The following is a 52326-nucleotide window of genomic DNA, read 5'->3' on the forward strand; positions in this document are numbered from 1 at the left end:
GGCATTCGGCGGCAGGCAGGACATCATGTCGCTGCTTGCACCCGAAGGCGCCGTCTATCAGGCGGGCACGCTGTCGGGCAACCCGATCGCCGTCGCGGCGGGATTGAAGACGCTCGAACTCATCCAAGCGCCCGGTTTCTACGAGCGCCTGACGGCGCAGACGGCCCGGCTCACGAGTGGCCTGACAGCCGCCGCGCACGAAGCGGGCGTGGCGTTCTGCGCCGACGCCGTGGGCGGCATGTTCGGCCTCTACTTCACCGCGCAGGTGCCCGCGAGCTTTGCCGACGTCTCGCGCAGCGATATCGCCCGCTTCAACACGTTCTTTCATCAGATGCTCGACGCGGGCGTGTATTTCGCTCCTTCCGCCTATGAGGCCGGCTTCGTATCGAGCACGCATGACGACGCCGTCATCGATGCCACGATCGAAGCGGCACGCCGCGCATTTGCGGCGCGCGCCTCCTAAGACCCCGGCGCGCCCATGTTCTCCGAAGCCGACTTCATCCATATGCAGCGCGCGCTGACGCTCGCCGCGCGCGGCATGTACACGACAACGCCGAACCCACGTGTAGGCTGCGTGCTCGTCAAAGACGGCGTGCCGATCGGCGAAGGGTACACGCAGCCGGCCGGCCAGGATCACGCCGAGGTGCAGGCGCTCAAGGATGCCCGCAGGCGCGGCCACGACCCGCAAGGCGCGACGGCCTATGTCACGCTCGAACCGTGCAGCCACTTCGGCCGCACGCCGCCCTGCGTGCATGCGCTCATCGACGCGCGCGTGAAGCGTGTGATCGCGGCGATGGAAGATCCGAATCCGCAGGTGTCGGGGCGCGGCCTGTCGCGGCTGCGCGACGCCGGCATCGACGTGCGGTGCGACTTGCTCTCGAACGAAGCGCGCGAGTTAAACATCGGGTTCGTCTCGCGCATGACGCGCGGACGTCCGTGGGTACGGATGAAAGTGGCGGCTTCGCTCGATGGCCGCACGGCGCTGCCGTCGGGCGAGAGCCAGTGGATCACGGGCGCCGCCGCGCGCGCCGACGGCCATGCATGGCGTGCGCGCGCCTGCGCAATCCTGACGGGCATCGGCACCGTGCGCGATGACGATCCGCAGTTGACGGTGCGGGAGGTGGACACGCCGCGGCAGCCGCTGCGCGTGCTCATCGACAGCCGGCTCGATGTTCCGCTCACTGCACGGCTGCTGGACGGCACGCCGCCGCTCGTTTTCTGCGGACGCATCGATGAGCGCAATGCGGCGCATGCCGATGCCCTCGCTGCGCGCGGCGTCGAAATCGTGCCGCTTGCGAACGCCCAGGGCAAGGTCGATTTGCCGGCGATGCTGAAGGCGTTGGCCGAGCGCGGCATCAACGAACTGCATGTGGAAGCCGGGCATCGGTTGAACGGCTCGCTGCTGCGCGAAGGTTGTGTCGACGAGTTGCTCGTGTACCTGGCGCCAAGCCTGCTGGGTGCCGGCTCGGCAGGTATGTTCGACCTGCCGGCGCCGGCCACGTTGGACGCGCGCACGGCGCTCGTTTTTCATACGGTCGAACGTGTCGGCGACGACGTGCGCATCTTGGCGCGGCTGCTGCCGCCGCCGACAGCCAGATGAACTGAATGCATGAATAACTGAAAAGGACGCTCACGATGTTTACCGGAATCGTCGCGGCTGTCGGCCGTATCGAAGCAGTGAAGCCGCTCGGCACGGATGAAGCCGCCGGCGTGCGTTTGACGATCGATGCGGGCGCGCTTGATTTGACCGACGTGGCGCTCGGCGACAGCATTGCGATCCAGGGCGCCTGCATGACGGTGGTCGAAAAGACGGCACGCACGTTCGATGTCGATGTCTCGCGGGAAAGCCTCAACTGCACGATCGGGCTCGCAGCGCCGGGCGACGTCAATCTCGAGAAGGCGCTGACGGCACACGAGCGCTTGGGCGGCCACATCGTCTCCGGGCATGTCGATGGGCTCGGCACGGTGGCTCGCTTCGCACCTGTCGGCGAGTCGCACGAATTGCGGATCGTCGCGCCGAAAGATATCGGCCGCTACCTCGCGTACAAGGGCTCAATTACGGTGAACGGCGTCAGCCTGACCGTCAACAGCGTTGACGATGGCGACGACGGCTGCGAGTTCTCGATCAATCTGATTCCGCATACCGTCGAAGTGACGACGCTCAAGCACTTGAAGGCCGGCGATAAGGTCAATCTCGAAGTCGATTTGATTGCGCGGTATGTCGAAAGGATGTTGTCGACGGCGTCGACCATTCAGCGTAGCTGACCGCTGCGCGGAGCCTCGCAGCGTGAATATTTTTCGCTCTGAGACAAGTCGCTCATTTGCGACTCTGCAACTCTTGGGCACTTTGCACCCGGCACGTTGGGTTTTGGCCCTGCTGCCCACTCAAACCGAACTACGCCACGGCAACTCGCGATTGAGCGGCCACCCCTCCACCGCTCGCCAACTCTTTCAACGCCCGCTCCGGAGACACGGGGCCCTTGTAAAGGGGGCTACATGGCGTGTGCGCCAGTTTTAGCGACAGATCGATGAGTTCGTTCGGTTTGTCGTGGGCGCGGTAGGCTTCGGCGAGATGCGCAAACTCGGTCATGATGCCGACAACGCTGCGATTTTGCGTCTTCGTGTATTTGACGCTGTGCATTTCGGACACCTCCGATTCGATGAACGGACGCGGTACGCCGTGCGCGGTCAATATATCCACCAGTGCCTCAGGGAATCTGAGCGCTAAGCTTGCCGCCGGAGCCAACGGCATCAGCACCGGCAGTAGCGTCCGCTCACTCACGAGCATCGCAATGTGCGGCCTCCAGGACAAAACCGTTGCGTACCAGTTGCCCAGCTTCGTCGTGCCACTTCCGGCCTCGACGACGTCGGGTTTCAGACGCTGGAGCAGCTTTTGAGTGCAGCAAAGATACAGCATTGAAAAAGGGACCGTTCGTATATCGACAGAAGATGTACGCCTTTTGTGCTAACATGACGTACATCTGAAGGAGAATTTCATGAGCACATCGACCCGTTCCGCTCGCCTGGGTTTGCGGGCCACGCCACAGCAGGAAGCAGTGCTGCGCCGTGCAGCCGAGATCGCGCACAAATCAATGACCGATTTTATTCTCGATAGCGCTTGCCAGGTTGCCGAACGAACTCTGCTTGACCAGCGTTTGTTCCTCGTAACGGAAAGCCAATCGCAGGCGCTGCTTGACATGCTCGATCGTCCGACCCAAGACAATGCGGGCTTGAAGGAGTTGTTCTCCCGAACGGCGCCTTGGGAAAACTGATGTCGCTGTCCGCACTGCAAGCACTAGGCTCCAACCATGTATTGGAGGACTTCGATTGCGGCAAGCCCGGGCTGAATGACTGGCTCCTGCGCCATGCACGGCAGGCGCAAGCTAGTGGCTCGGCCAAGACCTACGTCGTTACCGAAGATCAACGCCTGGTTGGATACTACAGCCTAGCGGTTGGACAAATCGATACGATTGAGGCACCCGATCGAGTCCGCAAAGGGATGGGAGCCTATCCAATCCCTGTGGTCATCCTTGCTCGGCTGGCGGTGGCAATGCAGGACCATGGTCGTGGTGTCGGAATTGGCATGCTGCAAGACGCAATCCGGCGTACAGTGGCCATCGCCGAACAAGTCGGCGTTCGCGCGCTGCTGACACACCCGATCGATGAGGATGCAGCTCGGTTTTATTTGCGTTTCGGATTTGAAGCTTCACCGGTGCGAGAGCAGCAATTGCTGCTATTGCTCAAGGACGCTCGTCGACTACTCATGCCTGCCGCATCGGGCAAACAGGCGTAGGGATCGTCTATCGATGTCTCGCTACAGCTCGCGTGACATGACGGTGTTTCTGACGGTATACGCAAACGCGGCCAAATCACCCACCTTGCGGGACAAGCATCTCCGGCCGAGCTCAACATAATTGCGCGGTATGTGGAAAGGATGCTGTCATCGGCGTCCCCCAAGGGACGCTCGTAACGGGTTAAACCAGCGCGAGCTTCGAGTTTTAGCAACCACCTACCCAAAGGACAAGGATTGAACGACTCTCCAACAGTTCGTGTTTAGGGACGGAAAGGTGGCCATCCCGTTCGCGACGCCGACACAACGCCAGGGATTAGCGAACTGGCGCGTTTGCGCGCCGAAAATGCACGGCTCCGTGCCGTGCTCGATGCGCACGGCATCGACTTCCAACGGTCGTTGGCCGAGCCAGCAGCCCCGCCGCAGACGGAGGTGTGCCGACTTAGTACGGACGAGAAAGTCGCTTTGTTTCGCCGGCTGTTTCAGGGTGCTGTCCGCACTGTAAACACCATGCGCCGAACTTGTGTTGGGAGGCTTCGCGTGCGCACATATCGGAATTCGGAATAAGGCAAGACCAAGCCAACGCGCAGGCCGCCCCTCTGATCCGACTAGTCGCCAAGCACCCGGAAACACTTCGGATGCTGGAAACGCTCTGGTCAGGGGCCGGCGATAGGCACCGAATGCCAATGGGACGGTCCACCATCAGCGGCGAAACACATTTCTGTTAGCTATAATGCGCATAAATTCCCACATTCAAGGGAGGAGTATGCGACACATGAGAACCGATACCGCTCCACGCAGGGCGACCAACATCAGCCTGCCCGAGGACGTCTACAAGGACGCGAAGGAGCTCGGGATCAACTTTTCGCAGACGTGCGAACGAGCCCTCCGGCAGGCAGTGCAGGCGGAGAAAGATCGCCAATGGGCGATCAAACACGCTGACTTTATCCAGGCTTACAACGACATGATCGAGCGCGACGGCCTGCCGCTTGCTCAGTACCGGACGTTCTGATGGCCCGTTTCGACGTATTCTCCAACCCCGGTGGGCACGCCGGTACGCCTTATGTGGTCGAGGTTCAAGGAAATCATTTGTCCGGACTGGCAACTCGCGTGGTCATCCCCCTGCGCAGGTTGGACCGGATCGCCCCGGTACCGCTTCCGCCGGATTTGATCCCCGTGTTCATCATTGAGGGGATTGAGTGCATGCTCGACACGCCGACGCTCGCAGCAGTTCCAAGGAGCGCGCTGACCAAGCCGGTTAGCTCGCTGGTACATCGGCAAGACGAAATCATATCGGCTCTAGATAGACTACTTGGCGGGTGGTGAGCTTTTCAGCTTCGTCCGCTAATTCATCGCATCAAACCGCTCCCGAAACAACCTCGCCTCTTCACGAAGCCACCGCGTAAACAGACGAAGACCGCGCTTGGGGCGCGACGTAGGCATCTCCACGAGGCGATAAGAGAAGCCTGGCAGGCACGGCCCCTCTACGCGACGCAGGCGTCCCGTCCGCAGTGCCTCGTCGATCAGGACGTTGCTGCACATCAGCGGACCCAGACCACATTCGGCGGCATACAGCGCCAACATTTCCTCGCTGTACCACGACATGCGGAAGTCGACGCTCCGATCGTGCCCGGCAAGCGCGAGCCATGCGGACCAGTCAGGGCCGTTGAGCGCGCGATTTTCCCATTGGTAGGCAAGCAGCGGATACTTGCGAAAATCGTCGATCGTCGGAACGCGATCCTCGGGACAAATGCTGCGATCGGCAACGGCGATATAGCAGTCCTCCAGAATCACGCAATCCTGCTGCCCTGTTTCGACCTTCCCATACCGTATCGCGAGGTCGACATCTTCCGCACGCAGGTCGACCGCTCGCTCCGAACCGTGGATATGCACCACCACATCCGGGTGGATCGCGTTGAACCGCGCCAGCCTGGGCATGAGCCAGCGCTCGGCGAACGCCCGCGTGGCCGAGATCCTGATCGAATCCTCGTTGACGTCGGCATGGACGATGTCGAACGCCCGGGCGATCTGGTCGAAGCCGTCGCGCAGGATCGGGTAAATCGTTTTGCCGATCGGCGTCAGCGTGACGGCGCGCCCCGTTCTTTCGAAGAGCTTGTGCCCGAGGCGGTCCTCCAATTGTCGTATCTGATGGCTCACCGCCGTGATCGTCACGGACAATTCGGCCGCAGCCGCGGTAAAGCTCTGATGCCGGGCAGCAGCCTCGAATGCGCGGACCGAATTGAGCGGTGGCAACTTACGCATGGCGAAATACCTTCATCTGGATGGCGGTCGCAGTGAACGGATTCTACCGAGCGAACGAGGACATGCTCGCGTGAAGCGTCTCAACGAGTCCGCCAGCACCGCCGCGGGCCGATCGCGTTCAGCTTATCGAATAATGCGCGTCCGTCGGCATCATCCCGTTGACTGCCGTCACATCTTGCGGGCAGGCCGACATCACGACGATCAGATCCATCTCCGCACGCAGCACGACATACTGCCCGGCCTGGCTGACCGGCGGCAGGAATTCGAGCCGGCCATCCTCGTGCACGGGCACATTCATGAACAAATTCAGGGGACATGGCGTTTCGTTCGACCGGATGCCCAGCCTCGCAAGTGCGATCGCGAGATTGTCGGTGCAATTGTCGTGATGCCCGGCGACCTGCAATTGCTGATAGCGATGTTTGTCGCAGGCGGCGATCAGGGTGTCGTGGATGCCTGGCGTCGTGTCTTCGATCAGCGTCAGGATGGGGCGTCGACGATTCGTCAGCAGCGTATCGCCGACCTTTGGCGAGAGCTTCAACATCGACGCACGGCTGTGCTCCATCGACATCGATTCGTCGATGTCTTCCTGATTGAATGCCCATGTGTCGACCACCTGATGACCATACGTGTTGACGACTTTGAGCGCCATACCCTTGGCAAGTCTGACCGCTACGCCGCTACGGGCGGGAATGGTGGTCAATTTGCCGTCGGGCAGTGAGATTGTCGGGTTCATGATCTGTATACCTTCAGATTTTCATTGGACTTATCGAGCCTGCAGTGCCGACTCGACCGCGAGACACGCGCGCAATAGGCGATCGTCGTGCCCTCTCGGTGCGCAGATGAGCAGCGACGTAGGCAGCCCCTGCTCATCGACGCCGGATGGCATGGCGACGCCAGGCATATCGAGCAGACTACCCGGCATGGTGAGCGCCAGCGTCGCCAGGTTGCTTGTGGCAAACCAATCGTCGTCGTCCTCGAGCGCGGCCAGCAACGGGGCGACGTGCTTGACCGTCGGCGTAATCAGCAAAGCGCCGTCCAGTTCGTGCAGCATGCTCAGCATCAACTCGGCCCGCAGCGCTCGGATGCGTGCTTGCGCTTGCCGATCCAACGCTTTCGCCGCCACCAACCGGTTGCGGATGCGGCGATCGACCTGCCCGCCTCGTTCGCCTTCGACGACGGGCCGAAGCAGGCGCCAGGCTTCGATCGCACCGAGCCATCCATGAGCTTCGATTGATTCGCGCGTACGCATGAGCGTGCGGACGGGACGCACTTCTACGCTCGCCCCGCATTGGCGCAAACGAGCCGCGGCCTGTCGCAGATTCGCCGCGACAGCTGCTTCCAAAGCTGCATCGGCGAACACCGGCGAATCGACGATAAACCGAAGCTGCGCAAGTGGCGTCGGACTTGCCGGGCGATCCATGCGCCCGCGCATTGCGCCGTCGAGCAGCACACAATCTTCAACGGTACGGGCGAGCGGCCCGAGACTGTCCAGCGTAACGGCCAGCGGGAGTACGCCATGCATGTCATAACGCCCCGTCGACGCGCGAAAGCCGACCAATCCGTTGAACGCGGCCGGCACGCGGATCGACCCGGCCGTGTCGGTACCGATTGCGGCCGTCACGATGCCGCGCTGCACGGCGATTGCCGATCCGGAAGACGATCCACCCGGCACGCGCGGTGCGTTCGCATGAAAGTCCGCAGTCGGCGTGCCGAAGTGTGGGTTGAGCCCGAGACCGGAATACGCAAACTCGCTCAAGTTGGTCTTACCCACCGGGATCATCCCCATCGCCCGCATCGCAGCGATCACTGCGGCATCGCGGGTCGCGGGTGGCGAGTCAATTCGTGTGGTCGAACCAGCCGTCGTACGCATGCCCGCGACATCGATCATGTCTTTGACGGCGAAGGGGATGCCGTCGAGTGGGCTGAGCGGCGCACCGAATCTGCGCCGCTGTGCCGATTGCCCGGCAGCGTCGAGCGCCGAATCGTCGAGCGAAATGAAGACGCCTCGCGCCTCGCGCGATTTGCCTATTGCGATGCTGACCAGTTCGACCGCATCGAGGCTTCCCTCGCGTAGCTTCGACGCGGTCTGGACCATCGTCAAATGCGGCTGCATGGATGCTCGATCCATATCGGGCTGCTAGCGAACGCCGGCCAACTGACGGACCAGAACCGGCACCGCGGCAAACGCATCGGCCACCGAAGCATCATGCCGGGCATCGCCGAATTCCTGGTAGCTGATGCTGATAGCGTGACTTTCTTCAACGCCCAGATAGTGCGCACAGGTCAGGATGTGCGTTTCAAGGTGATTCATTTTTTCGCGGACGCCGCCGGGCCCGAATCCGAATTCGCCATGTGAGCTCAGAATGACGAGCTTCTTGCCGCGCATGACGGGTTCCAATGGGAAGTCGCCCCGCGCCAGATCGAACGTGAACGTCTTGCCGATGCGAATCACCTTGTCGAACCACGACTTCAGCGCCGCCGGCATGCCGTAGTTGTACATGGGCGTACCGATCACGATCAGATCCGCGCGGTCGATCTCATCGATCAGTTCGTCGGACAGACGCAACAGCTCGCGTTGCTCCGGCGTCAGCTGCGCTTCGGGCGTAAACACTGCAGCGATCCACTCTTCCGTGATGATCGGCGGCGGGTTGGCCCCGACGTCCCGCGTAATGATTTGCGCTGCGGGCTCGATTTGCGTCCAGGCGTCGATGAAGGAGCCGGATAGCTTACGACTAAGCGATCGTCCGTTGCGCGCGCTCGCGTTGATGTGAAGTAGCGTAGTCATGACGTGTGTGTTCCGTTATTGGCGAAGAGTGAAAAACCCGGAACACCGATTTAGACATAACGCCGACGTTCGCGCGATTGACGATTCCTTTGCACGTGTTGAACAAAACTCAAGTCTCACGGCGTACGCCACCCGTTGCATTTTTCTCAACGACGGTTGAGAACTCTTCGATTTCGCCGTTTATTTGTCTCCGTTCAAATGCCCACTCAACCCACCAGAGTCACGAGATTTCATGAGGAGACATTCGTGCCAGACGACAAAAGAGCGGACAAAAGAGCGAATCAGACAGCGGAGCACACAGCGCGAGCGAATGCGAACGCTGACGCCGCATACGATATCCATGGCATCGAGCCCGTGCCCGATCAAAGCCGGACCTCGGGACAGCTCGATCAGTTTTGGATCTGGGCCGGTGCAAACGTTGCGCCGATCAACTGGGTGCTCGGCGCCATCGGCATCCAATCGGGCTTGAGCCTTCTCGAGACGCTCGCAGTCATTGTCATCGGCAATGTGTTTGGATGCGCGTTGTTCGGCGCCATGTCCGTGATCGGACATCGATCGGGCGTACCGCAAATGGTGCTGTCGCGGCTCGCTTTCGGTCGGCGAGGCGCATGGCTCCCCACGCTCATGCAAGTGTTGATGCCGATGGGCTGGGTTGCGATCAACACGTGGATCGTGCTCGACCTCGCGGTTGCCGCGCTCGATCGAATGGGTTTGCGCGGCGGGATCGAACTCAAGTACGCGATTGCATTCGCGGTCATGGTGATCCAGGTCGGGATCGCAACCTGGGGCTTTCAGGCGATTCGACGTTTTGAGCGGTACACGATGCCGGTCGTCCTTGCGATCATGCTTGTCATGACCGTCCTTGCCTTCGTACATGTCGATATTCGCTGGGCCGTCTCAACGGCTCATGGTGTCGGCAAGCTTTCGGCAATGAGCCAGCTCATGACCGCGATCGGCATCGGCTGGGGCATTTCATGGCTCGTCTACGCGTCGGATTACACGCGCTTCACCCAACCGCACCTGGACAGCGGGCAGGTATTTCGCGCGACCTCGCTCGGTATGTTCGTGCCGACCGTCTGGCTCGCTTTTCTGGGAGCGGCGATTGCGTCGGCCGGCGGCGGCGCCGACCCCGCGCAACTGATCATTGCCGTGTTCGGTGCAATGGCGTTGCCCGTCTTGCTCGTACTGCTTCACGGTCCCGTCGCGACCAATATCGTCGTCATCTATTCGGCCGCACTCGCCACGCTATCGCTCGATCTGCGAATCGCGCGCCGGGTCGTGTCCCTCGTTTCCGGCGTCGTCGGCCTCGGCGTTCTCTATCTGTTTCTTCATTCGGGTGCGTTTGCCAATACGTTTGAAGACGTGATGGTCTTCTTTGTCGTTTGGATCGCGCCATGGGCCGGCATCGTGCTCGTCGATTTCTATGTCCTTCGGCGCGGCCGAATCGATGTCGGCGCGCTCTACCGGCATCACTCCGTCAGCGAATGTGGAGACGTCAACGTGTCCGGCATCGCGGCCCTTGCACTGGGTGTGCTCGCGGCCTGGCTCTTTCAGGTCAGCAATATCAAGGCGCTCCAGGGGCCGATCGCCATGGCGCTGGGCGGCATCGATCTCTCGTGGCTTGCCGGGCTCGGCGTAGGCGGAGGGAGCTACTACCTCCTTCATCTTGCGCGGCGCGGCACCCGCTCCGAGCAAGCATCACTCGCGAACGGCAGGAGTTCGACATGAACAGCGTGCGCATGGACAACATCAGTTGGGTCGAATACAAGCAGCGGGTCGATGCGGGATCGGTCGTCTTCCTGCCGTGCGGCGCGACGGAACAACATGGACCGCATCTCCCGCTCGGCACCGATGCCTTGCTGGCGAGCGCGATCAGCGAGGATGTCGCGCGGCTGGTAGGCGGTCTCGTCGCGCCCGCCATTTCCTATGGCTATAAATCTCAGCCCAGGAGCGGCGGCGGTCAACACTTTTGCGGCACCACGAGCGTGGACGGCGCGACGCTGAGCGCAATGGTCCGCGACGCCGTCCGGGAATTTCACCGACACGGTGTCAAGCGGCTCGTCGTTGTCGTCGGGCACTTTGAAAACCAGTGGTTCGTCACCGAGGGGATCGATCTGGCGATGCGCGACATCGGCGAGCGCAATACGATCGAAGTCATGCGTGTCGAGCATTGGGAATTCTGTCGCAGAGAAACGCTCGATGTTATTTTTCCCGACGGGTTTCCGGGCATCGCGCTCGAACATGCGGCCGTGATCGAGACGTCGATGATGCTTCACTACTACCCTCAATGGGTTTCGCTCGACCGCATTCCAAGTCATGGCCCGGCCGACTTCCCGCCCTACGATATGTTCCCAGCCCGCAAGGAATGGGTCCCGGCGAGCGGCGTGCTGTCGTCGGCGAAGGAATCGAGCAGCGAAAAAGGGCGTCTGCTCGTCAGAGATATCGTTGACTCGATGGCGACCGCTGTGTGTGACGAATTCGACTTGGCGGCGCGCCCGTCTCCTCACGACGACGAGTCGGGCGCACTACCTTTCAACGGCGCTGCTTCGTCAGCGTGACAGTCTCGAACAACTCGTAGTCGCCCGTCGGCGCCCGATCCGCGCCCGGCGCGTGATAGTAGTTCATCGTGATCGTCGACTTGCCGCCGTGTTCGCCCGGATCGACATCGAACACGGCGATACCGTATCCCGTGCCCGTATCGCGCTGCGCGGACCACACTGCGTCTTCCACGGCATCTGCCGGCGCGCGCACGAACACGCCCTCCGTTGCACCCGGCCTCGGCCGATTGGGCTTCGTAAACACCTTCGCTTGCGGATTGCCGGTGCCCGCATCGACGCCATACACGTCGAGCGGAGCGCTCGTACCGCCGCCGCCGAGGATCAGGTGAATCGTGCCGCGGCTCATGTCGAACGTATTGGCGCCGAGCTGCGCGTGACGAACCGGCCGTGGCGTCAGCGTATCGACGCGTTCGCCGGTTGTGACGTCCGTGCCCAAATGCCGGAAGCAACCGCACACCGGGTAGCTGCGTTCGTAGTCGTGATCGTGGCCGCACAGCACGAGATCGACGCCGTAGCGCTCGAACAGCGGCAACCATTCTTCGCGTAGCGCCTTGTCGGATCCATTGCCCGTCTTCGACGAACTCAGCGCGTCCTGATGCATTTGCACGACGATCCAGTCGATGCCGCGGTCGTCCGCCGCGCGGCGCAAGGTTTTCTCGAGCCAACGCGTCTGTTCGCCGTTGCTGTAGCCTCGCACGTAGAGCGAAGTGCCGGGCTGGATCGGCGCGTTGCCGGTGCTCTGCGCCGGCACGAGCGGCGCCGGCCCCGCGACGAATGCAGCGGCGTCCTGGTAGACGATGTCGTCGGCATCGAGCGAAATGAACAATACCGAGCTGACCTGGAACGCGTACCAACGCCCCGGGAACCGCGTACCGTTCTCGGGCAGCGTGTAGCGCGTCAAATAGGAATCGAGGCCCTGGGCGCCGTTGTAGAACTCGAGTTCGTGATTGCCGGGGCATGGCATCCACGGGCGGTTCGCCGCCGATGTCTGGTTGTTGTTGCCGAAGTCGCGCCAGACGTCGGGTTGATGAGTCGGATTCAGATTCGCGTAACAAAGATCGCCGTTCAGTAAATGAAACAACGGCTGGAAGCGCTCGACGGCTTCGACGGCAAACCGGCTTTGCGGCGACGACAGCACCCAGGCCGTGTTGGGCGTGGCGAGGTCGCCGTAACTCGTGAAGCGAAACGGCTTGCGGCCGCGCGGCGCAGTCGTGAAGCTCGCGGCGAACGGGCTGCCGATGCGGCTGCTATTGTCCGCCGTTACTTCGTAGCGATAGGTCGTGCCCGGCTTGAGATCCCCCAGACGGGCGTGGTAAGTGAAGACCACGGCACCATTGAGCCCGTCGGTGTAGGTGCGCTGAACGGCATGCACCGTTTCGCTGTGACCGTGATCGGCCGTTACGGTGACGCGCGGATGGACCGACGCCGCTTGCGACGCCCACGATACGACCACTTCACTCGTTGGATCGGCGCCCCAGGTCAGGTGGATCTGCTCGGGCGTACCGTCGGCCGTAGCGTTCGTGTCCGCCCCTTTGGCGGCGACGGTCAGCGCGCCCGCCGCACTCGCCAATCCCGATGCGCCCGCGAGTTTCAGAAAGCCGCGGCGCGACACACCCACGATCGATTCGTTCGAAGATGGATCGGGGGCTTTGTTCGTTGTCATGTCGTCAGTGCCTCTCAAGTGGGGTGGTTCATGCATCGGCCGTGCGCCTTCAGCGCGCAGGTGGGCTCGGGCACGATACGGCGGGCCAATGAAATACAGATGACACTGACGCGGCCCGGCTAACAACGGCTGCGCCATCTCAGTGCAAGCGCTCGCTCAGAGTGCAGACGCTCGTTGGCTGTGCATGAATCGCACTTGTGCTGTGCAGCCTCGCCATGCCGCGAGCACCGCGGCATCACACCGCAATGGTGCGCGAACCGCGTCGCGACGCGATCTCGCACAATATCGGAACGGCGATTCACCGACATGGCCCATAACTTGCGTTCCATGCCTTCTTTTTGCGCACAGACCTGAACCATGACTGAACTGAAATCGGGCGCCGATACTTTATTTCTTTTACTGGGCGCCGGGATGGTGCTCGCGATGCACGCCGGCTTCGCCTTCCTGGAACTGGGCACCGTCCGCAAGAAAAACCAGGTCAACGCGCTCGTCAAAATCCTCGTCGATTTTGCAGTGTCTACGATCGCGTACTTCTTCATCGGCTACACGATCGCTTACGGCGTGCAGTTCTTCGGCAACGCCGCCACGCTCGCCGAGCACAACGGCTACGCCCTCGTTCGATTCTTCTTTTTGCTGACGTTCGCCGCCGCGATACCGGCCATCGTCTCGGGCGGCATCGCAGAGCGGGCCAGATTCAATCCGCAACTGTGCGCGACCTTCATGCTCGTCGGCTTCGTTTACCCCTTTTTCGAAGGCATCGCCTGGAACGACCGGTTCGGTCTGCAGAGTTGGCTGGCCTCTGCGGTTGGCGCTCAGTTTCACGATTTCGCCGGCTCGGTCGTCGTGCATGCGTTCGGCGGCTGGGTGGCTTTGCCGGCCGTGTTGCTGCTCGGCGCGCGCCGAGGCCGGTATCAGCGTGACGGGCGCATCGCGGCGCACCCGCCGTCGAATATCCCGTTTCTCGCCCTCGGGGCCTGGGTGCTCGCGGTCGGCTGGTTCGGCTTCAACGTCATGAGCGCGCAGACACTCGATAAGATCAGCGGACTGGTCGCCGTCAATTCGTTGATGGCGATGGTCGGCGGCACGCTGGCCGCTTGCCTCGCCGGGCGCAACGATCCGGGCTTCGCCTATAACGGCCCGCTCGCGGGGCTGGTCGCCGTGTGCGCCGGCTCCGACGTCATGCATCCGATCGGCGCGCTCGTCACCGGTGCGATCGCCGGCGCGCTGTTCGTCTATATGTTCACCTGCGTGCAAAATCGCTGGCGCATCGACGACGTGCTCGGCGTCTGGCCGCTACACGGGATGTGCGGCGCGTGGGGTGGCATTGCCGCGGGGATCTTCGGGTTGCCGGCGCTCGGCGGCGCCGGCGGCGTGTCGTTGCTCGCGCAAGTGATCGGCACGCTGGCGGCGATCGTCGTTGCGACCGCTGGCGGCGCCCTCGTCTACGGCATTCTGCGCGCGACGGTCGGGATCCGGCTCGACAATGAAGCCGAATTCGATGGCGCCGATCTCTCGATTCATAACATCGGCGCGACACCCGAGCGCGAAACGGTAGTCTGAACATCGCGGCTGGGCCGCAGGTCTGAACCAGCCGGCCTCCTTCCTCGACGATCAAGCCACGTGCGCCGCCACGCGGCTTGTTATCGCGCGGCACACGCCGATTCGCTCCGGCGCGGCTGCGCGAGGCGCCCCGCCTCGGGTGCAGCGCTCGATCAGTCTCGCTGCTTCGCCCCCGTAGCCAACCCGGTTGCCGGCTGCCACAGCGACGCCCGCGCTGCGGCCATCCTGCCCGACGCGGCGCGACCACTGAAGCCCCTTCGATCAAGTCGTGAACTTGAAAGCGTCCCAAAATTATGTAATGCTAATCGTTCTCATTTGCATTTATAATCACCGCTGCTCGAAACAATGCAGCCGCGCTCCACCGCCTGCCGCGATAGCGGCGGGCCGCGCGACAGATACAGGGGTTCGTTTTCATGTTGACCAAGACGCCGCTAGCACGAGCGCTCAAACTCGCGTTCGCGCTCCATGTCACGGCGCTGCCACTTGCCGCACACGCTCAACAGGCTTCGGGGGCGCCGGGCAGCCCGCCGCGCAAAAATGTCGTCGCCGGTCCGGGCGAAAGCGCGCAAGCGGCCGCAACGGCTTCGGCGCCATCGGGCTTGACTTCGATCACGGCATTGCCGGCGGTTGAGGTCGGCGGCAACGCGCTTCATCACGATTTCCGCAGCGAGACCTCTACGGTCGGCGCCAAGGCACCGACGGCTCAGCGCGACATCGCGCAATCGGTCACCGTAATCAACCAGGCGCTCATGAAGTCGCAGGGCGCGACCTCGTTCCAGGACAGTCTTCGCAACGCGCCGGGCATTACGATCGGCGGCGCGGAAGGCGGGCAGATCGGCAACAACATCAACCTGCGCGGCTTCACGGCGCAGAACGACATCTATCTCGACGGCTTCCGCGATCGCAACCAGTACTACCGCGACACGTTCGACCTCGAATCGATCGAAGTGCTCTATGGCCCGTCTTCAATGCTGTTCGGCCGCGGGTCGACGGGCGGCGTCATCAATCAGGTCAGCAAGCGGCCGACGTTGAAAGCGTCCGGCGAAATTTCGACGACACTCGGCACGCATGATCGGTACCGCACGGCAGTCGATCTGAACCGCCCACTGACCGAAACGGCGGCCTTTCGTATCGATGCGTTCGGCCAATCGCTGGGGTCGACGCGGGACGTGATGAAGAACAAGGACTACGGGATTGCGCCGTCGATTCGGTTCGGAATCGGCACGCCGACCGAAATCACGCTGTCGGCACTGATCCAGCACAACTACGACATGCCCGATTACGGCGTGCAGTCGATCGACGGGCATCCGTTCGCGCCATCGATGCATACGGACTACGGGCTGACGGACGACCGCACGATTCAAGACGTGCAAACGCTGACGGCCCGCATCGATCACAAGGTATCCGACTCGCTCTCGGTGTCGAACCAGACACGCTTCTCGCATTCGATGACCGATGCGCGCGAGACGGCCGCAGCCAAAGTGCTGACGGGCCCGCTTGCGAGCAGCACCCCGCTGTCGAACGGCAACTACACGACACTGCCGCTCGAAGACCTCTACGTCCGACTCGCAAGCCACGACCGAGTGATCGAGAATCACTCGGTCTATAACGAGACGATGGTCCGCTATCGATTCGATACGGGGCCGCTCGGCCACGACTTGATCGGGGGCGCGCAGCTCGGCCACGACAGCTACGGCAACCAGGCGTACACGCGCAACAACATGCCGATCGTGTCGCTGGTCGATCCTGTCTATATGGGCACACCGTCGAGCGTCACGCAGACAGTCGGCAACCGTGCCGATTCGGGCGCAACGTCGCTGGCCGCGTATCTGAACGACACGGTGTCGGTCGGTCAGCATTGGAAAGTGATTGGCGGGCTCCGCTGGGATCGCTTTCAGGCGCATATCCGCAATACGGTCAACGCACCCGCTTATGCGGCGCAAACGAACTACTTCACGAGCGTGCGCGCGGGCGCTATCTATCAGCCCACCGATTGGCAGTCCTATTACGTCTCTTACGGCACGTCGTTCAACCCATCGCTCGAAGCGCTGACGGTCACGAACCTGACGCAGAACCTCGCCCCCGAGCATACGAAGTCGTACGAGATCGGCGGCAAGTGGGATTTGCTCGGCGGCAATCTGTCGGTCACCTCCGCGTGGTTCCTGCAAGAAAAGGACAACGCGCGCACGCAGGTGTCGTCCACCGAATACACGCTCGACGGCGACATCCGCGTGCGCGGATATCAGGCAAGCATCACCGGCCATCTCCTGCCGAACTGGCAAGTGTTCGGCGGCTACACCTACATGGACGCCGTCATCATGCGCGCGGCCGACGGCACGAGCGGGCACGTCCCCGCGAACACGCCGCGCAATACGCTGACGCTATGGACGACGTACAACCTGACGCCGCATTGGGAAATCGGCGGCGGCCCCACGTACATGTCGGCACGCTATGCGGCCAATACGAACTACGTGCAGGTAGGCGGTTACACGCGCTGGGATGCCATGGCCGCCTACCACGAGAAGAAATGGGACTTGCGCCTGAATCTGCTGAACCTGACGAACAAGTTCTATTACGACGCGCTGATCCAGTCCGACGGCGGCCGCTCGGTGCCTGGCATCGGACGCACGCTTCTCGCAACGCTCGAATATCGCCTTTGATGGCATCGGCCGTCATGCGCAGTAGGGACAGGCCTCGTCGCAACATGAGCGCGCTGCCCCTCACCTCAATGCATGAGCGGCCTTCAGGAAGCACCACCATGCTGCTACAGATCCCCGGCGTCCTGAGCGCCGAACAGATACAAGGCGTGCGAAGCCGGCTGCAGGCAGCGGGCGACGCGTGGGTCGACGGCCGCGCGACGGCTGGCTATTCGGGCGCCCCGGTCAAGCGCAATCAGCAAATCGCCGAGCATTCGCCGATCGCACGAGAACTTGGCGATGTCGTGCTCGCCGCGCTCGAACGGCACCCGTTGTTCATCAGCGCCGTATTGCCGAATCAGGTCTATCCGCCGCTGTTCAACCGCTATGGGGCGGGCATGACGTTCGGCGATCACGTCGACGGCGCCGTGCGCCTTCTGCCGAACGGCATCAAGCTGCGCACCGACGTTTCCGTCACGCTGTTTCTGTCTTCGCCCGACGAGTACGACGGCGGCGAGCTCGTAATCGAGGACACCTACGGCGCGCATGCCGTGAAGTTGGCGGCCGGCGACATGATCGCGTATCCGGCGACAAGCGTGCATCGCGTCACGCCCGTCACGCGCGGCGTACGCGTCGCGAGTTTCTTCTGGGTCCAAAGCCTCGTTCGCAGCGACGCTCAGCGCGCGCTGCTGTTCGACATGGACAACGCGATCCAGCGCCTGAACGCGACCGATGCCGACGAAACCGCGCGCCGCACGCTCGTCGGCTGTTATCACAATCTTTTGCGTCTCTGGAGCGAACCATGACCGTATCGGAAGCCGCCGTGCCTGTCCGCGCCGCGACCTCGAACGTCGCCGAATCGCAGGCGAAGCGCAGCCGGCGCGCCACTTTCATCAAATGGCTGCGCAACGTGCATGGCTGGGTCGGCCTCTGGGGCGCCGCACTGGGGATGCTGTTCGGCGCGACCGGATTCGTGTTGAACCATCGTGCCGAGCCGCTAAAGATTTCCACGGGCGCGCCGCACGTCTCGACCATGCAGGCGCGCTTGCCTGATCCGCTCCCGCAAACGCCGCATGAACTCGCGAGCTGGCTGCGCGAAACGTATGCGCTGAAGGGACGGCTGGGCCGTGCGCAGCGCGAACCCGAACATCGCGTGTCGTGGGGCGGCCGCGAGACGGTGCAACCGGAACGATGGCAGATCACGTTCTCGACGCCGCAAGACAGCGTCATCGTCGAGTATTGGAAAGGCAACGATTTCGTCACGCTCAAACGCAGCGAAAACTCGTGGGTTGCGACGTTGGTCAATCTGCACCGTGGCGTCGGACTCAGCGTCGGGTGGGTCTTGCTGATCGACACGATCGCCGGCTCGCTCGTGCTGTTGTCGCTGACGGGCGTGCTGCTTTGGACTCAACTGCATCGAGTGAAGACGCTCGCCGCCGTTCTTGTCTTCGGCTCGATCGCGCTCGCTGTGTGGGCGGGGCTCGCATGAACCTGAACCTCGACACGACGCATGGCTGGACAGCCATGCCAACGAGCGATAACGCGGCGACCGTCAGGACCGCATTGATGGTCCAACCCGCGCAACCGCGACGCACGGCAAGCGTTGCGGGCTGGAGCGCATCGGCGCTCGCCCACGCCCTCGCGTTCGCGCTGTTGGCGAGCCACTTCGGCGAGAAGCAGACGAGAGAGCCTGCGGCCGTCCCACCGATCGCCATCGAGGTGGTCACGCCGGCGCAGAGCGCACCAGCGGTGGCACGCCCCGTTGCACCGCCGCGGCAAAGCACGCCATCGCCATCCGCACCGCCGCACCCGCGTAGCGCTGCGCCGCCAGCGTCGCCGCCCCGCTCCGCCCAGCACGCGCCCCCCGCTGCGGCCACACGACAGGACGCATCGCCCGCTGCGCCTCGCGCGCAGGACGCCGCATCGGCGCAGGCTGCTGCTGCGGCCTCGGCGGCTCCGTCCGCTGCGCCCAGCGCCGCCTCGGCTGCCCTCACGCCCGAGACGCCCGAGCTGCCTGTCACGCCGCCCATCGGCAACGCGGCTTATCTGCACAATCCGCCGCCGCGCTATCCGCGATCGGCGCAAGAAGAAGGCTGGGAAGGACGCGTCGTGTTGCGAGTGCACGTCGACGCGGGCGGGCATCCGGTCGAAGTCCGACTGCATGCGTCAAGCAGCCATGAAGCGCTCGACAAGGCCGCGCTCGCGGCCGTGCGCCAATGGTCGTTCGTGCCGGCCAAACGCGGCTCGACGCCGACCGACGGTTGGGTGGACGTGCCGCTCGATTTTCGTTTGAACTGACTTTCGAAGGAGTACCCGATATGTCCGAATCCGTTTCCTCGCTCATCGCCCACGCGGCGTTATGGATCTTGCTGGCGTTCTCCGTCGCCAGTTGGGCGCTGATCATGCTGAAAGCCCTGCAAGCGGTGCGCGCGGGCCGCGCCGATCGCCGCTTCGAGCGGTCGTTCGGCCAGGCGACCGATCTCGAAGCCGCCGCCCGAACCGCCGGCGCTGCTGCACCGGACAGCCCGAAGGCCCAGCTCGCCGCGGCGTTCTTCGACGCACTGGCGGGTGCCGCGGACGCCGCGCCCGGCATCCATGCCGTCTACGGCGGACACGCCGTACATGCCGGGCAAGAACGCGAATACCACGCGATCGGCAAGGAGTTGTGCGAGCGAGCGCTCGCGCAGCGTATCCGTCGCGAACGGCGCACGTCCGAGAACGGCCTCGCCGTGCTCGCGTCGATCGGCAGCACCGCGCCGTTCGTCGGCTTGTTCGGGACGGTCTTCGGCATCATCCATGCGTTGAGCGCGATCTCGCACCGCGCCTCGGCAAGCATCGATGTCGTCGCGGGGCCGATCGGCGAGGCGCTCGTCGCGACCGGGGTGGGGATTGCCGTTGCGGTACCGGCCGTGCTCGCCTACAACTTCTTCGTTCGCCGCAGCAAATCGCTGCACGCCGATCTCGACGACTTCGCCAACGACCTGCTCGCGCTCGCGCAACAACGCGGTTTCGCGCTTCGCTCCGAGCACCGCCACAGCGCGACACCGGCCACCGCCACGACGGTTCGCCGCGGATCCACGCGGGAGGCGCTCGCATAATGGCGTTCTCGACCCAATCGGACAACGACGACGTCGTCAGCGAAATCAACATCACGCCGCTCGTCGACGTCATGCTGGTGCTGCTGGTTGCCTTTATCGTCACGGCGCCGCTGCTGAACAACGCGATCCGCGTCAACCTGCCGAAGACGGACGCCGCGGCGAGCGCGCCCGAGCGCCCCGTCACGGTCAGCGTCGACAAGGATGGCGGGATTTTCATCGACAAACGGCGCATTGCCCGCGAACAGAGCAACGCCGAATTCGCGCGGCTGCATGCGCAGCATCCCGAGGCGCTCGTGACCTTGCAAGGCGACGAAGGCACGCCCTACGGCAACGTTGCCCAGGTATTGGCGGGACTTCAACGTGCCGGTGTGACAAAGCTCGCAGTGCTCACGCAGCCCGTGCAGTAAAATACGCGCTTTCCCGAATCCATCCAATGACATGTCCATCGCCTCCACTCCCGAGATCATCGCCGAGCTCAAAGCCGGCCGGATGGTGATCCTCGTCGACGAAGAAGATCGCGAAAACGAAGGCGACCTTGTGCTCGCGGCCGATTTCGTCACGCCGGAAGCGATCAATTTCATGGCCCGCTACGGCCGCGGCCTGATTTGTCTGACGCTGACGCAGGAGCGTTGCAAGCAGTTGAACCTGCCGCTCATGACCTACAAGAACGGCACCCAGTACGGCACGGCGTTCACCGTCAGTATCGAAGCGGCCGAGGGTGTCACGACGGGCATCTCCGCGGCCGACCGGGCCCGCACGATCGCCACGGCCGTCGCGCGCGACGTACGGCCCGAGCACATCGTGCAGCCTGGGCACGTGTTCCCCATCATGGCGCAGCCGGGCGGCGTGCTCGTGCGCGCGGGCCATACGGAAGCCGGCTGCGACCTCACGGCCCTGGCGGGGCTCACGCCGGCGGCCGTCATCTGCGAAGTCATCAAGGACGACGGCACGATGGCGCGCCTGCCCGATCTGATCGAGTTCGCGGCCCAGCACAACCTGAAGCTCGGCACGATCGCCGACCTGATCCACTACCGCAGCCGCACCGAATCGATCGTCACGCGCGTCGCCGAGCGCACGATGCAAACGGCGCACGGTCCGTTCCGCGCGATTCTCTATCAAGACCAGCCGAGCGGTTCGCCGCACCTCGCGCTCGTGCGCGGCACGCCCACGCCCGAGAGCGAAACGCTCGTGCGCGTCCACGAGCCGCTGTCGGTGCTCGATCTGCTCGAAGTCGGCACGTCCACGCACTCGTGGACGCTCGACGCCGCCATGAAGGAGATCGCCCAGCGCGAGGTCGGCGTCATCGTCATGCTCAATTGCGGCGACACGAAAGATCATCTGATCGACGTCTTCCGGGCGCTCGATGAAGAGGAAAAAGCGGCTGAACTGAAGCGGCGGCCCGTCGATTTCAAAACCTACGGCGTGGGTGCGCAGATTTTGCGCGAGCTCGGCGTCGGCAAAATGCAAGTGCTGTCGAATCCGCGGCGGCTTGGCAGCATGTCGGGTTACGGCCTCGAAGTGACGGGGTTCGTACCAATGCCGGGCGCAAGCGCGCAGCCGGGCGCATAATCCCCGGCATTGCGTCGGCAACCCGCCCTTCCCCAACTTTCTACGGACCTCATTATGGAAATCGGACAATACCAACCGAATCTCGACGGCGACGGCCTGCGCATCGGCATCGTTCAGGCGCGCTTTAACGAACCCGTCTGCAACGGGCTCGCCGACGCTTGCGTCGAAGAGCTCGAACGCCTCGGCGTCGTCGGCGAAGACGTGCTGCTCGTCAGCGTGCCGGGCGCACTCGAAATTCCGCTCGCCCTCCAAAAGCTCGCCGAAAGCGGCCAGTTCGACGCGTTGATCGCGCTCGGCGCCGTTATCCGCGGCGAGACCTATCACTTCGAGCTGGTCTCGAACGAAAGCGGTGCCGGCGTCGCGCGCATCGGTCTCGACTTCGGCATTCCCGTCGCCAACGGCGTGCTGACGACCGACACCGACGAACAAGCCGTCGCGCGCATGACCGAAAAGGGCCGTGACTGCGCGCGTGTCGCCGTCGAGATGGCGAACCTGTCGGTTGCGCTCGAACAGCTTGGCGGCGACGAAGACGAAGACGAGGACGAAGAAGAGGACGAGGCATGAAGAGCGCCCGCCGACGCTCCCGCGAATTGGCCACGCAGGGGCTGTATCAGTGGCTGCTGTCGGGTGCGCCCGCCGGTGAAATCGACGCCCAGCTGCGCGGGGCGCAAGGCTTCGACAAGGCCGACCAGGAGCACCTCGACGCGCTGCTGCATGGGGTCATCCGCGAGAACGAGGCGCTCACGGCCGACCTCACGCCTTGCCTCGATCGGCCGATCGAGCAGCTCTCGCCCGTCGAACGCGCCGTGCTGCTCGTCGCCGCATTCGAGTTCAAGCATCACGTGGAAATTCCGTATCGCGTCGTCATCAACGAAGCGGTGGAGCTCGCGAAGACGTTCGGCGGCTCGGACGGCTACAAGTACGTCAACGGCGTGCTCGACAAGCTCGCGCTGAAGCTGCGCGCCACGGAAGCGCAGGCGGGGCGGGCCAACCGCTGAGCCCCCGCAGATGGTTTATTTCGCGCGTGCGCCGTACCCCGGCCCGCGCCGACCCGAATCCCGATAGTTGATTTCCAGCATGAACATCGCCGCAGAACCGCTCATCAAGCTGGCGTCGCGTGTGGACGCGATCGCTCCGTTCTACGTCATGGAACTCGCCAAAGAAGCGCGGCAGCTCGAACTGGCGGGACGCCACATCATCCACATGGGCATCGGCGAGCCGGATTTCACGGCGCCGGAACCAGTGGTCGAGGCCGCCGCACAGGCGCTGCGGCGAGGCGTGACGCAGTACACGGGGGCGTTAGGCATCGCGCCGCTGCGCGAAGCGATTTCGGCCTACTACCAGTCCACCTACGGGCTCAACGTCGAGCCTTCGCGCATCGTCATTACGGCCGGCGCGTCCGCTGCTCTGCTGCTCGCTTGCGCGGCGCTCGTCGATCGCGACGACGAAGTGCTGATGCCCGATCCGTCCTACCCCTGCAATCGGCACTTCGTCGCGGCGATGGAAGGCCGGCCCGTGCTCGTGCCAAGTGGCCCGGAGGCGCGCTACCAGTTAACGGCCGCCGAAATCGAACAGCGCTGGGCACAAAAAACGCGTGGCGTGCTGCTCGCCTCGCCGTCGAACCCGACCGGCACGTCGATCGAACCGGCCGAACTCGAGCGCATCGTCAAAGCCGTCCGGGCGCGGGGCGGCTTTACGATCGTCGACGAAATCTACCAGGGGCTGTCGTACGACGCGCGGCCGGTCTCGGCGCTGTCGTTTGGCGACGATGTCGTCACGGTCAACAGCTTCTCGAAGTACTTCAACATGACCGGTTGGCGCCTTGGCTGGCTCGTCGTTCCGCCCGCGATGGTCGGCGCATTCGAAAAGCTCGCGCAGAACCTGTTCATTTGCGCATCGGCGCTCGCGCAACATGCGGCGCTGGCCTGTTTCGAACCCGAGACGATCGCCATCTACGAAGGGCGTCGGCTTGAATTCAAACGCCGTCGCGACTTCATCGTGCCGGCGCTCGAGCGTCTCGGGTTTTCGGTCCCGGTCATGCCCGACGGCGCGTTTTACGTCTATGCCAACTGCCGCGGCGTCCCGCACCCGGCCGCGGGCGACAGCGCGGCGCTCACGAAAGCGATGCTCCATGACGCGGGCGTCGTCCTCGTGCCCGGCCTCGATTTCGGCCAACACGCGCCGCGCGACTATATCCGCTTGTCATACGCCACGGCCTATGCCTCGCTCGAAGAGGCCGTCGAGCGCCTCGCGCGGCTTTTCGGGCATTAGGACCCAAGCGAAGGCTGGCACAACGAGATCAGGCGCTTCGGACATCAAGCGCAGCGCCGCGGCCCCACTGCGGATCGCCAATCACGCCCACGGACGAAAAAAAGCACCCATGCGGGTGCTTTTTTATTTCCAGCTGCGTTCGTGCTGCGATGTGCTACGGCTTACGCACCCAGTTCCGTTTGCGTGCCGTGCCGCGGCGCGGCGAGGTTGCTCGAATCTTCGGAGTCAGAAGCAGGCGCCGATGTTGCCGCGGTATTCGTCTTCGATGGTGCCCCGTCCGTGTGGCCGTCGAGCGCAACCTGAACGCGCTTGGTCGACACCACGACTTGCTTCTGCGGCGCCTGCGGCGCGTTGATCGGCACCGACCGGCCACGCGCGACGTCACGCAGGCGCGCTCGCTCGGCCAGGACTTTCGCGCCATAACCGCCGTCATCCTGCGACGTCGAACCGACATAGAGACGCAGGCCATCGGCCAGCGAGCCGCCGCGCGCGATGCAGTCTTTCAGCACGACCGCGCCGACCGTGATGTTCGCGAGCGGCTCGAGCGCCGCACCGGGGCCGCCGAAGTAACGGAATTTGTCTGAATGAACCTTCGACATGACCTGCATGAGCCCCTGCGCTCCGACGCCGCTTTCGGCGTACGGATTGAAGCCCGATTCGATCGCCATCACCGCGAGGAGCAACAACGGGTCGAGACCGACTTGACGACCGGTGTCGAAGGCGGCCTTCACCAGCTCGCCGACAGGCTCCTGGGCCACGTGGTAGCGACGCGCCACATACGACGTCACGAGCGCTTGCTCGCGCGCCGACACGAGTACGCGATCGTCGCGCGCGTCGGCCGACACATGCTGCGACGAGATCATCTTGGCGAGCAGGTACAGATTCGACGGAGTCAGGCTCGTGGCCAAGTGCGCATCGCCCGAAGGCGACGTGCTCGCCAGGGCGAAACCGCTTACGCCGCTGCCGTCGAAGGCGCCGTCATAGCTCGCGTTGTCCGCGCCGGCTACGGCGCCGGGAACGTCGTCGCCGCTATCGGGCGTGGCCGGGCCGAACGCAGGCAGCGGATGACCGCTCAGGAGACGCGCCGGGCCCGCCTGCACGGCGGCCGAGATGAACGGCATCAAGCGCGCCGCCAACGTACCGCGTACGGTCGGCAACAGCCAGAGGGCAAGCGCGACCACCACGGCGCAAGCACCTACGAGGCTGAACAGATGGTGACTGACACGCGTCCCACGGCGCAGTGCGGTTCGCACCGCTACGCCGAAGCTGCCATCGGGACGCCAAGACAACCAAGTATTCATTCAGTTCTCCCATTGAGCATGGCTCGTCTCGACGGTACGGCGGCGCGCAAGCGCGTATCGAGAAAAGCCAAGGCGTCGCAAGCCTTGGTTGGGACTGAGGCGACGCCGGGATACGGCAAGCTACCGTCAACGACGACAACGTACCGTGTGGAGGGCCACATCGGAGCAAAAGGACCGGCGACATGCCTGTGGGCATGCACGCAGTGGCTCTCACGCAAAAGCCAGCGGCAACGCGCTGGCGGAAGACAACTCTTTGGGCCGTAGAACGCCGTGCAGGGCGGCGTACGGCGACGCGACACTTCTGGCCGCGAGTCAGGCCGGGGGCGGTGACTCAAAACTACTTGGCCCTGCAGCCAATGTGGGACGGATTCTAGCAGGCTTTTATAGATCGTCAATGCTACAAAATCGCAAATCAATAACAAAATGTAATAAAGAGCCGGGGCAGCAGGGCTAAAATCCGCTTCCCGCGCGGGTCTCGACCCATTTTGCGTTTCGACGCCCGGGGGACGCTTCCTGCTTTCCGCAGGTAAAATCGGCGACTCCCTGCGCTCGCGCTCCGGTTCGATGCGGTGCCGCAGTGTCGTCCAATCCACACTTGTTATGAAATATAAAGATCTGCGGGACTTCATCGGCCGTCTGGAGGCCATCGGCGAACTGCGGCGGGTGCCCGAGAGCGTCTCTCCCGTGCTCGAGATGACCGAACTGTGCGATCGCGTTTTGCGCGCCGGTGGCCCCGCACTGCTGTTCGAAGCGCCTGCAGGCCAGCATTTCCCGGTCCTCGGCAACCTGTTCGGCACCACGCGGCGGATTGCGCTCGGGATGGGCGTCGACGAAACGGCGGCGGCCGAGGAAGGCGCGGCGCTGCGCTCGCTGCGCGATGTCGGGCGATTGCTGTCGGCGCTCAAGGAGCCCGAGCCGCCGAAGGGGCTCAAAGACGCCGGCAAGCTCTTTTCGTTCGCCAAGGCGGTCTGGGACATGGCGCCCAAGACGGTCAGCGCTGCGCCCTGCCAGGAAATCGTCTGGGAAGGCGCCGATGTCGATCTCGCCCGCCTGCCGATCCAAACCTGCTGGCCTGGCGACGCCGCCCCCCTCGTCACCTGGGGGCTGACCGTCACGCGCGGGCCCAACAAGCCCCGGCAAAACCTCGGCATCTATCGTCAGCAGCTGATCGGCCGCAACAAGCTGATCATGCGCTGGCTCGCCCACCGAGGCGGCGCGCTCGACTTCCGCGAATTTGCGCTCTCGAATCCCGGCAAGCCGTATCCGGTGGCGGTCGTGCTCGGCGCCGATCCCGCAACGATCCTCGGGGCCGTAACGCCCGTGCCCGACACGCTGTCTGAATATCAGTTCGCCGGCCTGTTGCGCGGCGCCCGCACGGAATTGGCGCGGTGCCTGACGCCGGGCGTCGATACGCTGCAAGTGCCTGCGCGCGCGGAGATCGTCCTCGAAGGTTTCATTTACCCACAGGCCGGTACGCCGGCTGCGGCACCCGCGGGTACGCCGCCGCGGCCGTCGCATGGAGCTGCAGCCTCTTACGAGCATGCGCTCGAAGGGCCCTACGGCGATCACACGGGTTACTACAACGAGCAGGAATGGTTTCCGGTTTTCACCGTCGAGCGCATCACGATGCGGCGCGACGCGATCTACCATTCGACCTATACCGGCAAACCGCCCGACGAACCCGCCATGCTCGGCGTCGCGCTGAATGAAGTGTTCGTGCCGCTACTGCAAAAGCAGTTTCCCGAAATCACCGATTTCTATCTGCCGCCCGAAGGCTGCAGCTACCGGATGGCGATCGTGCAGATGAAGAAGAGCTACGCCGGGCACGCCAAACGTGTCATGTTCGGCGTCTGGAGCTTCCTGCGGCAATTCATGTATACGAAATTCATTGTCGTCGTCGATGAAGACGTGGATGTACGCGATTGGAAGGAAGTGATCTGGGCGATCACGACCCGCGTCGATCCCGCACGCGATACGGTGCTCGTCGAGCGCACACCGATCGACTATCTCGATTTCGCGTCGCCGGTCGCGGGGCTCGGATCGAAGATGGGCCTCGACGCCACCAACAAGTGGCCTGGCGAGACCGATCGGGAATGGGGGCGGCCGATAGCCATGGACGCCGCCGTCAAAACGCGCGTCGACGCGCTGTACGAACGCCTCGGACTAGGTCGCTAAAGCCTCGCACAGCAGCACCGCCCGCGATTTCGAATCCCATCGATCTGAACAGAACGAAGGTCATCGCCATGAATACTGCTTTCGATTCGCAAGTGGCCGTCACCACCTATCGCGGCCCGGCCGTCGAAAACCGCCATCTGGCACATGTCGCCGTAGTCGATGAAGCGGGCCGACTGTTGTACGCCTTCGGCGATCCGCACCGCCTCACGCTGCCGCGCTCGGCCGTCAAGCCCGCGCAGGCGCTGGCGGTGGTCGAGACGGGAGCGCTCGAACGTTTCGGCTTCGACGAAGCCGACCTCGCGCTGATGTGCGCCTCGCACAGTAGCGAGGAGCGCCACATCGCCCGCGCCCGCGCCATGCTCGCGAAGACGCATCTGACCGAAGGCGACTTGCGCTGCGGCGGCCATGTGCCGATCTCGGACGAGGTCCATCGCGCCTGGATCAAGCGCGACTTTACGCCGACACCCGTCTGCAGCAACTGTTCGGGCAAGCACGCCGGCATGCTTGCCGCCGCCCTCGCGATGGGCGAGCCGACCCGTGGTTACGAGTGCCCCGACCACCGGCTGCAGCGGCACGTGAAATCCACGCTGGCCGAACTCGTCGATTTGAGCGAGAGCGAGATCGCCTGGGGGACCGACGGTTGCAATCTGCCGACGCCGAGCTTCGCGCTCGATCACCTCGCGCGTTTGTTCGTGAAACTGGCCGCCGCCATGGAGAAGCCCGCGCCCGCCTCGCCGCGCGAAGCCGCGCTCGCGCGCATTTATCGCGCAATGACGACATATCCGGAGCTGGTAGCCGGCAATGGCCGGTACTGTACGGCGCTCATGAGCGCGTTCGAGGGTGAGGTGGTTGGCAAAGTGGGCGCCGAAGGCAGCTACGGCCTCGGCGTGCGTGCCGGCACACACGGCATCGAAGGCGTCGCCGGACCAATCGGTTTGGCCGTCAAAGTGGAAGACGGCGACGGTGCGATCCTGACCGCCGTCGTCACTGAACTGCTCCATCAGCTCGATATCGGCACGCCGCAACAGCGCGCTCAACTCGACAATTTCCGGGCGCCCCGGATCAAGAACTCCGTCGGGGTGGAAGTCGGGCGCACGGAAGTATGCGTACCGCTCGTGCGCCAACCAGGCTGACCGGCGTATGGACGCGGCAGTCGACGTTTCCGCGCCCGCCCCAAACGAAGAACCGAACAAACGAAGAGACAGCACCGCATGCATCCGGCATCGCTTTTATCCAACGGCTTTTTTCTGTCGCTCTCGCTGTGTCTCGATATCGGCATTGTGAACGTCGCGATTCTTTCGAGAACGTTGTCGCACGGTTTCAAGCCGGGCTTTTGGCTGGGCCTCGGCTCGTGCATCGGCGATCTCGTCTACGCGACGCTCGCGCTCGCGGGTATGTCGGCGCTGCTGCGGTTCGACGCCGTACGCTGGTTCGTTTGGATCGGTGGCGCCGCCATGTTGCTGTATCTCACATGGAAGATGGCGCGTGAGGCGCTCTCGCCGGCGCGGGGCCTGGCAGGCGCGGCTGGCGATCCCGACCCGGGCGTCAGACGCGGGTTCGCCCGCGGCGTCGCGTTGGCGATGTCGTCGCCGTCCGCCATCCTCTGGTTCGCCGCCGTCGGCGGCGCACTCATTGCAAAGGCCGGCGCAACGAGCACACAGACGGCATCGCTTTTCCTCGGCGGCTTCTTCCTCGGCGGGCTCGCCTGGACGCTTTTCATCTGCACACTCGCGAGCCAAGGCCGGAAGCACGCCGGCGCCTCGCTGCTGCGCGGATGTCATATCGTTTCCGCGCTGCTGTTCGCTTACTTGTCATACAGCGTAATCGTGGACGGGTACCGCGACCTCATCGTCCATGCGTCGCACGCGTCCGTTTGAGCCGAACCGGTAGGGACCGCCCGCACCGCAAGCGCAGCTCGCCGAAAACCCAGCGCCGGCCTGCCAGCACCGTCCTCTACCGCCTCGCGAACCGACGCGCGCAATCGGGGCGCAGCGCAGCCGCCGCGCCCTCAACGTTGCACTAGATTGCTGTGGATCGCTCTGGATCGCGTTAAGCGATGAATTCGGCGTAGCGCGGCAAGTCGACGTTGCCGCCGCTGACAATCACGCCCACCCGTTTGCCTCGCGCAGGCACGATGCCATGCATGACGGCCGCTGCGGCGAGACACCCGGTGGGTTCGACGACCATCTTCATGCGCTGAGCGAAGAAGCGCATCGTCTCGATCAGCTGCGCGTCGCTGACCGTTTCGATCCGCGAGACCAGGCGCTGAATCACAGGGAAGGTGTAATTGCCCAGGAATGCCGTGGCAGCCCCGTCGGCGATCGTCCGCGGCGGGTCGATTCTGACGATTTCACCGCGCGCGAGCGACTGCTGGCCGTCGTTGCCGGCTTCCGGCTCGACGCCGATGATTTCACAAGACGGGCTCAGCGCTGCTGCCGACAAGGCGCAGCCCGACAGCAGGCCTCCGCCGCCGAGACAGACGACGAGCACGTCGAGCGGCCCCGCCTCCTCGATCAATTCCTTCGCCACCGTGCCCTGTCCCGCCATGACGTGCGGATGGTCGTACGGCGGAATCAGCGTCATGCCGCGCTCCTGCGCGAGACGCCGCCCGATCGCGTCCCGGTCTTCCGTGTAGCGATCGTAGAAGACGATCTCGCCGCCGTACCCTTTCGTCGCTTCGACTTTGGCGGCTGGCGCATCCTTGGGCATCACGATGGTGGCGCGAATGCCAGCGAGCTTCGCCGACAGCGCGATGGCCTGCGCATGATTGCCCGACGAATAAGTGATCACACCGCCCGCACGCGCCTGGGCGTCGAAGTGCGAAATCGCGTTATACGCGCCGCGGAATTTGAACGCGCCCATGCGCTGGAAATTCTCGCACTTGAAGAAGACCGAACCGCCGATGCGCTCGTCGAACGTTCTGGAACTGAGAACGGGCGTGCGATGCGCAACGCCGTCGATGCGCGACGCGGCATCGACGACATCATCGAAAGTGGGAAGGGCAAGCGCTTCTTGCATGGGTGAAAAGGCCCGCGACGCAGGCAATGGTGACTGAAGACGCATTGTCCCAGCTTCCGCGTTCGTTTGCGATATAGCCGAACGGCTAACGCGAACCGTACGCAAACATCAGGACGCGCACGTCTTAACCGCGCCGCAGACGCGCCGACGGCGCAACCCGGCGGGAAGCCGGCGTTGCGCCGTCGAGAACGAAAGCCCGCGCGGGCCTTCCGGCAAATGCGTCAGCGGCGTGCTTACCAACGACGCCAGTGATGGTGGTGGTGCCAACCGCCGTGGCGCCAACCGCCGTAGTAGCCACCACCATAGCCACCGCCGTAGTAACCGCCGACCACGACGGGCGGCGGCCCGTAATAGACCGGCGCCGGCGCGTAGACCACGGGCGGCGGCGGCGCGTAGTACACCGGCGGCGGGGCCTCGTACACGGGGTAAGCCGGCGCAACCGGGATCCCGATACCAATGCCGACCGATACGTGAGCCTGCGCCGTTGCGGCGAACCCCGCGCACAACGCAGCGGCGGCGGCCAATGTAACAAGCTTCTTCATGACTGTTCCTCTGGCGAATGTGCAGACGCGCCCACTGCAACGGCGGGCACACTGCATCCCATGCTTCAAATGTATAGAAAAAGCATCGGCCAGGGGCTGGGCATTTGTTGCAAATTGCAATCCGGACGCCGCCTCCAGGCCTCCTGCGCGGAGCGCCGCGAAGCGCGGCAAAGCGCGGCAAAGCGAGACGGGCAATATTTTACCGCTCGGCCGAAGAACGCCTCGCCGCCGTCGGTAATGTTTAATTACAAATCCGTTGCACAGAACGCACAGTCCTTGCGAAGGCGCGCAAGCGCACGGCGCCGCGCCGTCATCCCACTTTGACGTAGGTAAACTCGCGTGTGATGCTGGGCGGCACGTACGCCTCCCCGATTTTGACGCGCGGCGTCAGCCGCTTTTTCTGGTCCCACCAAAGGCGCCGCTGAGCGCGGCTCAGAAACCGCAAATGTTTGCGGTAGGAAAAAACGTTCATCGTGACCTCCCATGCATAGCTGCGACGCAAGAACGAAGAACGAAAAACGCAGGCCGGCCCGGCACGCGGCGCACCGGATACGCATCTCAATACGACGCCCGAAACGCATCGGCGAAAATCGGCACGAACCCCCGTTGCGCAACGGCGCGCGGCAAGGTAAGCGAAATGAATGCCCGCCCCTTTCGCGATGCGCGATACTGGCGACTTCGCCGCTCTCGCACGCTGTCGCGCCCCGCGCGCCGCGTCCTGCTCATCCAATGCCGCCCTCTTCTACCCGTCCGTTTCCTGCTCGTCCCCGTCTCGGATTCGTCGGCGTCGGCCGCCTGGCGCGTTGCCTGGCTGCCGGATTTGCCGCCGCGGGCTATCCCGTGGTCGCCGTGGCCGGCCGTTCGCCCGCGTCCGCACAGCGCTTGGCCGACAATCTGCCGCACTGTCGCGCCGTATCTGACGCTCAGGCGGTCGTCGACGCCTCCGAGCTTGTCTTTTTAGCGGTTCCCGATGACAACATCGGTACGATTGCGAACGAATTGCGGTTTGATGCGTGCGACGGACGCTCCATGGCGCTCGTGCATTGCAGCGGCGCGACGGACGTCGAGGTCCTTGCGCGGGCGCGCGAGCAAGGTGCGCTGATCGGCGGATTCCATCCGCTTTATTTGTTCAGCGGCGAAGCGGCCGATCTCGAACGCATCGCCGGCTGCTCCGTGACGATCGAGGCGCAAGCCGAACTGGCCGCCGTGCTCGAAGCGCTGGCCCGCGCGCTCGGTTGCGCGACGCTCGCGCTACCCGGCGGGCAACGCATGCTGTATCACGGCGCCGCACATTACGCGGCCAGCTTCGCGCTGGCCGCACTTGGCGAGGCCACCGACATCTGGCGCAGGCTGGGTTTCGATGAAGAGCAAGCCCTGCGGGCTTTGCTGCCGATGCTGGCGGGCACCGTGGAAGCCGCACGCGGGAAGGGCCTGGCAGGTGCGCTGGCGGGCCCTGTCTCGCGCGGCGACGCCTCCGTCCTCGAACAGCAGCTGGCGGCATTCGAGACGCTCGGCGAGGATCACGCCGCGTTGTATGGGCTGCTCTCGCGCAGGGCCCTTGCGCTCGTTCGGCGTCGGGCACAGCCGCCCGCTTCCGTCGAAGCGATGGCCGATGCCGTGCAAGCCTCGCTGGAGCGCTCGCTCGCGCGAAGTGCAGGCTCCACGTAAGCCGTGATATGGTGACGACCGGCGCGGACCGGCAACGCAATGCCAGCCGCGAGCGCCGCTTAGCAACCTGACAAGAAGGCAACAATGATCAAGGTCAGCATCCTCTATCCGTTTCGAGAGAACGTTCGCTTCGACATCGACTACTATCGCGACAAGCATATGACGCTTGCGGCGAGGCATTTCGGAGCAGCGCTCAAGGGGTGGTCGATCGACAGTGGCATCAACGCCGGGGAACCAGGCTCCAAGCCCGGCTTCGTGGCGGCGGGCCATTTCCTGTTCGATTCGATAGAGTCGTTTACCGCAGTGTTCGAACCCGTCGCCGACGAACTCGTGGCGGACATTCCGAACTACACCGACAGTGCGCCGCAGATTCTCATCAGCGAAGTCGTGATGAGCGTTTGACGGTTTGCCGCGTGCAGGGCGGCGCGGCCGGCATGGCGCGCCGGGCGACGCACGCGGGCGCCCGGATGTAGCGACAAGATACTCAAAGAAGGGAAGGATCGAAGATGTTCGGGGATATCGCCCGCTTTCTGCTCAATACCGTGTTCACGTTGTTCGGCGCCGCGCTGATTCTGCGCGCATGGATGCAGGTCGTACGCCTGCCGCCGTACAACCCCGTGTCGAACGCAATCTTCCAGGCGACGAACTGGCTCGTGCTGCCGCTCAGGCACGCGCTGCCGAGCGCGCGCCGGGTCGACGTGGCGAGCCTCGTCGCCGTGCTGTTGACGTCGGTTGTCTATGTCGTCGCGATGGTGGCGATTGCCGGCGTCGATCCGCTCGGGTTCGCGCCGGTCATCGCGCTCGTCTCGTTGCTGACCATCGTCAAATGGGCGCTGAACCTCGTCATCTGGCTGACGATCCTGATGGCGCTGCTGTCATGGCTGAACCCGCACTCGCCGGCTATGCCGATCCTTTATCAGCTGACCGCGCCGTTCCTGAACCCGCTGCGGCGCGTGATACCGAATCTCGGCGGCATCGACCTGTCACCGATCCTGCTGTTCGTCATCGTGCAGGTGTTGCTGATGATCGTGACGCGGGCAGCCGTCTCGCTGACGCTGTTCGGTATTTGAGCGAAACGGGACGCGAGCCGAAAACCGGTCATGCGTCGGCGCCAATGACGCCGAACGTGGCCGGAATCAGGGTATAAACGGCGCGCACTTTTTCTTTCGACACTGCCTCGACGAGCTTGCGCGCATCGGATTCGGTCGCGATAAATTCGACTTCGACCGTCAGCGAGCCCTGCAGCTCGAAAAAGCGGTCTTCGTGCAGAACGCGATGTGCGCCGAACCCGGCCATCGCGCGAAACGCCGACCCGCCCATGATCTCCATGCGCCTCGCACTGGAGAGCAGCCACTCCCATAGCGGTACGCCGCCCAGACGGTGGTTCTCATGGACATAAAACCGCAACAACACGTATTGCTCGGATTGCATGTGACCTCCCGGCGCTACACGGTGTTGTTCGATTTTGCCCCCGGCCGTGCATCGCGGCAACCGTCTGAAACGATGCGCATCGTGCCTCGTTCGTGCCCGCGCAGCGCGTCGATCAGGCAGCCACGAGCCACACCCGCGCCGTCCACATCCCGAGCGCCGTCAGCGAGAATGACCCGAACAGGTGCAGGCCTGCGGAGAGCAGCGCCCAGCCGGGTTGGTCTTGAGTCAGCAACGTGACGACTTCGAGAGAAAACGTCGAGAAGGTGGTCAGGCCGCCCATGAACCCGGTGATGACGAACAGCCGCCATTCGGGGGGCAAGCCGGCTTTGGCAGCGAAGACGACTGCCGCGACGCCGATCAGATAGCCGCCGATCAGATTCGCGGCGAGTGTCCCGAGCGGGATCGTCGGGAAGATGGCGTTCAGGCCGAGGCCCAACCCCCAGCGCAGCAATGCGCCGAGACCGGCTCCGACAAAAATGGAGAGGATCGAGTAAATCAACGTGCGGTCCTGATTCGAATCATGATGTCGATCGAACCGGAAAGCGGGGAGCGCTGCGCGAGCAAACGCCTACCGATTCCGGCTCGGGGAACGGGTAGGCATCATCAGCCACAAGGGCGGTTGAAGGAGGAATGCCATCTCCCGTGCGCCGACCGGCGGCATGCGGCCGCGCCGTAGAACGCAACGAGGCGATACTTTAAGCGCTAGCGCCACGGCAGGCAACCCGGATGCGGCCCACCCGTTGCGCCGGCTACTGTGTTGCTCGTCAACGAGGGCCGGTTGGCGCGACAGCGGGCTTTACGCGGCCCGCGGCGAATGCTGTCGCCCTTCGAACAAATCTCGCTCGCGCGACAACCCTTCGCCCACCACGTCGAAGAATGCTCTCACGCGAGCGGTGCCTTTCAAGTCCGCGTGCGCAACGATCCACAGCTCGCCCTCGAGACCCGGCGCCGGCGTTTCCATTGCCCGTACGACGCCGTCGTCGGCGTCACCGAGATAACACGGCAACAACGCGAGTCCTATCCCCGCACGCGCAGCGGTCAGCTGGTTGACGAGACTGTTCGTTCGGTAAACGAAGGCGTCATGCGGTGCGGCTTGCGAAAGCCATTCGGCCGCGGCAATCCCTGTCGCGCCGTACTCCCAGCCGATCAACGCGTGACCCCCGAGTTCGCCTATGCTCGAGAACGCCCCACCCGCTTCGGCCAGATAACGCGGCGCGGCATAAAACCCCCAGGCGACCTGCGCGAGCCGGCGCCCCCACAGATCGCCCTCCTTGGGCCGCACCGGGCGCAGTGCGATGTCGACCTCGCGGCGCGACAAATTCAGCACGCGGTTATCGACGACCAGCTCCACCACCACGCCGGGGTAAGTCTGCCGAAACGCAGCGAGGTGCCGTGTCAGCCGGCTGTAGGCCAACGTCTCGGACGATGTCACGCGCAGGCGGCCGCAAAGCCGATGATCTCTGCCGGTCAGGTCGCGATCGAGCGCGAGCGCCTCGTCTTCCATCCGCTCGGCTGCCGCAGCCATGCGCTGCCCCGCTTCGGTGGCTTGGTACACGCCCCCCGAGAGCCGCTCGAAAAGCCGCACCCCGAGGCGTGTCTCGAGCGCCTTGAGGCGGCGGAACGCCGTCGAATGATCGACGTTCAACCGCTGGGCCGCCACAGTCAGGCTCGCCGCTCGCTGCACCGCGAGCACCAGACGCAATTCGTTCCAATCGTTCATGCCGGAACGTTAAGCGATTGCTTGCGCCACCGCAAGTCAGAATGGCATTTGTACAATGGACGTTGCGAATATGCAGATCGTATTCTCTGCGGGTCGTCAACTTCGCTTCGAACCGGCAAACGGCCAAACCGCCACCGCCAAAGCGCGCCACCCTCCAACCATCGGGAACCGATCGACATGAAACTCTATTACGCCGCGGGCGCATGCTCGCTATCGCCGCATATCGTCGCCGCCGAAGCGGGTATCGCTCTCCAGCTCGAACGCGTCAACATCGGCCGTACGCCGCATACGACCGGATCGGGTCACGACTTTGCGGCGGTCAATCCGAACGGCTATGTGCCCGTGCTCGAACTCGACGACGGCACATTGCTGACCGAAGGTCCGGCCATCGTTCAATTCCTGGCCGATTTGAAGCCCGAAAGCGGGCTAGCGCCGGCCGCGGGCACGCTCTCGCGCGCTCAACTTCAATCGTGGCTGAACTTCATCGCGACCGAGTTGCACAAGACGTACAGCCCATGGCTGTTCCATGCCGAATATGGCGCCCAGGCGCAAACGGTCGCCCGCGGCAAAATTTCGGAGCGGCTGGCCTACGTCGAGGCGAAGCTGGCCGCCGGCGGCCCCTTTCTGACCGGCGAACGATTCACGGTCGCCGACGCGTATCTGTTCACCGTCGTCAGCTGGTCGAAATTCGTCGACGTCGATCTTTCGGCATTCCCGGCATTGCGCGCTTATCTGGAGCGCGTCGCCAAGCGTCCTGCCGTGCGCGAGGCAATGATGGCGGAAGGATTGAAGGTGCCGGCATGATGCGCTCATCGAACGCGCCCACTTACACGTTGGTCAGCCACGCGCTGTGCCCGTACGTGCAGCGCGTGGCCATCGCGCTGGCCGAAAAGGGCATCGCATTCGAGCGACGCTACATCGATCTGGCCGACAAGCCGGCGTGGTTCGACGCGATTTCGCCGCTTGGCAAGGTTCCCTTGTTGCTCGTGGACGATCACACCGGGGGAGGCCCCAAGGCCGTCTTCGAAAGCGCGGTGATCTGCGAATTTCTGGAGGACGTCGGCGCGGGCCCGGCGCTTCATCCGGCCGCTCCTCTCGAGCGCGCGCTGCATCGGAGCTGGATCGAATTTGGTTCGACGATACTCGCGGACCTCTGGCACTTCGAGACGGCTGCCGACGCCACCACCTACGAAGCAAAGCGCGCTTCGCTGAAAAAGAAGTTCGGTCGCGTCGAAGCGCAATTCGGTGAAGGTCCGCTGTTCTCGGGGGCGCAAATGTCGCTCGTCGATGCCGTATTCGCACCAATCTTTCGATATTTCGATGTGTTCGACGCGCTCGCGCCGACGGGTGTCTTCGAGCAAATGCCGAAGCTGCGCGCCTGGCGACGCGCATTGTTCCTAAGGCCGAGCGTGACAGGTGCCGTCCTGCCCGACTACAACGTTCGCTTGCAGGCGTTTCTGGTCAAGCACGACGCCTATCTGCTTCGGCTCACGCGGGAGGCAGTGCAATGAGCCAGGGCGTTGGCTTGCATGACAATACTTAGGTGTTGACCTAAGTATTGTCATGCGCCTATCATCGCCCCGGGATGCAAACGATGGAGGTCAATGCTGTGAGAGCGCAGATCGGCGGCGCGCGCCAAGGTTCGGCAGTACCCGATCCCGCGATGGTGGACCGGGTGTTCCGTGCGCTGTCGGATCCCACGCGGCGCGGTGTGCTGGAGCGGTTGTCTGTTCGCCCCGCATCCGTGAGCGATCTGGCAGCGCCATTCGAGATGGCGTTGCCATCCTTCATCGGGCATCTGAAGGTACTGGAGGAAAGCGGCCTCGTCCGTTCGTACAAGAGCGGGCGCGTCCGGACCTATGAACTCGCCCCGGAGCAGATCAAGCTTGCCGAAGATTGGCTTGGCCAGCAGCGACAACTCTGGGAGCGGCGTCTCGACCGGCTCGATCACTATCTAATGAAAATGAAAGAGGAGCACAAAGAATGACGTCGTCGATTATCAAACTCAACCCCGACCTCGACCTCGTACTCGAGCGCGAAATCGACGTACCGGTCGAACTCGTCTGGAAAGCGTGGACTACGCCCGAACATCTTCGCCAATGGTTTGCACCGAAGCCTTGGAACATCACGGCGTGCGAAATCGATCTTCGCCCGGGCGGCGCATTGAACTTCACGATGGCTTCGCCGGAGGGCGGTGAGTTTCCGAACACGTTGTGCTTCCTCGACGTTGCGCCTTGCGAGCGGCTGATCATGACCGACGCACTACAGGGCGGCTACCGTCCTTCGACGAATCCGTTCTTCACGGCCGTCGTCGAAATGGAGCGTCGCGGCGCCGGGGCGTTCTACCGGGCAGTGGCGATTCATGCCGACGACGCTGCGCGCAAGAAGCACGAGCAGATGGGCTTTCACGACGGATGGGGTACCGTCCTCACGCAGATGGTCGATTACATCAAGGCGGGGCGCGTGTCGCAGTGACCCGGGGTTGAAGGTTTTGGGAGCGCCGGACTGCTGCCATGTCCGCATCCCCGCCGCGCGCGACACGCGGCTCGTAGACCCGGTCGCGCCGGCTTCCATCGTTGTCCCGCTACGCTTGCGCGACCTCGAAGCCGTAAGCTTCGAGCATCTCCATGCAACTGCGTTGGACATCGGGCGGGTTTTCGCAGCGCTCGCCAATCTGAGCCTGGTAGGCCTTGAAGGCCGGCAGTGCGGTCAACGCTTCGGCGTCATCGGCCCGGGCGTTCACGAATACATGCAGAAACGCGCGGCCATCTCTGAAAAGCGCGTATGAAAGGCCTGCCGGCTTCGCTTCCTCGAGCTCGGCGAACACGGCCCGTGCGAGCACCTCGTTTTCGTCGGCGTATTCGGGTTTGACGGTGTATCGTACGACGGTGACTCGTTGCATCACAACCTCCTCACGGTTCGATCGGCGCTCGATTGCGCCGACAACCGCATAGACGTCGCCGCCAAGTGAAAGGATGCTCGCCCGGTTTTTTTTTGCGTCGACGAATCCTTCGCATTTCGACAAACGTCTTGCAACGTATCCCGCAATGGATGACGGAGGACGGGCGAATTGGAAGCAGAAGAACTGACAGAATGGCTGGCGCAGATGCGACCGCGCTTGCACCGTTACTGCGCGCGGATCGTGGGGTCCGCGTTCGACGGTGAAGACGTCGTGCAAGATGCGCTGGTTCGTGCGCTGGAGGCGTGGCCGGTTGCCGGCGAAATCCGACAACCGCAAGCATGGCTGATGCGCATCGCGCATAACGCGGCGCTGGATGCCTTGCGTCACAGAAAGCGTCGCGGTTGGCTCGAACCCGAAACGGCCGTAGACGATCTGCCTGACGATGCCGCTGCTGCCGACACTCGCGTGGCCGCGGCGGCGAGCCTCGCGCATTTCATGCATCTATCGACGATCGAGCGCGCCGCCGTGGTGCTCGCCGACGTGTTCGGCTACTCGTTAGCAGAAACGAGCGAACTGCTCGGGCTCAGCGTGGCCGCCATCAAATCGGCACTGCATCGCGGGCGCACGCGGCTCAAGGCCGTCGCGCAAATGCCCGCCGAGCAGCGGCGCGCGATCAACGAAGTGGACCGGGAGCGCCTCGGCGCCTATGTCGATCACTTCAACGCGCGCGACTTCGACACGCTGCGCCATCTGCTATCAGAGGAAGTGCGGCTCGATCTTGTCGGGCGCGCACAGTTCGTGGGGCGCAAAGACGTATCGAAGTACTTCGCGCGATACGAGGCAAACGCGGCTTGCCGCCTGGCGCTTGGCCATGCGGAGGACCGCGTCGTACTGCTCGCGATCGATGCGTCGACCAGTGCGGACGTCGCGTACGTGATCGTGCTCGATTGGGAAGGCGATCGGCTCGCGAGGATACGCGACTTCCGGTACGGGACGTATGTGATGGAGGGGCTCGATTGGGTATCGTCCACGCCGCGAGCATCACGATAGCCCTACGGTCGACGCAACGAAGTTAATGAATGAAGCGGCGCAGTTCGACTGTCGCGGGGTGATCGAAGATCGCCTCGGGCGTGCCGCTTTCCCACACTCGGCCCTCGTGCATGAAGACGACCTTGTCGCTGACCGCGCGCGCAAAACGCATCTCGTGCGTCACCATGATGAGAGTCATATGCTCGCGCGCGAGGCTCTCTACCACGCCGAGCACTTCGCCGACGAGTTCCGGGTCGAGCGCCGACGTGATCTCGTCGCACAGCAACACGGACGGGTTCATCGCCAGTGCCCGGGCGATGGCCACCCGTTGCTGCTGCCCGCCCGAGAGCTGATCGGGATAGGCGCCGAACTTATCGCCGAGACCGACGCGCGCGAGCATCGCCTCCGCAGTCGCGCGCGCCTCGTGCCGAGACGTTTTCTTGACCACAGTCTGCGCAAGCATGACGTTTTCACCCGCCGTGAGGTGCGGAAAGAGGTTGTACTGCTGGAAGACCATACCCACTTTCAGGCGCAGCGCGCGCAGGTCTGCGTGACGTGGGTCGATATGCGCTCCGTCGATTTGAATCGATCCGGCATCGATGCTCTCCAGCCCGTTCAGCGTGCGCAGAAACGTGCTTTTGCCCGACCCGCTGCGGCCGATGATCGAGACGACCTGCCCGCGCTCGACGGAAAAATCGATCCCTTTTAAAACATGGTTCGCGCCGAACTGTTTCTCGACGCCTGAAGTTTCAACGAGGGCCATACATCGTCCTTTGCAACGTGCGCGCGTAGTGGGTGAGCGGATAGCAGAGCGCGAAATAGATGAGCGCAACGAGCCCGTAGACCAGGAAAGGCCTGAACGTAGCATTCGAAATTTCAGTGCCGGCTTTCGCGAGTTCAGCGAAGCCGATGATCGAGACGAGCGCCGTATCCTTGATCGCCTGCACGCCGAAGCCGACGGTCGGCGCCACCGCGATACGCGCTGCTTGTGGCAGGATGACGTGTCGCAGTTGCTCGAAGTAGTTCATCGCCAGACTGGCCGATGCCTCCCACTGCCCTTTCGGCACCGCTTCCACGCAGCCGCGCCAGATTTCGGCCAGATAGGCGCTGGTAAAAAAGGTCAAGCCGACCGTAGCGGCCACCCAGGACGACACATCGACGCCGACGAGCGGCAAGCCGAAGAACACGATGAACAACTGCAGCAGCAGCGGCGTACCTTGAAATACCTCGATGTAGATGCGCACCAATGCCCGCAGCGCACGCGAGCGCGACACGCGCATCACGAGCAGCACGAGCCCGACCGCCCCGCCCGCACAAAACGAAACGAGCGAGAGCAAGACCGTCCAACGCGCGGCGAGCAGCAACGCTTCGAGCATCTGGCCGAACGTGAATTCGATCATCGCGCACCTCGCAGGTTGCGGGCGAACAGCCGGCGGCCCGCCGCGTGAAGCGCCGCGCGCAGCACCATCGCCATCACGAAATACACGAGCGCGATCAGAAAGTACGTCTCGAACGCACGAAAATTACGCGATTGCACGTAGCTGGCCGCGTAGGTCAGATCCGCTACGGAGATTTGAGAGACCACGGCCGAGCCCAGCATCGTAATGACGATCTGACTGGCGAGCGCAGGGAACACTTTTGCGAAAGCCTGCGGCAGCAAGACGTGAACGAACGTCTCGCGTGGCGACATGGCGAGCGCCGCTGCCGCCTCATGGTGCCCCCTCGGTACCGCGCGAATTCCGGCGCGCAGGATCTCGACCGAGTAGGCACCGAGATTGAGCGTCATCGCGGCAATGGCGGCCGAATATTCGCCGATGTGAATGCCGAGCGCGGGCAGCCCGAAGAACACGAAGAAGAGTTGCACGAGAAACGGCGTATTTCGAATGCCTTCGACGTAACAGAAGGAGGTGCGGCGCAGCGCCGCATAGCGGCTTTCGCACGCCGCGGCGCCCAGAACGCCGACGCTCACGCCTAGCAGCGTCGATGCCGCCGTCAGCGCGAGTGTGACGGCCGCGCCGCTGGCGAACATGCCGGTATAGGCCGACAAGTCGCCGAACTGCAGTTGATAACTCATAGCAATACCGTTGAAGCGAACGACGAAGCGGCTCGCCGCATGGCAGCGAGCGCCGAGCGTGCTCGTTTATGTCAGAGGTTGGCAGGCAGCGGCTGACCCAGCCACTTCTTCGACATCGCCTCCAGCTCGCCGTCCTTTTTCGCCGCTTCGATGGTGGCATTGACCTTCGCAAGCAGGCGCGGCTCGTCTTTAGCGAGCCCGACATAGCACGGCGAATCCTTGATGATAAATTTCATCTCGGGCAACCGCGGCGGGTGCTTGGCGATGATGGCGGCCGCGACGACATTGCCGGCCGCGATCAACTGCACTTGGCCGGAGAGAAACGCCTGGATGGTGGCGTTGTTATCGTCGAAGCGGCGAATGGTCGCCTTGGGCGCCATGTTCGTCAGCGCGATTTCCTCGAGCGCCCCGCGCGTCGCACCCACGGTTTTGCCAGCCAGATCGCCGGGCGTCTTGACGCTGACGTCGGCCGGGCCGAACACGCCTTGGAAGTATGGCGCGTAAGCCGCCGAGAAATCGATGACCTTCGCGCGGTCGGGCGTCTTGCCCAGAGAGGAGATGATGAGATCGACCTTGTTCGTTTGCAGATACGGAATGCGGTTCGCGCTATTGACCGGGACGAGTTCGACCTTCACCTTCATCGCCTTCGCCAGCAGCGTGGCCATATCGATGTCGTAGCCTTGCGGTTTCATGTCGGTGCCCACGGAGCCGAACGGCGGGTAGTCAGCCGGCACCGCCACGCGCAGCGTGCCGCGCTTGGCGATCGCGTCGATCGCATCGGCATGCGCTGCTTGCGCGGACAACAAAACGAATGCAGGGGCGGCGACGAGCGCGGCGAACCAGCGGCGGCGAGCGGTAAAGTGCGGCTTGTGTTCCATCTTGATTCCCGGACTAAAGTGATTGGGGCGGCACGCGCCCTGCTGTGGTACGCGTGGGTCCGGGGCCGCTAAGAGCAAAGAGCGGGCCAAGCGTGGCCAGGCGGCCCTGCCGGCACGGCGAAGCCGACCCGTGGGCGGCGATGGTGCCTTCGCGGGGCTCGCGATGCATCGTTTCAGTGCATGACGGCGCCGGCCTTTACGGAAATGTGCCGAGGTAGACGGTGAACGATCCTCTTGCGCTGAAATTGCGTATCGAAGGCATGGACTGCGCCTCCTGCGCGTTGAAAATCGAGAATGCGCTAAAGCGACTGCCGGGCGTGTACGACACGCCCGCGCTTGCCGCCGCATCGGTGGGTATTGCAATGGGCGGTGGCACCGAAGCGACCAAAGAGCGCCGGCGTGAACCGGATTCGTTCGGTTGATCGTAGTTGGGACACTTCCTCTGGCAGGCAAGGCTTACGGCGCCAGCCCTGCGCGACGCAGCGCCTCCTCAGCGGCCTCATGGTCTTGAACCGATGTTCCGCCAGAAATGCCGATGCCACCTACCAGACGCCCTTCGTGGAAGATCGGCACGCCACCGCCGACCGGCATGAGCCGCGGATGCTTTGCCAGCGGAGCGACGGCAGGCTCGGCCATGTACTGGTTCCATTGGTGCGTGGCCATGCCGAACGACGCGGCGGTCCACGCCTTGTCGATGGCGACATCAACGGTCAGGAACGGGGCGGAATCCGAGCGCTCAAACGCCCGCAAGTGGCCGCCGGCATCGGTAATCGCGATTGTCGCGTCGAACCCGCGCGCGGCGCACGCTCGGCGTGCTTCTGCCAACAGTGCTTGCGCGGCTTCGAGGCTGATCGTGGCCGTGCTGATGATGGGCGATTTCATCTTGATGCTCCTTCTCGAACGGGTTCAGTGGTTGGCAACGACGACCTTGCCGATCGTCTTGCCGGCCTCGACCAGCGCATGCGCTTCGATGAGACTGGCTGCATTGATGCCGTCAATGCGTCTGGTCACGGTGTGCTTGAGGCGCCCCTGGTCAACCAGCTGCGCCGCGCGGCGCAGCAAGGCGTGCTGCCGTGCGATGGTGTCGGTGGTGAACATCGCGCGGGTGAACATCAGCTCCCAGTGAATCGAAATAGACTTTCCCTTGAATGGGCCGATGTCCAGTCCCACCGGGTCGTCGATCAGTGCAAATTGTCCTTCCGGACGAAGCACGGCCGCGATTTGAGGCACATAGGCGGCGCTATTGTTCAACCCGGCAACGTGGGTAACGTGCTCGATACCGAGCGCGGCCAACTGGGGTGCCCAGGGTTGATGGTGATCGAGAACGTGATGTGCGCCATGAGCCAGCGTCCACTCGCGGGTTTCCGGCCGCGAGGCCGTGCCGATGACGGTCATACCCGTCAGCTCGCGTGCCAGTTGGGTAAGAATCGAGCCGACGCCGCCCGCCGCTCCGATGACGAGCAGCACGTTGTTGTCGGTCGGGTCGGCTGCCTGAACATGCAGGCGGTCGAACAGCAGTTCCCACGCAGTGATTGTCGTCAGCGGCAACGACGCGGCTTCTGCGAAGTCGAGTGATGCCGGCATGGGGCCGACGATACGTTCGTCCACGGCGTGCAGTTCGCTGTTGCTGCCGGGCCGCGTGATGTCACCGGCGTACCAGACACGGTCGCCTGGCTTGAAACGCGAGGCCAACGGACCGGTTGCGCGGACGATTCCCGCCGCGTCCCAACCGGCGATACGCGCCGTCCCTTCCGGGATGTCGCCACCGCGCCGGATTTTGGTGTCGACGGGGTTAACCGACACCGCTTTCACTTCCACCAGCAGATCGTGGCCACGCAATTCCGGCGTAGGCAGCTCGATATCTCGCAGTGCCTCCGGGTGGCTGATGGGATGGTTCTGATAGAAACCAATGGCTTTCATGGGTTTGCTCTCCAAGAGTGTTTGAGACCATGTTATCTTTCGTCGAAACACGGATAAATACCCGTCGAACTCAAACACTTTCGGCGTTTTGATGAAAATGATTCGACTCGATGACGTCCAGATCTTCGTGCACACGGTGGACTACGGAAGCTTCTCGGAGGCGGCACGTCAGCTGAATATCGCGCCCGCACATGCGAGTGCGTCAGTGCAGCGGCTCGAACGGGCGCTGGACACGCGTCTGTTCACCCGTTCGACGCGAAGCATGCAACTGTCGGAGGCTGGCGAGCGTTATCTGCCGCATGCGCGGATCATGATTGGCGCGCTCGTGCAAGGCGAGCAGGCTCTGGCGAGCGGGCGGGGAGCACTGTCCGGGCCGCTGCGGCTGTCGGCGCCGTCTGACTTTGGGCGAAACCTGCTGTTGCCGTGGCTGGATGAATTTCAGCGCCGGCACCCGGGCTTGTCGCTGCACCTCAAAATGAGCGACCGTGCGGCCGATCTCATCCGCCAGCCACTGGATGCTGTCGTGCGCTACGGGGCGCTGCCCGATTCGTCGCTGCTGGCCATGAAACTGGTCGACAACAACCGCCGGGCGTTGTGCGCCGCGCCGTCATACGTCCAACGACATGGCGCACCGGCCAAAGTTGAGGACCTGCGGCGACACAATTGTCTTCGGTACGTCTGGAGCGAGCAGATTCATGAACGCTGGCGCTTTACGCCGCCGGGCGGCGAGCGCATCGTGGCAGTGACAGGCAATCGCATCAGCGATGACGCCGATGTCGTTCGTCGCTGGGCAATAGCGGGGGAAGGCATCGTCTACAAGTCGCGACTGGATCTCATCGACGATCTGAAGGCAGGACGACTCGTGGAGCTATTTCCGCCGGAGCATTGCGAGCCTTCGCCGCTGCACTTGATTTGTGCTCACCGCTCGCAATTGACGCCGGCGATCATCGAGTTGCATGCCTTCCTGAGCGAGCGCTGCTCGGCGTTGCTTGCGAGCCATCCAGCGGGAAGCTCACGTCCTGTGCAATGAAGTTCGCGCCTTCTTGCTCGTCTCGATGAAGCGACGAACGGACAGGCAGCGAGGACTGCCGGAGAGGATCCACTTTTCACACCAGCGACCGCGACTCCCCTCTCCCCAACCCACCCAAAACCCTGTAGAAACGCGCTCTCAATCCCTACGCGCCGGAATTTCGGGCACAGATGGTCGAGTTAGTGAAAGCCGGTCGCTCGCCAGAAGAGCTTGCGCGCGAGTTCGAGCCAACAGCGCAAACGATCTACAACTGGGTCGCACCGTCCCGATCATCGGGGAAGTCATCCTCGCCTACGACGTGTCGATCATCAGCTACCGCAGCGCCGTTCATTACAACCAACTCGTGAAGCCCGAGGACCGACTATGAGCAATTCTCTGCTGCTCGAAGAAGTCGAATCGTTCGTGCGTAAGGAGCGCGGCTTGTCCCAGAGCAAGGTCGTCACGACGGCCACGACGCTTGAAGACGACCTCGGTATCACAGGCATCGAGGGTGAGATGTTCATGGAAGCCTTCTTTGCCCGCTTCAAGGTCGACGAAGGCGATTTCGCGTCGGGGCGCTACTTCGTGGACGAGGGGTCCGGCCTTCTTCTCATGCTCGTCACAGCCCTGTCGCGAAAGCGGCGAAAGGCGCTCGATCGCATTCCTATCACGGTCGGCATGCTCGTCACAGCTGCCAGCCTTGGTAAATGGGATTCCGCCAAGGTCGAGAACAGTCGTTGGTGACGAAGGGAGGGATTACCGCTCGATGCATACCTGCAAAAAACCTAACGTCAGGTTATAATCCCGGCATGCCAACACTGCTAAGAATCCTCGGCTATCGTGTTCAAATATTCACCAACGACCATAGGCCACCGCACGTTCACGTCGAAAAAACGAGCGGTCCATCGTGCGTGTTTGAACTGAACTGTCCGCGCGGCCCGCTCAGGTTGCGGACAGTCAAGGGGCGCATGTCGGATCGCACAATCGCCCGGCTTGCTGAACTGATTGCACCCGAAATCGAGCGCCTTTGCAGGGAATGGAGAAACATACATGGCTAAGATCACTGCTGCCGAAATGGCCGCCGCACGCAAACGCGGTGCAGAGGAGCCGACCATCGTAGCGGCTCGCTTCATACGGTCCACACGCACGCTGGAGGTCACCTTCGTATATGGCGTGAAAATCGCGGTCCCTATCGCACTGCTGCAAGACTTCAGCATGCTGGAGCATGCGCCGACATTGGCCGAACTGGCTGAGGTCGAGGTCTCGGGCGCGGGTACCTCGCTGTACTGGCCGCGCCTTGATCTCGGTCTGTGGGGCCCGGGCCTGCTGCAAGGCATTTTTGGCACCAAGGGATGGATGCGCGAACTTGCGCGCGGGATGGGCGCAATCAAGTCGCCTGCCAAGGCCGCAGCCTCACGCGAAAACGGACGCAAGGGTGGCCGCCCGCGCAAACACGCTGCGACTCCCGCACACGCGTAACAAAGACGGCTCGGACCACGGGAGCGGCGGCTTCTACGCCCCCCTTAATCGGTGGTTCGCCATTAAGCCTAGCGAAGCCACCGCCCCCACCAGCGAGCCATACCAGTTTCGCTACCACCGGCCAAACTCTTGCGCTTGCCATCCGCACCGGAACCCCTGTAAAATTGTGCGTTCTGCGGGCGTCGTATAATGGCTATTACCCTAGCTTCCCAAGCCCCTACGCGTTAAGCAACACCACTATTCACGCGCGTTCTCACTTCAGGTTTTCTCCCATCTCCTCGTAGATCCACTGTCCATGCGGGTTTCGCGGCGATGCCAGTTTTCACGCCTGCGTGGATATCAAGAAGCTAACGGTATAGCGCTGCGAACTTCACCAGATCACCGGCCGTATCGAAACAAAAACATGCCCCGCCCCATCTCATCAACTCGCTAATTCAGTTCAATCCCAAGAAATTGCGAGCCACGGGCGGCAACTTGGCGAGGTCGATCCTGAGCCCTTCCCGATACCCCGGACCCATCACATTCAGCGATGCGAGGCATTGGGCTTGGCCTTGGTATCATGATTGAAGCCAACACGAAGCCAAGCGCTATGCCCATTCCAGACTATCAATCCCTCATGCTGCCGGTCCTTCGCATGGCAGCAGACGGACAGGAACATCGGTTTCGGGACATGATTGAAACCCTCGCCGACCAACTCCAGTTGACCGACGAGGAGCGCAATGCCCTTCTCCCGAGCGGTACCACCCCCGTCTTCAACAATCGCGTTGGCTGGGCTCGCACATACTTGAAGCAAGCTGGTCTACTCGAGATCAAGCGGCGCGGATACTCCAATATCACGCCGCGAGGCCAAGCGTTGCTCGCAGAGAACCCGGCGAAGATCGACGTAGCTATGCTCAATCGGTTTCCTGAATTCGTGGCCTTCCGCCAAAGACGAGAAGATGATTCAGGTTCGACTCAAACCTCCTCCTCACCAGCGGAGGCTGCCTCGATCAATGCCGACGTGACGCCAGAGGAACTGTTTGCCCTGTCATACCAACGACTGCAATCCAACCTTGAAGGCGAGTTGCTCGATCAAATCAAACGTTCAACACCCGCCTTCTTCGAACAGTTGGTCATCGATTTGCTGGTAGCAATGGGCTACGGCGGATCCCGTCAAGATGCTGGGAGCGTAATCGGTCGCAGCGGGGACGAAGGTATCGACGGCACCATCAAGGAGGACAAGCTTGGCTTGGACGTGATTTACGTCCAAGCCAAACGATGGGGAAACACCGTCGTTGGTCGTCCGGAAATTCAAAAATTCGCCGGTGCGTTGCAGGGCCAGCGCGCGAACAAGGGAATATTCATTACCACGTCGTCGTTTTCTCGCGACGCCCGGGAATATACGAGCAACATCGCGGCGAAAATCATTCTCGTCGACGGCGATCAACTTGTGAAGCTCCTGGTCGAACATGACGTTGGTGTTTCGACCGCCAGCACCTACAAGATCAAGAAGATCGATTCGGATTACTTCGAAGGTGACTCGCTCTAATCGAGGCTATCCCTCGTAGTCTGCCGTATATCGACGGCATTCCGACGACAACCGGTTCAGGTACGGGAGCAAGCTCCCAATCTCGGCTTGCAGGCGACCGACCGCAGCGGCGTGGGCCGCTCTGACACGTCCATCCTCTATCTGGTGTGCCGGCCATGAGTACAACAGGCCCAATGATGCCAGCCCGGCGTACAGAATTTGAGCCGTGAGTTCCGCAGATTCTGCGAGGCTGACGAGCACGTCGGGTTCAGCTTCGGCGTAGTCCGGTTCGCCGGATTGTGTCATGGGAAGTTGCGCCAACTCCGCTATGAAGTCGCGCAACGGACGACGGATCATGTCCGGCGTCGCCATCTGTGGCACTATGGGATGCTTGCCTTTCATGCTCAGTATTCTTCCGGAAACAGCAGTGTCGTTACGCTGCGATCTGCCTCGGTGATGATCCAGACGCGTTTGCCTGCAATGTTGTAGCTCGACACGATACGAGCGCCATGTTCGACGGCGCTGTGATTGGCCCTTGCGTCCTCGGCGAGCACACTCCCCCAATCGCCGGATGCGTGACGGGCAACGTATGGAGTGGGATTGGCATTGTGCTGTTCAAGATGAGCGAACACCGCCCGCGTAGCAACAATCTGCCCAAGTGGGAACAGCGGTCGCATCACGAATTGACTCCCGGCCTGCTGTACAGAGCCCACGCCGACTCGATCAATGCCTCCGGCACATCGCCCGTCTCGTAACCCGGCACGTCTTCGAACAGAACCAATAGATGATTCGTGAAAACGGCCCGCGAGAAATCATTGCCGAACGCGTCTTGAATGGATTCCACCAGCCCCTGAATCTGCACGATGGTCAGCGGCGGGAAATCGTTTGGGTGTTCGGTGTCGTCCATGCGGCGACTATCCATCGCTACGTCGGAGTCGGCAACGCTAGCTCATCCGCTTCACGAATCACGAGGCCCCGGGATCTGACGATGGCTGCGTTTCACGCATGGCGATATGACGTCCCATCCCCGTCGCCGTCCGATTCCCCAGACGGACCGCCCGCCGCCCCAGCTTTTTGATACGATCCAACCTACGAACAGGCGGCGTTTCGTCGGCTATTCGTAGGCTCGTATCCGAGCCAAGCAAAAAACAAACATGAGGGCCGCATGAACAACACGTATAGCTACGGATCTCACAAAGATCTGGAGCCAACCGAGCTTTTCGTATTCATCGCTGTTGAGCAGACCTGCGAGCAGCTCGGGATCGACGACGTGGAATACGTCATCTTGATTTTTTCCGGTCTGCCGATTTTGCCAACGCGCGCCAAGCCATTAGGAGCAACGAAGGGCACGTCTATCGCCTCCGTTATGTCTCGTTCGCTGTTCCGCTACGAGCTAAAAAAGAAGGTCTTGCCGACCTTCACGCTGAACAGCATAAAGCGGCTTCGTTGGATTTTGACTCACAAGCTCAGCACGTTTGTCGGTCGAACGCTGCCGGGCGTCGGGTGGGTTCTCTTGGCAAACGATGTTGCCCAGATCGGGTATCACACCGTCATTCAATACAACCGCATCGTTTCGCCCGAGGATAGGGTGTTCTAATGGCAAGCCATACCTGGGAAGACCTCGAATCGTTTGTCAGAAAGGAAGCGTGCGTATCACCGAAGAAGGCCATAACACCCGAATCGACAATCGAAATGGATTTGGGGCAACAGGGCGACGATGCTGACGAATTCATGCAGCACTTCTTTGAAGTGTTTGGCGTGGACAGGGGCGATTATGATTTTCATCGCTACTTCCTGATGGAGGGCGAAGGAATTCTCTATCATCTGCTAATGAAGCTGATGAGAAAGCCACACACTTTTAAGCGAGAGGCTCTGACCATCGGGATGCTTCATCGTGCGCTAGTCGACGGGAAATGGGACTCGAATGCTATTCGCTTGAAATAAAGACGTTTGGTCCTAGTGCAAACCTTGAGTCGAGCCGGACAACGCGACTGGTGGCGCAGGGACGAATCTCGGAATAGATGGTTCTCGCCCGCATCTTCTGGATTTCTTCGATGTCTGACGGTTCCGAACGAACAGCATCCCCAAAATTCTCTGAGCAGCTCCTCGTGCAGGAGGTCTGCTCAGCTTCAAATGCACTGGAAGCGCAGCGCCGGTTCGAGATGAACGCGACCGCTTTGAAAGACTGGCAGATCCTCTTTGCGGAGGAGAGCGATGCCGGATCCATCAAGCTGCTGAATCGGACGCTAGGCCCCTCCGGCGTTGCGACGTCTGTATTCCGAGGGAAATCGCTATGGTTGATAGACGCTCCATTTGTCGTGCAATCTGGGCCAATGAGCTTTCGCGGCGGCTCGGCTGTGTTCCTAGACTCCAATGCGGCTTCCTATATTCGTAAAATCGCCTACCAAGGCGATCCGCCGCCGGGACTGCTGAGTTGGGCCAACTTAATCAATCAAATCGGAACACGGCTGCAACAGCTTAATCCCTACCTCTATCTGTGGGAGTCCTTACGCTGTTGGAACGACGAGACGGTCGCCAGATGCAAAGAGGCAGTGGCAGCGATCCATGCGCTGGCGTCGTCCGGCAGTAAGCTGACTGCGGAATGGGGCAGACGGTTCCGCACGACATTCCGTGAAAGTGCGGAGAACTTTGCCAACGGCTTGATTGTGGAATTCGAACAGAATCTGAAGGCTGGACTTTTCGCCGGCATGGAGGATCAGCTCAACTTGATCGAGGCCGTGCTCGTCCGGAGCCAGATCATCGAACTCGGGTCCAATAGGGCTAAGGAGCATAAGCTAGCGCAGTTGGTCGCCTACATGCACGAAGAACTGTCTACGATCATGCTCCGGGAACTGATCGTCTGCGGCGACATTTTGCTTCGGAGCAGCGGATCTCGAATTTCTAAGAAGCTCAACTCAATCCAGAACCACCCCGCCCCCCTGACGCTAATTAGAAACTGCGCATGGGACATGTACATTCCTCGCGCCCTCGATGCTTTAACTTCAGTCACCCCCGACCACGCTCCACACGTGGACTTCTATGTGGCGGAAGTACTAACCTTCGACGGCGACGTATTGGACATTATCAATACCACGAAGTTGAGAGCGATCGCCGTGCATCGGCCGTCAAAGAAAACCTTCCCATTCTTCGACAGCGACGTGGCCGAGTGGTTGGGCAACCGCCTCGGGCCGAAGCGCATGCCCGCACTGATGGAATACTTCTCGACGCAAGCATTCGTCGATCGAGCGCGGCGCCGACCCTTGATTTCCATCGGTTCCATTCTTGAAGCGAACCGCGAAGAACTAATGCGTATGATCGGCCGAAGAAAGCACTGAACCCGAAAGCGTGCGTCTACGTTGGCTCGCCAGCTGCACTTTTTCCACGCGCTGCCAGCAAGGACTTCCGGGGTGGCGCCACTTTTCACGCCAGCGTCCGCGAACCCCTACTCCCCAAACCGCTCAAAACCCTGTAGAATCGTGTG

General features: G+C 62.7%; 64 protein-coding genes, 1 pseudogene and 1 riboswitch (1 of these 66 cut by a window edge). Of the genes and pseudogenes, 42 read left to right on the plus strand and 23 right to left on the minus strand.

What is annotated here, in order from left to right; translation table 11 throughout:
• The 3 genes in view from hemL to C0Z19_RS04630 are tightly spaced (at most 35 nt apart) and all read left to right on the plus strand, a layout consistent with a single transcriptional unit that may run on beyond the window.
• Window positions 1-463 carry the 3' portion of a glutamate-1-semialdehyde 2,1-aminomutase gene (gene hemL / locus C0Z19_RS04620; RefSeq protein WP_102608625.1) on the plus strand. Its footprint begins 821 nt before the window's first position, so 463 of the gene's 1284 nt are visible here — the last part of the coding sequence; the start codon falls outside the window, past its left edge; its stop codon occupies window positions 461-463.
• A gap of 15 nt (window positions 464-478) precedes the next feature.
• Window positions 479-1600, plus strand: a complete 1122-nt coding sequence (gene ribD, locus C0Z19_RS04625; protein WP_102608626.1) for a bifunctional diaminohydroxyphosphoribosylaminopyrimidine deaminase/5-amino-6-(5-phosphoribosylamino)uracil reductase RibD — start codon at window positions 479-481, stop codon at window positions 1598-1600.
• Window positions 1601-1635: 35 nt separating this feature from the next.
• Window positions 1636-2265: a riboflavin synthase gene (locus tag C0Z19_RS04630; RefSeq protein WP_102608627.1), complete on the plus strand. Its 630-nt coding sequence runs from the start codon at window positions 1636-1638 to the stop codon at window positions 2263-2265.
• Window positions 2266-2395: 130 nt separating this feature from the next.
• Here C0Z19_RS04630 and C0Z19_RS04635 read toward each other — a convergent pair whose 3' ends face one another.
• Window positions 2396-2917 (minus strand): DUF6933 domain-containing protein, encoded by a 522-nt coding sequence (locus tag C0Z19_RS04635; RefSeq protein ID WP_102608628.1) that lies wholly within the window; start codon window positions 2915-2917, stop codon window positions 2396-2398.
• Window positions 2918-2996: 79 nt separating this feature from the next.
• Between C0Z19_RS04635 and C0Z19_RS04640 the strand changes: the two genes are divergently transcribed.
• The 4 genes from C0Z19_RS04640 (at window position 2997) to C0Z19_RS04665 (ending at window position 5116) form a co-directional block, all read left to right on the plus strand.
• Window positions 2997-3272, plus strand: a complete 276-nt coding sequence (locus tag C0Z19_RS04640) for a type II toxin-antitoxin system TacA family antitoxin (RefSeq protein WP_102608629.1) — start codon at window positions 2997-2999, stop codon at window positions 3270-3272.
• Window positions 3260-3793, plus strand: a complete 534-nt coding sequence (locus C0Z19_RS04645) for a GNAT family N-acetyltransferase (protein WP_233195999.1) — start codon at window positions 3260-3262, stop codon at window positions 3791-3793. The genes C0Z19_RS04640 and C0Z19_RS04645 overlap by 13 nt, the downstream gene beginning before the upstream one ends.
• 772 nt (window positions 3794-4565) lie before the next feature.
• On the plus strand, window positions 4566-4802 hold the full coding sequence (locus C0Z19_RS04660; RefSeq protein ID WP_233196000.1) for a type II toxin-antitoxin system CcdA family antitoxin: 237 nt from the start codon (window positions 4566-4568) through the stop codon (window positions 4800-4802).
• Window positions 4802-5116 (plus strand): CcdB family protein, encoded by a 315-nt coding sequence (locus C0Z19_RS04665; protein WP_102608632.1) that lies wholly within the window; start codon window positions 4802-4804, stop codon window positions 5114-5116. The genes C0Z19_RS04660 and C0Z19_RS04665 overlap by 1 nt, the downstream gene beginning before the upstream one ends.
• Before the next feature lie 18 nt (window positions 5117-5134).
• Here C0Z19_RS04665 and C0Z19_RS04670 read toward each other — a convergent pair whose 3' ends face one another.
• The 4 genes from C0Z19_RS04670 to C0Z19_RS04685 form a co-directional block, all read right to left on the minus strand.
• Window positions 5135-6052: a LysR family transcriptional regulator gene (locus tag C0Z19_RS04670; protein WP_102608633.1), complete on the minus strand. Its 918-nt coding sequence runs from the start codon at window positions 6050-6052 to the stop codon at window positions 5135-5137.
• Between the two features lie 118 nt (window positions 6053-6170).
• Window positions 6171-6785, minus strand: a complete 615-nt coding sequence (locus C0Z19_RS04675; protein ID WP_102608634.1) for a DUF1989 domain-containing protein — start codon at window positions 6783-6785, stop codon at window positions 6171-6173.
• 30 nt (window positions 6786-6815) lie between these two features.
• Entirely contained in the window at window positions 6816-8180 is a 1365-nt protein-coding gene (locus C0Z19_RS04680) for an amidase family protein (protein WP_199180752.1), read from the minus strand.
• Window positions 8181-8189: 9 nt separating this feature from the next.
• Complete coding sequence (locus C0Z19_RS04685) at window positions 8190-8837, minus strand: FMN-dependent NADH-azoreductase (RefSeq protein WP_102608636.1); 648 nt, start codon at window positions 8835-8837, stop codon at window positions 8190-8192.
• 246 nt (window positions 8838-9083) lie between these two features.
• On the opposite strand from C0Z19_RS04685, the gene C0Z19_RS04690 reads away from it, so the two are divergent.
• Both C0Z19_RS04690 and C0Z19_RS04695 read left to right on the plus strand, forming a co-directional pair.
• Entirely contained in the window at window positions 9084-10565 is a 1482-nt protein-coding gene (locus C0Z19_RS04690; protein ID WP_199180753.1) for a purine-cytosine permease family protein, read from the plus strand.
• Window positions 10562-11395 carry a creatininase gene (locus C0Z19_RS04695; RefSeq protein WP_102608638.1) on the plus strand — a complete coding sequence of 278 codons (834 nt, stop codon included), beginning with the start codon at window positions 10562-10564 and terminating at the stop codon, window positions 11393-11395. The genes C0Z19_RS04690 and C0Z19_RS04695 overlap by 4 nt, the downstream gene beginning before the upstream one ends.
• On the opposite strand, the gene C0Z19_RS04700 is transcribed toward C0Z19_RS04695, so the two are convergent.
• Entirely contained in the window at window positions 11370-13058 is a 1689-nt protein-coding gene (locus C0Z19_RS04700) for a purple acid phosphatase family protein (protein ID WP_102608639.1), read from the minus strand. The two genes, C0Z19_RS04695 and C0Z19_RS04700, sit on opposite strands and share 26 nt — an antisense overlap.
• 357 nt (window positions 13059-13415) lie before the next feature.
• Between C0Z19_RS04700 and C0Z19_RS04705 the strand changes: the two genes are divergently transcribed.
• The 11 genes from C0Z19_RS04705 to C0Z19_RS04755 all read left to right on the plus strand — a co-directional run bounded on the left by C0Z19_RS04705 (window position 13416) and on the right by C0Z19_RS04755 (window position 24192).
• Window positions 13416-14618, plus strand: coding sequence for an ammonium transporter (locus C0Z19_RS04705; protein WP_102608640.1), 1203 nt, complete (start codon window positions 13416-13418; stop codon window positions 14616-14618).
• A 413-nt stretch (window positions 14619-15031) separates the two neighbouring features.
• On the plus strand, window positions 15032-17278 hold the full coding sequence (locus C0Z19_RS04710; protein ID WP_102608641.1) for a TonB-dependent receptor: 2247 nt from the start codon (window positions 15032-15034) through the stop codon (window positions 17276-17278).
• Between the two features lie 98 nt (window positions 17279-17376).
• Complete coding sequence (locus tag C0Z19_RS04715) at window positions 17377-18060, plus strand: Fe2+-dependent dioxygenase (protein WP_102608642.1); 684 nt, start codon at window positions 17377-17379, stop codon at window positions 18058-18060.
• Window positions 18057-18743: a PepSY-associated TM helix domain-containing protein gene (locus C0Z19_RS04720; protein ID WP_102608643.1), complete on the plus strand. Its 687-nt coding sequence runs from the start codon at window positions 18057-18059 to the stop codon at window positions 18741-18743. Before C0Z19_RS04715 ends, C0Z19_RS04720 begins: the two co-directional genes overlap by 4 nt.
• On the plus strand, window positions 18740-19552 hold the full coding sequence (locus C0Z19_RS04725) for an energy transducer TonB (RefSeq protein ID WP_102608644.1): 813 nt from the start codon (window positions 18740-18742) through the stop codon (window positions 19550-19552). Before C0Z19_RS04720 ends, C0Z19_RS04725 begins: the two co-directional genes overlap by 4 nt.
• A 20-nt stretch (window positions 19553-19572) precedes the next feature.
• Window positions 19573-20352 (plus strand): MotA/TolQ/ExbB proton channel family protein, encoded by a 780-nt coding sequence (locus C0Z19_RS04730; protein WP_102608645.1) that lies wholly within the window; start codon window positions 19573-19575, stop codon window positions 20350-20352.
• Complete coding sequence (locus C0Z19_RS04735; protein ID WP_102608646.1) at window positions 20352-20759, plus strand: ExbD/TolR family protein; 408 nt, start codon at window positions 20352-20354, stop codon at window positions 20757-20759. Before C0Z19_RS04730 ends, C0Z19_RS04735 begins: the two co-directional genes overlap by 1 nt.
• Before the next feature lie 31 nt (window positions 20760-20790).
• Window positions 20791-21921, plus strand: coding sequence for a bifunctional 3,4-dihydroxy-2-butanone-4-phosphate synthase/GTP cyclohydrolase II (gene ribBA / locus C0Z19_RS04740; RefSeq protein WP_102608647.1), 1131 nt, complete (start codon window positions 20791-20793; stop codon window positions 21919-21921).
• A 54-nt stretch (window positions 21922-21975) separates the two neighbouring features.
• Window positions 21976-22485 (plus strand): 6,7-dimethyl-8-ribityllumazine synthase, encoded by a 510-nt coding sequence (gene ribH, locus C0Z19_RS04745; protein WP_102608648.1) that lies wholly within the window; start codon window positions 21976-21978, stop codon window positions 22483-22485.
• Window positions 22482-22919, plus strand: a complete 438-nt coding sequence (gene nusB, locus C0Z19_RS04750; protein WP_102608649.1) for a transcription antitermination factor NusB — start codon at window positions 22482-22484, stop codon at window positions 22917-22919. The genes ribH and nusB overlap by 4 nt, the downstream gene beginning before the upstream one ends.
• Before the next feature lie 79 nt (window positions 22920-22998).
• A complete protein-coding gene (locus C0Z19_RS04755) occupies window positions 22999-24192 on the plus strand; it encodes a pyridoxal phosphate-dependent aminotransferase (RefSeq protein WP_102608650.1) in 1194 nt (397 codons plus the stop codon).
• A 161-nt stretch (window positions 24193-24353) separates the two neighbouring features.
• On the opposite strand, the gene C0Z19_RS04760 is transcribed toward C0Z19_RS04755, so the two are convergent.
• Window positions 24354-25493, minus strand: coding sequence for a transglycosylase SLT domain-containing protein (locus C0Z19_RS04760; protein ID WP_102608651.1), 1140 nt, complete (start codon window positions 25491-25493; stop codon window positions 24354-24356).
• A gap of 600 nt (window positions 25494-26093) precedes the next feature.
• Between C0Z19_RS04760 and C0Z19_RS04765 the strand changes: the two genes are divergently transcribed.
• The 3 genes from C0Z19_RS04765 to C0Z19_RS04775 all read left to right on the plus strand — a co-directional run bounded on the left by C0Z19_RS04765 (window position 26094) and on the right by C0Z19_RS04775 (window position 29545).
• The gene (locus C0Z19_RS04765) at window positions 26094-27668 is read left to right on the plus strand and encodes a UbiD family decarboxylase (protein WP_102608652.1); all 1575 of its coding nucleotides are present in this window, start codon (window positions 26094-26096) and stop codon (window positions 27666-27668) included.
• Between the two features lie 68 nt (window positions 27669-27736).
• Window positions 27737-28801 (plus strand): asparaginase, encoded by a 1065-nt coding sequence (locus C0Z19_RS04770; protein ID WP_102608653.1) that lies wholly within the window; start codon window positions 27737-27739, stop codon window positions 28799-28801.
• 78 nt (window positions 28802-28879) lie between these two features.
• Complete coding sequence (locus tag C0Z19_RS04775) at window positions 28880-29545, plus strand: LysE family translocator (protein WP_102608654.1); 666 nt, start codon at window positions 28880-28882, stop codon at window positions 29543-29545.
• A 172-nt stretch (window positions 29546-29717) separates the two neighbouring features.
• Here C0Z19_RS04775 and C0Z19_RS04780 read toward each other — a convergent pair whose 3' ends face one another.
• The 3 genes from C0Z19_RS04780 to C0Z19_RS28435 form a co-directional block, all read right to left on the minus strand.
• Window positions 29718-30686 carry a threo-3-hydroxy-L-aspartate ammonia-lyase gene (locus tag C0Z19_RS04780; protein WP_102608655.1) on the minus strand — a complete coding sequence of 323 codons (969 nt, stop codon included), beginning with the start codon at window positions 30684-30686 and terminating at the stop codon, window positions 29718-29720.
• Between the two features lie 233 nt (window positions 30687-30919).
• Window positions 30920-31228, minus strand: a complete 309-nt coding sequence (locus C0Z19_RS04785) for a hypothetical protein (RefSeq protein ID WP_102608656.1) — start codon at window positions 31226-31228, stop codon at window positions 30920-30922.
• Window positions 31229-31538: 310 nt separating this feature from the next.
• On the minus strand, window positions 31539-31700 hold the full coding sequence (locus C0Z19_RS28435) for a hypothetical protein (RefSeq protein ID WP_162878086.1): 162 nt from the start codon (window positions 31698-31700) through the stop codon (window positions 31539-31541).
• A 257-nt stretch (window positions 31701-31957) separates the two neighbouring features.
• On the opposite strand from C0Z19_RS28435, the gene C0Z19_RS04795 reads away from it, so the two are divergent.
• From C0Z19_RS04795 to C0Z19_RS04805, 3 genes are all read left to right on the plus strand, one after another.
• The gene (locus C0Z19_RS04795; protein ID WP_102608658.1) at window positions 31958-32896 is read left to right on the plus strand and encodes a Rossmann-like and DUF2520 domain-containing protein; all 939 of its coding nucleotides are present in this window, start codon (window positions 31958-31960) and stop codon (window positions 32894-32896) included.
• An 84-nt stretch (window positions 32897-32980) separates the two neighbouring features.
• On the plus strand, window positions 32981-33298 hold the full coding sequence (locus C0Z19_RS04800; protein WP_102608659.1) for an EthD family reductase: 318 nt from the start codon (window positions 32981-32983) through the stop codon (window positions 33296-33298).
• 104 nt (window positions 33299-33402) lie between these two features.
• Window positions 33403-33966: a YggT family protein gene (locus C0Z19_RS04805; RefSeq protein ID WP_102608660.1), complete on the plus strand. Its 564-nt coding sequence runs from the start codon at window positions 33403-33405 to the stop codon at window positions 33964-33966.
• Between the two features lie 28 nt (window positions 33967-33994).
• Here C0Z19_RS04805 and C0Z19_RS04810 read toward each other — a convergent pair whose 3' ends face one another.
• The 3 genes from C0Z19_RS04810 to C0Z19_RS04820 form a co-directional block, all read right to left on the minus strand.
• Window positions 33995-34327 carry a DUF190 domain-containing protein gene (locus C0Z19_RS04810; RefSeq protein WP_102608661.1) on the minus strand — a complete coding sequence of 111 codons (333 nt, stop codon included), beginning with the start codon at window positions 34325-34327 and terminating at the stop codon, window positions 33995-33997.
• Between the two features lie 112 nt (window positions 34328-34439).
• Window positions 34440-34826 (minus strand): fluoride efflux transporter CrcB, encoded by a 387-nt coding sequence (crcB, locus tag C0Z19_RS04815; RefSeq protein ID WP_102608662.1) that lies wholly within the window; start codon window positions 34824-34826, stop codon window positions 34440-34442.
• A gap of 88 nt (window positions 34827-34914) precedes the next feature.
• Window positions 34915-34977: riboswitch (Fluoride riboswitch) on the minus strand.
• A gap of 146 nt (window positions 34978-35123) precedes the next feature.
• Window positions 35124-36047: a LysR family transcriptional regulator gene (locus tag C0Z19_RS04820; RefSeq protein WP_102608663.1), complete on the minus strand. Its 924-nt coding sequence runs from the start codon at window positions 36045-36047 to the stop codon at window positions 35124-35126.
• Window positions 36048-36224: 177 nt separating this feature from the next.
• On the opposite strand from C0Z19_RS04820, the gene gstA reads away from it, so the two are divergent.
• The 4 genes from gstA (at window position 36225) to C0Z19_RS04840 (ending at window position 38522) form a co-directional block, all read left to right on the plus strand.
• The gene (gene gstA, locus C0Z19_RS04825; protein ID WP_102608664.1) at window positions 36225-36851 is read left to right on the plus strand and encodes a glutathione transferase GstA; all 627 of its coding nucleotides are present in this window, start codon (window positions 36225-36227) and stop codon (window positions 36849-36851) included.
• Entirely contained in the window at window positions 36848-37558 is a 711-nt protein-coding gene (locus C0Z19_RS04830) for a glutathione S-transferase family protein (RefSeq protein ID WP_233196001.1), read from the plus strand. The genes gstA and C0Z19_RS04830 overlap by 4 nt, the downstream gene beginning before the upstream one ends.
• A 152-nt stretch (window positions 37559-37710) precedes the next feature.
• On the plus strand, window positions 37711-38034 hold the full coding sequence (locus tag C0Z19_RS04835; RefSeq protein ID WP_425330294.1) for an ArsR/SmtB family transcription factor: 324 nt from the start codon (window positions 37711-37713) through the stop codon (window positions 38032-38034).
• Window positions 38031-38522 (plus strand): SRPBCC family protein, encoded by a 492-nt coding sequence (locus tag C0Z19_RS04840; protein ID WP_102608665.1) that lies wholly within the window; start codon window positions 38031-38033, stop codon window positions 38520-38522. Before C0Z19_RS04835 ends, C0Z19_RS04840 begins: the two co-directional genes overlap by 4 nt.
• Before the next feature lie 109 nt (window positions 38523-38631).
• Here the strand turns inward: C0Z19_RS04840 and C0Z19_RS04845 are convergent, their stop codons facing one another.
• Entirely contained in the window at window positions 38632-38949 is a 318-nt protein-coding gene (locus C0Z19_RS04845; protein WP_102608837.1) for an NIPSNAP family protein, read from the minus strand.
• Between the two features lie 168 nt (window positions 38950-39117).
• On the opposite strand from C0Z19_RS04845, the gene C0Z19_RS04850 reads away from it, so the two are divergent.
• Window positions 39118-39999 carry a sigma-70 family RNA polymerase sigma factor gene (locus C0Z19_RS04850; RefSeq protein ID WP_199180754.1) on the plus strand — a complete coding sequence of 294 codons (882 nt, stop codon included), beginning with the start codon at window positions 39118-39120 and terminating at the stop codon, window positions 39997-39999.
• A 22-nt stretch (window positions 40000-40021) separates the two neighbouring features.
• Here C0Z19_RS04850 and C0Z19_RS04855 read toward each other — a convergent pair whose 3' ends face one another.
• From C0Z19_RS04855 to C0Z19_RS04870, 4 genes are all read right to left on the minus strand, one after another.
• Entirely contained in the window at window positions 40022-40741 is a 720-nt protein-coding gene (locus C0Z19_RS04855) for an amino acid ABC transporter ATP-binding protein (RefSeq protein ID WP_102608666.1), read from the minus strand.
• Window positions 40728-41378, minus strand: a complete 651-nt coding sequence (locus tag C0Z19_RS04860; RefSeq protein ID WP_102608667.1) for an amino acid ABC transporter permease — start codon at window positions 41376-41378, stop codon at window positions 40728-40730. Before C0Z19_RS04860 ends, C0Z19_RS04855 begins: the two co-directional genes overlap by 14 nt.
• Entirely contained in the window at window positions 41375-42052 is a 678-nt protein-coding gene (locus tag C0Z19_RS04865) for an amino acid ABC transporter permease (RefSeq protein WP_102608668.1), read from the minus strand. Before C0Z19_RS04865 ends, C0Z19_RS04860 begins: the two co-directional genes overlap by 4 nt.
• Before the next feature lie 71 nt (window positions 42053-42123).
• A complete protein-coding gene (locus C0Z19_RS04870; protein WP_102608669.1) occupies window positions 42124-42930 on the minus strand; it encodes a transporter substrate-binding domain-containing protein in 807 nt (268 codons plus the stop codon).
• A gap of 221 nt (window positions 42931-43151) precedes the next feature.
• Here C0Z19_RS04870 and C0Z19_RS04875 point away from each other — a divergent pair, with 221 nt between their 5' ends.
• A complete protein-coding gene (locus tag C0Z19_RS04875; protein WP_199180755.1) occupies window positions 43152-43352 on the plus strand; it encodes a heavy-metal-associated domain-containing protein in 201 nt (66 codons plus the stop codon).
• Window positions 43353-43386: 34 nt separating this feature from the next.
• Here the strand turns inward: C0Z19_RS04875 and C0Z19_RS04880 are convergent, their stop codons facing one another.
• Window positions 43387-43812, minus strand: coding sequence for a GlcG/HbpS family heme-binding protein (locus C0Z19_RS04880; RefSeq protein WP_102608671.1), 426 nt, complete (start codon window positions 43810-43812; stop codon window positions 43387-43389).
• 24 nt (window positions 43813-43836) lie between these two features.
• Complete coding sequence (locus tag C0Z19_RS04885; RefSeq protein WP_102608839.1) at window positions 43837-44850, minus strand: zinc-binding alcohol dehydrogenase family protein; 1014 nt, start codon at window positions 44848-44850, stop codon at window positions 43837-43839.
• Window positions 44851-44947: 97 nt separating this feature from the next.
• Between C0Z19_RS04885 and C0Z19_RS04890 the strand changes: the two genes are divergently transcribed.
• From C0Z19_RS04890 to C0Z19_RS04915, 7 genes and pseudogenes are all read left to right on the plus strand, one after another.
• Window positions 44948-45880, plus strand: a complete 933-nt coding sequence (locus C0Z19_RS04890) for a LysR family transcriptional regulator (protein ID WP_102608672.1) — start codon at window positions 44948-44950, stop codon at window positions 45878-45880.
• A 170-nt stretch (window positions 45881-46050) separates the two neighbouring features.
• Window positions 46051-46119: pseudogene (locus tag C0Z19_RS29205) on the plus strand (hypothetical protein); the annotation flags it as partial.
• 59 nt (window positions 46120-46178) lie between these two features.
• Window positions 46179-46247, plus strand: coding sequence for a hypothetical protein (locus C0Z19_RS29210; RefSeq protein ID WP_483409868.1), 69 nt, complete (start codon window positions 46179-46181; stop codon window positions 46245-46247).
• Window positions 46244-46603, plus strand: a complete 360-nt coding sequence (locus C0Z19_RS04900) for a DUF1493 family protein (protein ID WP_102608674.1) — start codon at window positions 46244-46246, stop codon at window positions 46601-46603. Before C0Z19_RS29210 ends, C0Z19_RS04900 begins: the two co-directional genes overlap by 4 nt.
• Window positions 46604-46668: 65 nt before the next feature.
• Window positions 46669-46917: a DUF4160 domain-containing protein gene (locus C0Z19_RS29065; protein ID WP_102608675.1), complete on the plus strand. Its 249-nt coding sequence runs from the start codon at window positions 46669-46671 to the stop codon at window positions 46915-46917.
• Window positions 46910-47338 carry a DUF2442 domain-containing protein gene (locus C0Z19_RS04910; RefSeq protein WP_102608676.1) on the plus strand — a complete coding sequence of 143 codons (429 nt, stop codon included), beginning with the start codon at window positions 46910-46912 and terminating at the stop codon, window positions 47336-47338. The genes C0Z19_RS29065 and C0Z19_RS04910 overlap by 8 nt, the downstream gene beginning before the upstream one ends.
• 559 nt (window positions 47339-47897) lie before the next feature.
• Window positions 47898-48866, plus strand: a complete 969-nt coding sequence (locus C0Z19_RS04915; protein ID WP_233196002.1) for a restriction endonuclease — start codon at window positions 47898-47900, stop codon at window positions 48864-48866.
• 6 nt (window positions 48867-48872) lie between these two features.
• Here the strand turns inward: C0Z19_RS04915 and C0Z19_RS04920 are convergent, their stop codons facing one another.
• The 3 genes from C0Z19_RS04920 to C0Z19_RS04930 are packed head-to-tail and all read right to left on the minus strand — an operon-like array spanning window position 48873 to window position 49752.
• The gene (locus C0Z19_RS04920) at window positions 48873-49247 is read right to left on the minus strand and encodes a hypothetical protein (RefSeq protein WP_102608678.1); all 375 of its coding nucleotides are present in this window, start codon (window positions 49245-49247) and stop codon (window positions 48873-48875) included.
• A gap of 2 nt (window positions 49248-49249) precedes the next feature.
• Window positions 49250-49522: a hypothetical protein gene (locus C0Z19_RS04925; protein WP_175084065.1), complete on the minus strand. Its 273-nt coding sequence runs from the start codon at window positions 49520-49522 to the stop codon at window positions 49250-49252.
• Window positions 49522-49752, minus strand: coding sequence for a hypothetical protein (locus C0Z19_RS04930; RefSeq protein WP_102608680.1), 231 nt, complete (start codon window positions 49750-49752; stop codon window positions 49522-49524). Before C0Z19_RS04930 ends, C0Z19_RS04925 begins: the two co-directional genes overlap by 1 nt.
• A 258-nt stretch (window positions 49753-50010) precedes the next feature.
• Here C0Z19_RS04930 and C0Z19_RS04935 point away from each other — a divergent pair, with 258 nt between their 5' ends.
• The 3 genes from C0Z19_RS04935 (at window position 50011) to C0Z19_RS04945 (ending at window position 52180) form a co-directional block, all read left to right on the plus strand.
• Window positions 50011-50442, plus strand: a complete 432-nt coding sequence (locus C0Z19_RS04935; RefSeq protein WP_102608681.1) for an STM2901 family protein — start codon at window positions 50011-50013, stop codon at window positions 50440-50442.
• The gene (locus C0Z19_RS04940; protein WP_102608682.1) at window positions 50442-50789 is read left to right on the plus strand and encodes a DUF1493 family protein; all 348 of its coding nucleotides are present in this window, start codon (window positions 50442-50444) and stop codon (window positions 50787-50789) included. The genes C0Z19_RS04935 and C0Z19_RS04940 overlap by 1 nt, the downstream gene beginning before the upstream one ends.
• 110 nt (window positions 50790-50899) lie before the next feature.
• Window positions 50900-52180 (plus strand): hypothetical protein, encoded by a 1281-nt coding sequence (locus C0Z19_RS04945; RefSeq protein WP_146011995.1) that lies wholly within the window; start codon window positions 50900-50902, stop codon window positions 52178-52180.
• Window positions 52181-52326 lie beyond the last annotated feature (146 nt).

The organism is Trinickia soli (assembly GCF_002879855.1).
Classification (GTDB): domain Bacteria; phylum Pseudomonadota; class Gammaproteobacteria; order Burkholderiales; family Burkholderiaceae; genus Trinickia; species Trinickia soli.

Excerpts from the sequence above, each read along its gene's own strand:
- ribD (WP_102608626.1), top strand. The coding sequence starts at position 479 with ATGTTCTCCGAAGCCGACTTCATCCATATGCAGCGCGCGCTGACGCTC.
- C0Z19_RS04630 (WP_102608627.1), top strand. The coding sequence starts at position 1,636 with ATGTTTACCGGAATCGTCGCGGCTGTCGGCCGTATCGAAGCAGTGAAG.
- C0Z19_RS04635 (WP_102608628.1), bottom strand. The coding sequence starts at position 2,917 with ATGCTGTATCTTTGCTGCACTCAAAAGCTGCTCCAGCGTCTGAAACCC.
- C0Z19_RS04640 (WP_102608629.1), top strand. The coding sequence starts at position 2,997 with ATGAGCACATCGACCCGTTCCGCTCGCCTGGGTTTGCGGGCCACGCCA.
- C0Z19_RS04660 (WP_233196000.1), top strand. The coding sequence starts at position 4,566 with ATGAGAACCGATACCGCTCCACGCAGGGCGACCAACATCAGCCTGCCC.
- C0Z19_RS04665 (WP_102608632.1), top strand. The coding sequence starts at position 4,802 with ATGGCCCGTTTCGACGTATTCTCCAACCCCGGTGGGCACGCCGGTACG.
- C0Z19_RS04670 (WP_102608633.1), bottom strand. The coding sequence starts at position 6,052 with ATGCGTAAGTTGCCACCGCTCAATTCGGTCCGCGCATTCGAGGCTGCT.
- C0Z19_RS04675 (WP_102608634.1), bottom strand. The coding sequence starts at position 6,785 with ATGAACCCGACAATCTCACTGCCCGACGGCAAATTGACCACCATTCCC.
- C0Z19_RS04680 (WP_199180752.1), bottom strand. The coding sequence starts at position 8,180 with ATGGATCGAGCATCCATGCAGCCGCATTTGACGATGGTCCAGACCGCG.
- C0Z19_RS04685 (WP_102608636.1), bottom strand. The coding sequence starts at position 8,837 with ATGACTACGCTACTTCACATCAACGCGAGCGCGCGCAACGGACGATCG.
- C0Z19_RS04695 (WP_102608638.1), top strand. The coding sequence starts at position 10,562 with ATGAACAGCGTGCGCATGGACAACATCAGTTGGGTCGAATACAAGCAG.
- C0Z19_RS04700 (WP_102608639.1), bottom strand. The coding sequence starts at position 13,058 with ATGACAACGAACAAAGCCCCCGATCCATCTTCGAACGAATCGATCGTG.
- C0Z19_RS04705 (WP_102608640.1), top strand. The coding sequence starts at position 13,416 with ATGACTGAACTGAAATCGGGCGCCGATACTTTATTTCTTTTACTGGGC.
- C0Z19_RS04710 (WP_102608641.1), top strand. The coding sequence starts at position 15,032 with ATGTTGACCAAGACGCCGCTAGCACGAGCGCTCAAACTCGCGTTCGCG.
- C0Z19_RS04715 (WP_102608642.1), top strand. The coding sequence starts at position 17,377 with ATGCTGCTACAGATCCCCGGCGTCCTGAGCGCCGAACAGATACAAGGC.
- C0Z19_RS04720 (WP_102608643.1), top strand. The coding sequence starts at position 18,057 with ATGACCGTATCGGAAGCCGCCGTGCCTGTCCGCGCCGCGACCTCGAAC.
- C0Z19_RS04725 (WP_102608644.1), top strand. The coding sequence starts at position 18,740 with ATGAACCTGAACCTCGACACGACGCATGGCTGGACAGCCATGCCAACG.
- C0Z19_RS04730 (WP_102608645.1), top strand. The coding sequence starts at position 19,573 with ATGTCCGAATCCGTTTCCTCGCTCATCGCCCACGCGGCGTTATGGATC.
- C0Z19_RS04735 (WP_102608646.1), top strand. The coding sequence starts at position 20,352 with ATGGCGTTCTCGACCCAATCGGACAACGACGACGTCGTCAGCGAAATC.
- ribBA (WP_102608647.1), top strand. The coding sequence starts at position 20,791 with ATGTCCATCGCCTCCACTCCCGAGATCATCGCCGAGCTCAAAGCCGGC.
- ribH (WP_102608648.1), top strand. The coding sequence starts at position 21,976 with ATGGAAATCGGACAATACCAACCGAATCTCGACGGCGACGGCCTGCGC.
- nusB (WP_102608649.1), top strand. The coding sequence starts at position 22,482 with ATGAAGAGCGCCCGCCGACGCTCCCGCGAATTGGCCACGCAGGGGCTG.
- C0Z19_RS04755 (WP_102608650.1), top strand. The coding sequence starts at position 22,999 with ATGAACATCGCCGCAGAACCGCTCATCAAGCTGGCGTCGCGTGTGGAC.
- C0Z19_RS04760 (WP_102608651.1), bottom strand. The coding sequence starts at position 25,493 with ATGAATACTTGGTTGTCTTGGCGTCCCGATGGCAGCTTCGGCGTAGCG.
- C0Z19_RS04765 (WP_102608652.1), top strand. The coding sequence starts at position 26,094 with ATGAAATATAAAGATCTGCGGGACTTCATCGGCCGTCTGGAGGCCATC.
- C0Z19_RS04770 (WP_102608653.1), top strand. The coding sequence starts at position 27,737 with ATGAATACTGCTTTCGATTCGCAAGTGGCCGTCACCACCTATCGCGGC.
- C0Z19_RS04775 (WP_102608654.1), top strand. The coding sequence starts at position 28,880 with ATGCATCCGGCATCGCTTTTATCCAACGGCTTTTTTCTGTCGCTCTCG.
- C0Z19_RS04780 (WP_102608655.1), bottom strand. The coding sequence starts at position 30,686 with ATGCAAGAAGCGCTTGCCCTTCCCACTTTCGATGATGTCGTCGATGCC.
- C0Z19_RS04785 (WP_102608656.1), bottom strand. The coding sequence starts at position 31,228 with ATGAAGAAGCTTGTTACATTGGCCGCCGCCGCTGCGTTGTGCGCGGGG.
- C0Z19_RS28435 (WP_162878086.1), bottom strand. The coding sequence starts at position 31,700 with ATGAACGTTTTTTCCTACCGCAAACATTTGCGGTTTCTGAGCCGCGCT.
- C0Z19_RS04795 (WP_102608658.1), top strand. The coding sequence starts at position 31,958 with ATGCCGCCCTCTTCTACCCGTCCGTTTCCTGCTCGTCCCCGTCTCGGA.
- C0Z19_RS04800 (WP_102608659.1), top strand. The coding sequence starts at position 32,981 with ATGATCAAGGTCAGCATCCTCTATCCGTTTCGAGAGAACGTTCGCTTC.
- C0Z19_RS04805 (WP_102608660.1), top strand. The coding sequence starts at position 33,403 with ATGTTCGGGGATATCGCCCGCTTTCTGCTCAATACCGTGTTCACGTTG.
- C0Z19_RS04810 (WP_102608661.1), bottom strand. The coding sequence starts at position 34,327 with ATGCAATCCGAGCAATACGTGTTGTTGCGGTTTTATGTCCATGAGAAC.
- C0Z19_RS04820 (WP_102608663.1), bottom strand. The coding sequence starts at position 36,047 with ATGAACGATTGGAACGAATTGCGTCTGGTGCTCGCGGTGCAGCGAGCG.
- gstA (WP_102608664.1), top strand. The coding sequence starts at position 36,225 with ATGAAACTCTATTACGCCGCGGGCGCATGCTCGCTATCGCCGCATATC.
- C0Z19_RS04830 (WP_233196001.1), top strand. The coding sequence starts at position 36,848 with ATGATGCGCTCATCGAACGCGCCCACTTACACGTTGGTCAGCCACGCG.
- C0Z19_RS04835 (WP_425330294.1), top strand. The coding sequence starts at position 37,711 with ATGGTGGACCGGGTGTTCCGTGCGCTGTCGGATCCCACGCGGCGCGGT.
- C0Z19_RS04840 (WP_102608665.1), top strand. The coding sequence starts at position 38,031 with ATGACGTCGTCGATTATCAAACTCAACCCCGACCTCGACCTCGTACTC.
- C0Z19_RS04845 (WP_102608837.1), bottom strand. The coding sequence starts at position 38,949 with ATGCAACGAGTCACCGTCGTACGATACACCGTCAAACCCGAATACGCC.
- C0Z19_RS04855 (WP_102608666.1), bottom strand. The coding sequence starts at position 40,741 with ATGGCCCTCGTTGAAACTTCAGGCGTCGAGAAACAGTTCGGCGCGAAC.
- C0Z19_RS04860 (WP_102608667.1), bottom strand. The coding sequence starts at position 41,378 with ATGATCGAATTCACGTTCGGCCAGATGCTCGAAGCGTTGCTGCTCGCC.
- C0Z19_RS04865 (WP_102608668.1), bottom strand. The coding sequence starts at position 42,052 with ATGAGTTATCAACTGCAGTTCGGCGACTTGTCGGCCTATACCGGCATG.
- C0Z19_RS04870 (WP_102608669.1), bottom strand. The coding sequence starts at position 42,930 with ATGGAACACAAGCCGCACTTTACCGCTCGCCGCCGCTGGTTCGCCGCG.
- C0Z19_RS04880 (WP_102608671.1), bottom strand. The coding sequence starts at position 43,812 with ATGAAATCGCCCATCATCAGCACGGCCACGATCAGCCTCGAAGCCGCG.
- C0Z19_RS04885 (WP_102608839.1), bottom strand. The coding sequence starts at position 44,850 with ATGAAAGCCATTGGTTTCTATCAGAACCATCCCATCAGCCACCCGGAG.
- C0Z19_RS04890 (WP_102608672.1), top strand. The coding sequence starts at position 44,948 with ATGATTCGACTCGATGACGTCCAGATCTTCGTGCACACGGTGGACTAC.
- C0Z19_RS04900 (WP_102608674.1), top strand. The coding sequence starts at position 46,244 with ATGAGCAATTCTCTGCTGCTCGAAGAAGTCGAATCGTTCGTGCGTAAG.
- C0Z19_RS29065 (WP_102608675.1), top strand. The coding sequence starts at position 46,669 with ATGCCAACACTGCTAAGAATCCTCGGCTATCGTGTTCAAATATTCACC.
- C0Z19_RS04910 (WP_102608676.1), top strand. The coding sequence starts at position 46,910 with ATGGCTAAGATCACTGCTGCCGAAATGGCCGCCGCACGCAAACGCGGT.
- C0Z19_RS04915 (WP_233196002.1), top strand. The coding sequence starts at position 47,898 with ATGATTGAAGCCAACACGAAGCCAAGCGCTATGCCCATTCCAGACTAT.
- C0Z19_RS04920 (WP_102608678.1), bottom strand. The coding sequence starts at position 49,247 with ATGAAAGGCAAGCATCCCATAGTGCCACAGATGGCGACGCCGGACATG.
- C0Z19_RS04925 (WP_175084065.1), bottom strand. The coding sequence starts at position 49,522 with ATGCGACCGCTGTTCCCACTTGGGCAGATTGTTGCTACGCGGGCGGTG.
- C0Z19_RS04930 (WP_102608680.1), bottom strand. The coding sequence starts at position 49,752 with ATGGACGACACCGAACACCCAAACGATTTCCCGCCGCTGACCATCGTG.
- C0Z19_RS04935 (WP_102608681.1), top strand. The coding sequence starts at position 50,011 with ATGAACAACACGTATAGCTACGGATCTCACAAAGATCTGGAGCCAACC.
- C0Z19_RS04940 (WP_102608682.1), top strand. The coding sequence starts at position 50,442 with ATGGCAAGCCATACCTGGGAAGACCTCGAATCGTTTGTCAGAAAGGAA.
- C0Z19_RS04945 (WP_146011995.1), top strand. The coding sequence starts at position 50,900 with ATGTCTGACGGTTCCGAACGAACAGCATCCCCAAAATTCTCTGAGCAG.